The sequence below is a fragment of the Xenorhabdus sp. BG5 genome (assembly GCF_015163665.1).
Classification (GTDB): Bacteria; Pseudomonadota; Gammaproteobacteria; order Enterobacterales; family Enterobacteriaceae; genus Xenorhabdus.
This window is the reverse complement of the sequence record NZ_JADEUG010000019.1, coordinates 1-57,671: the sequence shown is the minus strand read 5'-3', so window position 1 is coordinate 57,671 and position 57,671 is coordinate 1. Positions and strand designations below refer to the sequence as shown.

General features: G+C 43.7%; 43 protein-coding genes, 1 tRNA gene and 7 pseudogenes. 15 read left to right on the top strand and 36 right to left on the bottom strand.

The genetic code is table 11. The annotated features are described in order from the left end of the window. Nucleotides 1-25: 25 nt before the first annotated feature. Nucleotides 26-1,231 carry an NAD(P)/FAD-dependent oxidoreductase gene (locus IQ209_RS11515; protein ID WP_193851435.1) on the bottom strand — a complete coding sequence of 402 codons (1,206 nt, stop codon included), beginning with the start codon at nt 1,229-1,231 and terminating at the stop codon, nt 26-28. 297 nt (nt 1,232-1,528) lie between these two features. On the opposite strand from IQ209_RS11515, the gene pitA reads away from it, so the two are divergent. Continuing rightward, nucleotides 1,529-3,019, top strand: a complete 1,491-nt coding sequence (gene pitA / locus IQ209_RS11510; protein WP_193851434.1) for an inorganic phosphate transporter PitA — start codon at nt 1,529-1,531, stop codon at nt 3,017-3,019. 60 nt (nt 3,020-3,079) lie between these two features. Here pitA and uspB read toward each other — a convergent pair whose 3' ends face one another. Next, a complete protein-coding gene (uspB, locus tag IQ209_RS11505) occupies nt 3,080-3,409 on the bottom strand; it encodes a universal stress protein UspB (RefSeq protein ID WP_193851433.1) in 330 nt (109 codons plus the stop codon). 287 nt (nt 3,410-3,696) lie between these two features. Here uspB and uspA point away from each other — a divergent pair, with 287 nt between their 5' ends. Continuing rightward, the gene (gene uspA / locus IQ209_RS11500) at nt 3,697-4,128 is read left to right on the top strand and encodes a universal stress protein UspA (RefSeq protein ID WP_193851432.1); all 432 of its coding nucleotides are present in this window, start codon (nt 3,697-3,699) and stop codon (nt 4,126-4,128) included. Between the two features lie 258 nt (nt 4,129-4,386). Then, nucleotides 4,387-5,730, top strand: a complete 1,344-nt coding sequence (gdhA, locus tag IQ209_RS11495) for an NADP-specific glutamate dehydrogenase (RefSeq protein WP_193851431.1) — start codon at nt 4,387-4,389, stop codon at nt 5,728-5,730. A 195-nt stretch (nt 5,731-5,925) separates the two neighbouring features. Here gdhA and IQ209_RS11490 read toward each other — a convergent pair. The 3 genes and pseudogenes from IQ209_RS11490 to prlC all read right to left on the bottom strand — a co-directional run. Next, a pseudogene (locus IQ209_RS11490) lies at nt 5,926-6,981 on the bottom strand (Fic family protein); the annotation flags it as partial. 54 nt (nt 6,982-7,035) lie between these two features. Then, nucleotides 7,036-7,779: a 16S rRNA (guanine(1516)-N(2))-methyltransferase RsmJ gene (rsmJ, locus tag IQ209_RS11485; protein ID WP_193851429.1), complete on the bottom strand. Its 744-nt coding sequence runs from the start codon at nt 7,777-7,779 to the stop codon at nt 7,036-7,038. Nucleotides 7,780-7,785: 6 nt separating this feature from the next. Beyond that, on the bottom strand, nt 7,786-9,828 hold the full coding sequence (prlC, locus tag IQ209_RS11480; protein WP_193851428.1) for an oligopeptidase A: 2,043 nt from the start codon (nt 9,826-9,828) through the stop codon (nt 7,786-7,788). Between the two features lie 224 nt (nt 9,829-10,052). Between prlC and IQ209_RS11475 the strand changes: the two genes are divergently transcribed. The 3 genes and pseudogenes from IQ209_RS11475 (at nt 10,053) to IQ209_RS11470 (ending at nt 11,242) form a co-directional block, all read left to right on the top strand. After that, a tRNA-Sec gene (locus IQ209_RS11475) sits at nt 10,053-10,147 on the top strand. Between the two features lie 45 nt (nt 10,148-10,192). After that, nucleotides 10,193-10,452, top strand: a pseudogene (locus tag IQ209_RS18335) (integrase arm-type DNA-binding domain-containing protein); the annotation flags it as partial. 310 nt (nt 10,453-10,762) lie between these two features. Beyond that, nucleotides 10,763-11,242, top strand: a complete 480-nt coding sequence (locus IQ209_RS11470) for an Hcp family type VI secretion system effector (protein ID WP_193851427.1) — start codon at nt 10,763-10,765, stop codon at nt 11,240-11,242. Here IQ209_RS11470 and IQ209_RS11465 read toward each other — a convergent pair. Together IQ209_RS11465 and IQ209_RS11460 are read right to left on the bottom strand one after the other, a co-directional pair. Next, a complete protein-coding gene (locus IQ209_RS11465; protein WP_228005843.1) occupies nt 11,239-11,655 on the bottom strand; it encodes a hypothetical protein in 417 nt (138 codons plus the stop codon). The two genes, IQ209_RS11470 and IQ209_RS11465, sit on opposite strands and share 4 nt — an antisense overlap. Further along, complete coding sequence (locus IQ209_RS11460) at nt 11,648-12,334, bottom strand: hypothetical protein (protein ID WP_193851425.1); 687 nt, start codon at nt 12,332-12,334, stop codon at nt 11,648-11,650. Before IQ209_RS11460 ends, IQ209_RS11465 begins: the two co-directional genes overlap by 8 nt. A 412-nt stretch (nt 12,335-12,746) precedes the next feature. Here IQ209_RS11460 and IQ209_RS11455 point away from each other — a divergent pair, with 412 nt between their 5' ends. Beyond that, complete coding sequence (locus tag IQ209_RS11455) at nt 12,747-13,196, top strand: GNAT family N-acetyltransferase (RefSeq protein ID WP_193851424.1); 450 nt, start codon at nt 12,747-12,749, stop codon at nt 13,194-13,196. Between the two features lie 62 nt (nt 13,197-13,258). On the opposite strand, the gene IQ209_RS11450 is transcribed toward IQ209_RS11455, so the two are convergent. The 13 genes from IQ209_RS11450 to IQ209_RS11390 all read right to left on the bottom strand — a co-directional run bounded on the left by IQ209_RS11450 (nt 13,259) and on the right by IQ209_RS11390 (nt 35,770). Beyond that, a complete protein-coding gene (locus tag IQ209_RS11450) occupies nt 13,259-13,585 on the bottom strand; it encodes a lysozyme inhibitor LprI family protein (protein WP_193851423.1) in 327 nt (108 codons plus the stop codon). A 277-nt stretch (nt 13,586-13,862) separates the two neighbouring features. Beyond that, nucleotides 13,863-15,212 (bottom strand): hypothetical protein, encoded by a 1,350-nt coding sequence (locus IQ209_RS11445; RefSeq protein ID WP_193851422.1) that lies wholly within the window; start codon nt 15,210-15,212, stop codon nt 13,863-13,865. Between the two features lie 255 nt (nt 15,213-15,467). Further along, the gene (gene treC, locus IQ209_RS11440) at nt 15,468-17,129 is read right to left on the bottom strand and encodes an alpha,alpha-phosphotrehalase (RefSeq protein ID WP_193851421.1); all 1,662 of its coding nucleotides are present in this window, start codon (nt 17,127-17,129) and stop codon (nt 15,468-15,470) included. Nucleotides 17,130-17,163: 34 nt separating this feature from the next. Next, on the bottom strand, nt 17,164-18,597 hold the full coding sequence (gene treB, locus IQ209_RS11435; protein WP_193851420.1) for a PTS trehalose transporter subunit IIBC: 1,434 nt from the start codon (nt 18,595-18,597) through the stop codon (nt 17,164-17,166). 431 nt (nt 18,598-19,028) lie between these two features. Then, nucleotides 19,029-20,567, bottom strand: coding sequence for a M28 family metallopeptidase (locus IQ209_RS18330; protein WP_228005842.1), 1,539 nt, complete (start codon nt 20,565-20,567; stop codon nt 19,029-19,031). An 81-nt stretch (nt 20,568-20,648) separates the two neighbouring features. Then, nucleotides 20,649-21,188, bottom strand: coding sequence for a dihydrofolate reductase family protein (locus tag IQ209_RS11425; RefSeq protein ID WP_193851419.1), 540 nt, complete (start codon nt 21,186-21,188; stop codon nt 20,649-20,651). 260 nt (nt 21,189-21,448) lie between these two features. After that, nucleotides 21,449-22,480, bottom strand: coding sequence for a methyltransferase (locus IQ209_RS11420; protein ID WP_193851418.1), 1,032 nt, complete (start codon nt 22,478-22,480; stop codon nt 21,449-21,451). 128 nt (nt 22,481-22,608) lie between these two features. Beyond that, nucleotides 22,609-23,676 carry a methyltransferase gene (locus tag IQ209_RS11415; protein WP_193851417.1) on the bottom strand — a complete coding sequence of 356 codons (1,068 nt, stop codon included), beginning with the start codon at nt 23,674-23,676 and terminating at the stop codon, nt 22,609-22,611. 79 nt (nt 23,677-23,755) lie between these two features. Beyond that, the gene (locus tag IQ209_RS11410; protein WP_193851416.1) at nt 23,756-23,956 is read right to left on the bottom strand and encodes an MbtH family NRPS accessory protein; all 201 of its coding nucleotides are present in this window, start codon (nt 23,954-23,956) and stop codon (nt 23,756-23,758) included. A gap of 31 nt (nt 23,957-23,987) precedes the next feature. Beyond that, on the bottom strand, nt 23,988-25,046 hold the full coding sequence (locus tag IQ209_RS11405; RefSeq protein ID WP_193851415.1) for a hypothetical protein: 1,059 nt from the start codon (nt 25,044-25,046) through the stop codon (nt 23,988-23,990). 1 nt (nt 25,047) lies between these two features. After that, nucleotides 25,048-29,370, bottom strand: a complete 4,323-nt coding sequence (locus IQ209_RS11400; protein ID WP_193851414.1) for an amino acid adenylation domain-containing protein — start codon at nt 29,368-29,370, stop codon at nt 25,048-25,050. A 3-nt stretch (nt 29,371-29,373) separates the two neighbouring features. Continuing rightward, complete coding sequence (locus IQ209_RS11395; RefSeq protein ID WP_193851413.1) at nt 29,374-32,589, bottom strand: non-ribosomal peptide synthetase; 3,216 nt, start codon at nt 32,587-32,589, stop codon at nt 29,374-29,376. A 13-nt stretch (nt 32,590-32,602) separates the two neighbouring features. Next, a complete protein-coding gene (locus IQ209_RS11390) occupies nt 32,603-35,770 on the bottom strand; it encodes a non-ribosomal peptide synthetase (protein ID WP_193851412.1) in 3,168 nt (1,055 codons plus the stop codon). A gap of 241 nt (nt 35,771-36,011) precedes the next feature. Here IQ209_RS11390 and IQ209_RS11385 point away from each other — a divergent pair, with 241 nt between their 5' ends. The 5 genes and pseudogenes from IQ209_RS11385 to IQ209_RS11365 form a co-directional block, all read left to right on the top strand. Continuing rightward, nucleotides 36,012-36,674, top strand: coding sequence for a class I SAM-dependent methyltransferase (locus IQ209_RS11385; RefSeq protein ID WP_193851411.1), 663 nt, complete (start codon nt 36,012-36,014; stop codon nt 36,672-36,674). Beyond that, entirely contained in the window at nt 36,664-38,169 is a 1,506-nt protein-coding gene (locus IQ209_RS11380) for an FAD-dependent monooxygenase (protein ID WP_193851410.1), read from the top strand. The genes IQ209_RS11385 and IQ209_RS11380 overlap by 11 nt, the downstream gene beginning before the upstream one ends. 176 nt (nt 38,170-38,345) lie before the next feature. After that, nucleotides 38,346-38,879, top strand: coding sequence for a type IV toxin-antitoxin system AbiEi family antitoxin (abiEi, locus tag IQ209_RS11375; RefSeq protein ID WP_193851409.1), 534 nt, complete (start codon nt 38,346-38,348; stop codon nt 38,877-38,879). Beyond that, nucleotides 38,872-39,318: pseudogene (locus tag IQ209_RS11370) on the top strand (nucleotidyl transferase AbiEii/AbiGii toxin family protein); the annotation flags it as partial. The gene abiEi and the pseudogene IQ209_RS11370, both read left to right, overlap by 8 nt. A gap of 32 nt (nt 39,319-39,350) precedes the next feature. Continuing rightward, nucleotides 39,351-39,713: pseudogene (locus IQ209_RS11365) on the top strand (IS982 family transposase); the annotation flags it as partial. A gap of 52 nt (nt 39,714-39,765) precedes the next feature. Here IQ209_RS11365 and IQ209_RS11360 read toward each other — a convergent pair. From IQ209_RS11360 to IQ209_RS11275, 16 genes and pseudogenes are all read right to left on the bottom strand, one after another. Continuing rightward, nucleotides 39,766-40,011, bottom strand: a pseudogene (locus IQ209_RS11360) (transposase); the annotation flags it as partial. 181 nt (nt 40,012-40,192) lie between these two features. Beyond that, nucleotides 40,193-41,068 (bottom strand): annotated as a pseudogene (locus tag IQ209_RS18325) (IS3 family transposase); the annotation flags it as partial. Between the two features lie 656 nt (nt 41,069-41,724). Beyond that, nucleotides 41,725-42,168 carry a GNAT family N-acetyltransferase gene (locus IQ209_RS11340; RefSeq protein WP_193851405.1) on the bottom strand — a complete coding sequence of 148 codons (444 nt, stop codon included), beginning with the start codon at nt 42,166-42,168 and terminating at the stop codon, nt 41,725-41,727. Nucleotides 42,169-42,250: 82 nt separating this feature from the next. Then, nucleotides 42,251-43,693: an aminotransferase class V-fold PLP-dependent enzyme gene (locus IQ209_RS11335; RefSeq protein ID WP_193851404.1), complete on the bottom strand. Its 1,443-nt coding sequence runs from the start codon at nt 43,691-43,693 to the stop codon at nt 42,251-42,253. Nucleotides 43,694-43,719: 26 nt separating this feature from the next. Further along, nucleotides 43,720-44,508, bottom strand: coding sequence for an ABC transporter substrate-binding protein (locus IQ209_RS11330; protein ID WP_193851403.1), 789 nt, complete (start codon nt 44,506-44,508; stop codon nt 43,720-43,722). 28 nt (nt 44,509-44,536) lie between these two features. Further along, a complete protein-coding gene (locus IQ209_RS11325) occupies nt 44,537-46,549 on the bottom strand; it encodes a class I tRNA ligase family protein (RefSeq protein WP_193851402.1) in 2,013 nt (670 codons plus the stop codon). Beyond that, a complete protein-coding gene (locus IQ209_RS11320) occupies nt 46,546-47,685 on the bottom strand; it encodes an FAD-binding oxidoreductase (RefSeq protein ID WP_193851401.1) in 1,140 nt (379 codons plus the stop codon). The genes IQ209_RS11325 and IQ209_RS11320 overlap by 4 nt, the downstream gene beginning before the upstream one ends. Further along, nucleotides 47,669-48,988 carry a lysine N(6)-hydroxylase/L-ornithine N(5)-oxygenase family protein gene (locus IQ209_RS11315; protein WP_193851400.1) on the bottom strand — a complete coding sequence of 440 codons (1,320 nt, stop codon included), beginning with the start codon at nt 48,986-48,988 and terminating at the stop codon, nt 47,669-47,671. Before IQ209_RS11315 ends, IQ209_RS11320 begins: the two co-directional genes overlap by 17 nt. Nucleotides 48,989-49,096: 108 nt before the next feature. Continuing rightward, a complete protein-coding gene (locus IQ209_RS11310; protein WP_193851399.1) occupies nt 49,097-50,116 on the bottom strand; it encodes a hypothetical protein in 1,020 nt (339 codons plus the stop codon). Next, nucleotides 50,116-50,868, bottom strand: coding sequence for an SDR family oxidoreductase (locus IQ209_RS11305; protein ID WP_193851398.1), 753 nt, complete (start codon nt 50,866-50,868; stop codon nt 50,116-50,118). The genes IQ209_RS11310 and IQ209_RS11305 overlap by 1 nt, the downstream gene beginning before the upstream one ends. A gap of 23 nt (nt 50,869-50,891) precedes the next feature. Then, entirely contained in the window at nt 50,892-51,650 is a 759-nt protein-coding gene (locus tag IQ209_RS11300; RefSeq protein WP_193851397.1) for an SDR family oxidoreductase, read from the bottom strand. Nucleotides 51,651-51,673: 23 nt separating this feature from the next. Next, the gene (locus IQ209_RS11295; RefSeq protein ID WP_193851396.1) at nt 51,674-52,414 is read right to left on the bottom strand and encodes an HAD family hydrolase; all 741 of its coding nucleotides are present in this window, start codon (nt 52,412-52,414) and stop codon (nt 51,674-51,676) included. 19 nt (nt 52,415-52,433) lie between these two features. Beyond that, nucleotides 52,434-53,465, bottom strand: coding sequence for a homocitrate synthase (locus IQ209_RS11290; RefSeq protein WP_193851395.1), 1,032 nt, complete (start codon nt 53,463-53,465; stop codon nt 52,434-52,436). Further along, nucleotides 53,455-53,835 carry an L-rhamnose mutarotase gene (locus IQ209_RS11285; protein WP_193851394.1) on the bottom strand — a complete coding sequence of 127 codons (381 nt, stop codon included), beginning with the start codon at nt 53,833-53,835 and terminating at the stop codon, nt 53,455-53,457. Before IQ209_RS11285 ends, IQ209_RS11290 begins: the two co-directional genes overlap by 11 nt. Before the next feature lie 32 nt (nt 53,836-53,867). After that, complete coding sequence (locus IQ209_RS11280) at nt 53,868-54,797, bottom strand: dihydrodipicolinate synthase family protein (RefSeq protein ID WP_193851393.1); 930 nt, start codon at nt 54,795-54,797, stop codon at nt 53,868-53,870. Between the two features lie 154 nt (nt 54,798-54,951). Next, complete coding sequence (locus IQ209_RS11275; protein WP_193851392.1) at nt 54,952-55,851, bottom strand: IS982 family transposase; 900 nt, start codon at nt 55,849-55,851, stop codon at nt 54,952-54,954. Between the two features lie 58 nt (nt 55,852-55,909). Here IQ209_RS11275 and IQ209_RS11270 point away from each other — a divergent pair, with 58 nt between their 5' ends. The 3 genes and pseudogenes from IQ209_RS11270 to IQ209_RS11265 form a co-directional block, all read left to right on the top strand. Then, nucleotides 55,910-56,047, top strand: coding sequence for a hypothetical protein (locus IQ209_RS11270; protein WP_193851391.1), 138 nt, complete (start codon nt 55,910-55,912; stop codon nt 56,045-56,047). Nucleotides 56,048-56,215: 168 nt separating this feature from the next. Further along, nucleotides 56,216-56,341, top strand: a complete 126-nt coding sequence (locus IQ209_RS18580) for a hypothetical protein (protein ID WP_255528772.1) — start codon at nt 56,216-56,218, stop codon at nt 56,339-56,341. Nucleotides 56,342-56,385: 44 nt separating this feature from the next. Further along, nucleotides 56,386-57,322, top strand: a pseudogene (locus tag IQ209_RS11265) (IS110 family transposase); the annotation flags it as partial. Between the last annotated feature and the right edge of the window lie 349 nt (nt 57,323-57,671).

Here is a 57,671-nt window from a genome sequence, read left to right as displayed (position 1 = left end):
GAATATCAAACTGCTGTATGAGTATTTAGGGTGTTGTTCTGTCCAACACCAAAGCCAGCGCACAAGCCCACGCCGAACTCCATGCCCACTGGAAGTTATACCCACCAAGCCAACCGGTTACATCGACCACTTCACCAATAAAGTACAGTCCCTTCACCTTATGAGCTTCCATCGTTTTTGATGACAACTCGTGAGTATCCACGCCGCCAAGAGTCACTTCCGCTGTACGATAACCTTCCGTACCATTGGGTTGCACCTGCCAGGATTGCAGGGTGGTGATTAGCGCTTTTTGCTGTGCTGAATTAAGTTGTTTCAGGGGCAGTTCCGGTAATTGCTCAAGAGACTGTAAACATTCCACCAGACGTTTGGGTAATAATTTAGCCAGTGCGTTTTTCAAACTCTGATTGGGATGAGATTCTCGTTCCTTATCCAGAAAACGCCCGAAATCTGTGTCAGGAAGTAAGTTAATACTCACATACTCACCAGGCTGCCAATAGCTGGAAATCTGCAAAATAGCCGGACCGGAAAGACCGCGATGGGTGAACAGAATATTTTCCCTGAATACAGTACCATCTTTTGCGGTCACAACAGAGGGAACCGAGACACCGGAAAGGGTTTGAAGTTGTTCCAGTAATGGCTTATGCAAAGTAAAGGGAACTAATGCTGCACGTGTAGGCAGGATGTTGAGTCCAAATTGTTCCGCGATACGGTAACCTAAAGGAGAAGCTCCCAGGCCCGGCATGGACAAACCACCGGATGCCACAACAAGTGAGTGTGCGCTTACCTTTCTTCCTGCCGCAGTAATGACAAAACCCTGCTCTTTCTTCTCGACATGAGTCACTTCACTGCGCAATTGGATCGTTACCTGTCCTATTTCGCACTCTTGCAAAAGCAGGTCTATGATTTGTTGGGCTGAGTTGTCGCAGAAAAGCTGTCCCAAGGTTTTTTCGTGGTAAGGGATACCGTAACGCTGTACAAGATCAATAAAATCCCATTGGGTATAGCGAGCAAGTGCTGACTTACAAAAATGGGGATTGACGGAAAGGTAGGCCGCCGGTTCGGTATACATGTTGGTAAAATTGCAGCGCCCTCCACCGGACATCAAAATCTTGCGACCAGCTTTTTTGCCATTATCCAGTACCAGAACGTTTAATCCAGCTTGCCCCGCTTGTGCAGCACAAAATAAGCCAGCAGCGCCAGCACCAATAATAACTACATCAAATTTTTCCATTCATTTGTCTCTTTTGGCCGAGTTAATTGTGGGAATTCACTGCATTGTGAGGACTCTGTTCACGAACTACGGAGAAAAATAGGCATTTGGTTTAACTTTCTACGGTAATAAATTATTTTTCATCAAAAAAATAGTAAAATATTAAAATTAAATAACTATTTGATATAATTAACAAATGCAAGAATTTTTATGCCATTTGACCATCATTAAATCAAAAAAAGGTCATATTTCTCTTTTCCCGCTACCATTTGTCACTGATAATGCGCGCGTCATGTCCTACTAACTGGCTTAACGTTTATGCTACATCTGTTTACTGGCCTGGAATTTTATACCGGCCTTATGTTAGTGCTTGCTCTGTTGTTTGTGCTTTTCTATGAAGCCATCAATGGGTTTCATGATACCGCAAACGCAGTAGCAACTGTTATTTATACCCGGGCAATGCGTTCACAGCTTGCTGTTGTGATGGCAGGGGTTTTTAACTTTTTGGGTGTTCTCCTTGGTGGGTTAAGTGTCGCTTATGCGATTGTGCATCTACTACCTACGGATCTTCTGCTAAATGTCAGTTCAGCTCACGGTTTGGCTATGGTTTTTTCCATGCTGCTGGCGGCGATCATCTGGAATTTAGGTACGTGGTATTTCGGTATTCCTGCATCCAGTTCCCATACGTTGATTGGTTCTATTATCGGCATCGGCCTGACTAATGCGATAGTAACCCGTTCTTCAGTGGTTGATGCGTTGAATATTCCGAAGATGATACAGATTTTCATGTCCTTGATCCTGTCTCCTCTTGTTGGCCTGATCATTGCCGGAGCGATGGTGTTTTTACTGCGTCGCTATTGGAGTGGTACAAAAAAACGTCGTCGTATCCATATGACGCCTGTTGAGCGTGAAAAACAGGATGGCAAACGTAAACCCCCATTCTGGACACGTACTGCCCTGATCCTCTCTGCTGTTGGTGTGAGTTTCTCCCACGGCGCGAATGATGGTCAGAAAGGTATCGGTTTGATTATGCTGGTTCTGATTGGCGTCGCACCTGCGGGATTTGTCGTCAATATGAATTCAACCAGTTATGATATTGCCCGCACTCGTGATGCCGTTGTCCACTTGCAGCAGTATTATGGGCAACATGCGCCAGCGTTAACTCATGCGATTGAACTGAATCCAGCCGTTTCTTCTGTTGAAGATCAGCTAGATATGACGTTCCATTGCGATAGTTCACGCGCATTGGCAGTGCTGAACAAGGCTGAAAGCATGTTGGCGAGTATCCAAAATTTCAACGAATTAACGCCGGATCAACGTAACAGTATGCGCCGCATGTTGATGTGCGCCGCTGATACGACCAACGTTGTGGCTAAACTGCCAGAAACCAGCCTTGAAGATGCACGTTTCCTGAATAAATTGCGTAAAGATCTGCTAAGTACGGTGGAATATGCGCCATTATGGATCATTGTTGCCGTGGCTCTTGCCCTGTCTTTAGGCACAATGGTTGGCTGGAAACGTGTTGCTGTGACTATCGGTGAGAAGATTGGCAAAAAAGGCATGACTTATGCCCAAGGTGTTTCTGCACAGGTGACTGCGGCGGTTTCTATTGGTGTTGCCAGCTATACGGGGATGCCAGTATCCACGACACAAGTGCTCTCTTCTGCGGTAGCAGGGACGATGCTGGTTGATGGTGGTGGTGTGCAGAGCAAGACCATCAAGAATATCATGTTAGCGTGGGTTTTGACGCTGCCGATTTCCATTGCATTGTCAGGTGTATTGTATTGGATCGCCCTGAAACTGATCTAATGATGTTTTAGAAAAAAGGTTGGCTTCTCGTTATTGCAAGCCAACCTTTTTTATTTTATCTCAGATCATCATCGCTACCAGACATAGCATAACAACGCCACAGAGTATTTCTGTCAATATAAATTGTTTCCTCATCCTTTCGCACAGCAAGACGACATCTGGGTCGTGATGGTTGATATAACTTTGTGAATTGATATAACGCACGAGCCGCATTTGCTTATTGAATTGACCATTAGCTTTAAAAAAACCATTCCCATCAACGGCTTGATACAGCATTGGATCTGTCTCACGTAAAATTGACAGAAGTACACGGAGCGAAGAAAAATAGCGCATTATGTTAATAATGCAGATAAGGCAAACTGCCCAAAATAGTGCAGTGGTATTGAACATACTTCCCCCTCCTGATCGTGGTAGCAATAGCTGCCAGCAAAAGAAGAAACCAACCGGAAACGTTTTTATTTGAATAATAACTATATTAAATATTAGTTAAAAATACAGTGTTCAGCGGGTATTATCGTAAGGGATATAATCCGCTATTGTGGCTGGTTTGAAAGTAAAACAATAAGTTGTGATCAAAACAACACTCAAAAGACACATTGAGCGGTTATAGTATAGACATCGAATCATGGCGTTTAATGTTGCCAATCCATTTAAATGACGTTATGGAAGGAGCTCTTATGGCTTACAAACATATTCTTGTTGCGGTTGATTTATCTCCAGAAAGTCAGATTTTGGTGGAAAAAGCTGTATCATTGGCGAAACCGTACAATGCCAAAGTTTCCCTGATCCATGTTGATGTTAACTACTCTGATCTTTATACCGGCCTGATTGACGTAAATCTTGGCGATATGCAGGAGCGTATCGCGGATGAGACGCGTAATTCCCTGAAAGAACTGTCTGCGGGTGCAGATTATCCTATTCAGGAAACGTTGAGTGGCAGTGGTGATTTAGGTCAAGTCCTTGTGGATGCGATTAAACAATACGATATGGATCTGGTTGTATGTGGTCACCATCAGGATTTTTGGAGTAAGTTGATGTCTTCAGCCCGCCAGCTTATTAACACCGTTCATATTGATATGTTGATTGTACCTTTACGTGACGAAGAATAATCTTCGGTTGATATTTTATTCCGTAAAATCGCCTGCTTATGCAGGCGATTTTTTTATCCTCAAAAAAGATAATGAAACTGGTTTAGAAATTGTCAAAGTTATTTTTGAGAAAATAGATAAAAAATAGTTGTTGAAATTTAAGCATAGAACAGTGCTATATTCAGAAAGCAAACCGTAATTACCTCACATTTTCGACAAAAAAATAATATGGAAAATGGCAGGGGGTCATCACATCTGAATGACAAAAAGGAAGCCCAAATGAATGTTTCATTATCTTTAGTTTCATTTCTCGATTCGGTTCAATCCCGTAATCAGCATCAAGTAGAATACCTACAAGCAGTACGAGAAGTGTTGACCTCTCTCTGGCCTTTTCTGCAACAAAACCCGCAATATTGTGAGCAAGGGTTATTGGAACGTCTGGTGGAGCCGGAAAGAGTTATCCAATTCCGCGTCTGCTGGGTAGATGATAAAGGGAAAGTACAGGTTAACCGCGCATGGCGGGTTCAGTTCAGTTCTGCTATTGGGCCATTTAAAGGTGGAATGCGTTTTCACCCCTCAGTGAATCTTTCTATCCTGAAATTTTTAGGTTTTGAGCAGACATTGAAGAATGCGTTGACAACGCTGCCGATGGGAGGCGGAAAAGGGGGTTCTGATTTCGATCCCAAAGGGAAAAGCCACGGTGAAATTATGCGATTTTGTCAGGCATTGATGACAGAACTTTACCGTCATCTGGGGTCAGATACCGATGTGCCTGCCGGAGATATTGGTGTAGGCAGCCGTGAAGTCGGTTTTATGGCAGGTATGATGAAAAAATTGTCGAACAATACGGCGTGTGTTTTCACGGGTAAGGTCCTGTCTTTTGGTGGCAGCTTGATCCGCCCTGAAGCGACCGGATATGGGCTGGTTTATTTCACCCATGAAATGCTTAAACGTCATGGCATGGAACTTGAGGGCATGCGAGTATCTGTATCCGGTGCGGGGAACGTTGCCCAGTATTCTATTGAAAAATGCATGGAGTTGGGGGCAAAAGTCGTCACTGTATCGGATTCAGGCGGCACGGTATTGGATGAAGAGGGTTTTACCGCGGAGAAACTGGCTCACCTTCAAGAAATCAAAAACCAGCGTTACGGTCGTGTGGAAGAGTATGCCAAAGAGCGTGGCCTGACTTTCCTCAAAGGCCAAGATCCGTGGTCTATTCCTGTGGATATTGCCCTGCCTTGTGCGACGCAGAACGAATTGGATTTGGAAGCGGCGAAGACATTGATTAAAAATGGGGTGAAAGTGGTTGCGGAAGGCGCCAATATGCCGGCGACGATTGAGGCTACTACGGCTTTCCTTGAAGCAGGTGTTTTGTTTGCTCCGGGCAAGGCAGCTAATGCGGGTGGAGTGGCAACTTCGGGTTTGGAAATGGCACAAAACGCAGCGCGTCTGAGTTGGAAAGCAGAAAAAGTGGATATTCGCTTACATCACATCATGCTCGATATCCATCAGGCTTGCGTAGAATATGGTGGAGAAGAAAAACAAACTAACTACGTACAAGGCGCGAATATCGCTGGCTTTGTCAAAGTGGCGGATGCGATGTTGTCACAAGGTGTTATTTAATATAACCAATTGCGTGGTCAATCTGAATTCTGGATAAGGAATTGACTCAGTGCCTGTTCCAAGAGCAAGGTTTTGGTGCACATCCAAAATTGCTTTGGGGAGGAACAGGCCATGAACAATGAGTGGAAATGTTCGGCGATATTGATGACTTTTGTCGTTTTTGCCAAGTTCAATATTGATGGAGGGTATTGATAGTTATAAGCCAGGAACGAACCCTTCATTTTTCAATGATTGAATGACTCCTCTTATCAGAGATGAATGAGATATATTAATCGCGTAGCTTCTGGCTTTATTTGATGTTGGTTTTAATAGTTTCTGTTCTACTAGTTTAGATATTTGATATGTTATTTGCGCTGACTTAAGCTCAGGTAAAACCTCTTTCAAGTCTCCTACCTTAATAATGCCCACTGTAACTGCTTTTCTCAGTATTTTTGCTTCAACATTGCTTAGCGCATTCTTTTCTAAAGCAAATGCTATTGCTGGAAATAAAATTTTCTGACTTAAGAAATGTAAATTGGTTAACTGGTCAACCTTTTTTAGTTCAGTAGAGATACCAGCTAATACATAAATACACCATTCTTCAAGCCCTTCACGAGTTCCAAGATCTGCTTTTGATAACATTTCATAATATTTATTTCTATCATTGCAAAACACTGCTGTAGGATTGAGAACTCTGCCGCCAGCTTGAACATTAAATCCATACTTGATAAGTAATGCATAAGTTAACAATCTTACTGTTCGACCGTTTCCGTTGCTGAAAGGATGAATCCAACCAAAGCGATGATGGGCAAGAGCTATTTTCATTAAATCGTATTTAGGGCTGTCCTCATGGTTAATGAAAGCGGTTAATTCATTCATATAGTCAGGGACTTTTATGCTATCAGGCGGAAGATGTTCTGATTGCCCTATGCTCACACCATAATGGCGATATTGACCGGATGTTTTATCTCCTTCGCGTTGTAAGTTATCTACCGCAAGGGTATGTAATTCTCTGATAAAACGCTCTGTTATCTCGTCACCACGTTTAAAATATTCATCTATAAAGCTCATTGCTTTTTCAATATTATCAATTTCTTTCAACTGATCATCTTGGCTCTGAGTTCCTTCAATTTTACTTTCAATATAGTCAGCAAGGGTTGTATGGTTGCCTTCGATTCTGGCTGAGCCAAGACTTTCAAGCATATGAAAGATTTCTTTTAATTGAATAAAAAGTGATGGATGCACATCAATTTCTAGGCGTAAATGTCTCAATTCGGATTAGTCAGATGATTTAAAAACCCCATATGTAACATGGGGTTTATTTTTCTAACAAGGATAAATATCGAATCGGTGATTTTTAGTGGTAATTGCAGCGGAAGCCTTAATACCCGCCAGTGGTTCTGCATAATCTGGCCGTTTTACCACAACCCGACGTTTTGCCAATGCACGGGCCGGTTCCAGTAAACTATCAGCATCCTCATCTGCCCCGACGAGTGATTGGAAAACCCGCATCTCTTTTTTGACGAGCGCGCTTTTTTGTTTGTGTGGATACATAGGATCAAGGTAAACCACATCTGGCGGCGGTGTAATATCTGTCAATGCTGTAATGCTTGAGGCGTGGATCAGCGTCATGCGTTCTTTCAGCCAACTTCCAATCTCTTCATCCTGATAGCCGCGCTGTAGTCCGTCATCCAACAATGCTGCTACCACAGGGTTGCGTTCTAACATTCTGACATGACAGCCGATAGAGGCCAGTACAAAAGCATCGCGTCCCAATCCAGCGGTGGCATCCACAACATTGGGTAAATAATCTTTCTTGATACCGACTGCTTTTGCAACGGCTTCGCCACGGCCGCCACCAAAGCGACGACGGTGCGCCATTGTTCCGCTGACAAAATCGACATAAATCCCGCCCAGCTTAGGTTCATCGCGCTTGCGCAATTCGAGTCGTTCGGGAGTTAATACCAGGGCCATGACTGAATCTTCATCGTGGATCAGATCCCAACGTTCAGCCAATAACGATAAGGCGCTGCGATCAGCGCCCTCTTCACAAATCAAACAAATCTTCACAGGTCATTATCCGCCGATGCCGTAGCTCTCGAGCATTGCATCCAGTTCTGGTTCACGGCCCCGGAAGCGGACAAACAGTGTCATTGGATCTTCTGAGCCGCCGCGGGTCAAGATATTGTCGAGGAATGACTGACCGGTTGTGCGATTGAAAATTCCCTCTTCTGAGAAGCGAGAATAGGCATCGGCTGCCAGCACATCCGCCCACAGATAGCTGTAATAACCCGCGGCATAGCCACCATTAAAGATATGGCTAAAGGAGTGCGGGAAGCGTCCCCAATCTGGCGATGGTACAACCGCAACTTGTTTTTTCACTGATTGCAGCGTTTCCAGAATTTGCGCTCCTTTGACTGGATCATATTCCACATGTAAGCGGAAATCGAACAGACCAAACTCAAGCTGGCGCAGAATTTTCATTGCAGCCTGATAGTTTTTGGCTGCCAACATATTATCCAGCATCTCTTGTGGCAGTGGCTCCTGAGTTTGATAGTGACCGGAGATAAATGCCAATGCTTCCGGCTCCCAGCACCAGTTTTCCATAAACTGGCTTGGGCACTCTACTGCATCCCACGGCACGCCACTGATGCCAGCAACATCCAGAGCTTCAATCTCGGTCAGCATATGGTGTAAGCCATGCCCAAACTCATGGAATAGTGTTGTCACTTCATCGTGTGTAAACAGGGCAGGTTGGTCACCGACTGGCTTGTTAAAATTACAAGTCAGATAAGCGACCGGGTTTTGCAACTCGCCAGATGCATGACGCATTCTGCCGACATAACTGTTCATCCATGCACCACCGCGTTTATGCTCACGGGCGTAAAGATCTAAGTAGAAACTGCCGCGCAATACTTGCTGCTCATCATACAGATCAAAGAAGCGCACATCAGGGTGCCATGTATCGACATCATGGCGCTCTTTGGCGGTGATGCCATAAATGCGGCGAATGACTTCAAACAGTCCTTCCAACGCTCGTTGTTCAGGGAAGTAAGGACGCAGTTGTTCATCATCAATGGAGAAATCATGCTGCTTTTGCTTCTCGCTGTAATATGTGAGATCCCACGCTTCCAGCTCATCAACATCGTAGTGAGATTTAGCGAAGTCAGTGAGTGCTTCCAACTCTTCTTGACCTTGTTGATGAGCGCGTTTGGCCAGATCGTTCAGGAAATCGAGTACTTGTTGAGGTGTTTTAGCCATTTTGGTCGCTAGGGAACTTTCAGCATAGTTTTTGAATCCCAGTAATTGGGCGAGTTCATGACGTAATGCGAGTAGTTCCGCCATCACTTCACTGTTATCCCATTTTCCGGCATCTGGCCCTTGATCGGAAGCACGGGTTGTATAGGCGTAATACATTTCTTTGCGCAGTTCACGATTATCGCCATAAGTCATGACTGGCAGATAACTTGGCATATTGAGTGTCAGCAACCACCCATCCAGTCCCTTGGCTTCGGCGGTGGCCTTGGCTGCGGCTTTGGCACTTTCAGGCAGACCGGCCAGATCGCCCTCGTCGGTAATCAGCTTGGTCCATCCCATAGTGGCATCCAGCAAATTATTGCCGAACTTTGCACCCAGCTCAGATAAACGAGCAGTAATTTCACCGTAACGTTTCTGTTTCTCTTCTGGTAAGCCAATGCCGGTCAATTCAAAATCACGCAACGTATCTTCAACAACCTTGCGCTGGGGCTGGGAAAGCGTTTCGAAGACTTGGCTCTCTTTTAGCGATTTATATGCCTGATATAACCCTTTGTGTTGCCCCAACCAGGTATCGAATTCAGAGAGCAGGGACAGGCTTTGCTCATAGGCTTCGCGAAGCTCTGGACTATTCTTGACCGCATTCAGGTGTTCGACTGGCGACCACATACGGGAAAGCCTGTCTTTCTCTTCTGAAATAGGTTGGCACAGGTTATCCCAGGTAAAAGTGGTGTTTTCGGATAAAATCTTCTCAATGACTTGGCGGTAATTGGCTAACGTCTCTTTCACAGCAGGCACGACATGTTTTGGTTCGATTGCAGAGAACTTAGGCAATGCAGAAGATATCAGTAGCGGATTAGTCATAATGAGCGCCTTATATGTGTATTTGGGTATAGGCTGAAACCAGTTCCGTATCCCATAGGTTGTTGACGATAGATGGGGATAAGATATCGTGAGTTCAATGCTAATGCCGCACTTTTGTGCGAACAATTAGGTTCTTTTTCTGTCAGGGATCTGTGAAGTTGCGGAGAAGTTTAGATATTCTTGGAGACGCGCTATAATCCCTGCTCTTCATCAATTTTATTAATGGAAGATCATCGTCCCCGGTGGGGCGGCTGGACTTCAAATCCAGATGGGGCCGCCAGCGGCCCTCGGCAGGTTCAACTCCTGTGATCTTCCGCCATCTTTTGTCTTCAATAAAATGTATTCCTTAAAGATATACCTCCAAATGAAATTAACAGCCCATCAAGTAGATACCTGGAAGCCAAAGGAAAAAGATTATAAGTTGTCTGATGGTGGCGGTTTATCCTGACATTTCCTTGGCTGAGGCAAGAAAAAAACGTGGAGGAATCCCAAAAACTCATTTCTGAGGGGCAAGATCCGAATATTGATAAAAAGCAAAAGAAATTAGCCAGCCAATACAAGCTAAGCAACACATTCGAAGCCATAATGAGGGAGTGGCATAAATCCAAAGCTGATAGATGGTCTTAGGGGGGTATCTCTGGCAGGTAAATAAAAACATCGTTATTTTTTTATACATATCAAGACATAATTAAAGTTAGCAGATTAAATATTCATTTTTAGAGGTTGTTTAAAAATTCATTCTTTCATATGATAATTATCAATATTGCTTAATGTAACGATACAGATATCATTGAGTGGTAATGTTTTAGAGTTTTATGTTATATTTTTTATTATTGCAATTTTGTTTTATGGGAAATTATGGGTGTGGCTATTGACAGGCAGATAAATAGCTATATATTTTTTGGCCATAAAATAGCAAGCAAAAGGAAATGAAATGGCTAACATTATTTACATGACTTTAAATGGTAAAAAGCAGGGGCTGATATCAGCAGGTTGTTCAACCTATGATTCAATAGGTAATAAATACCAAGAAGAAAATAGAGATAAGATATTGGTTTATTCTGTGGATCACGATATCAGCAGGGAACACAATGTAAATCATCAGCCTATGATAATAACAAAGCCTATAGATAAATCATCTCCATTATTAGGCGTTGCAATATCAAGTAATGAGCATTTAGATTGCCTGCTTGACATATATAGGAATAGCTCAGCAGGAGGATTAGAAAAGTTTTACTCTATCAAATTAACAAATGCAACTATAAAAAATATCTCAAGCCACTATCCCAACTCACTAAGCCATAATGATATGCAACCATATGAAAATATAACAATTTCATATGATAGCATAACATGGACACATCACATTGCTGGCACATCGGGTTACAGTATAAGAGAAGATAATGTATTTTAGTTCTTCTCAACTAAGAACAAAATGGTACGGTCAGTATCATTTTGTTTTATCTGTATAAACACATTTCCTTTATTCCAAGATTTACTTCCATCTGTATTCCAATATGCGTTTATATCTTTTATATAACCTAATTTTTCAATATAACTTATTAATTCTACTTTACGATTTAGATTTACCTTTGAAAATAGAATTGAATTGGCCATTGGTTTTACACCATCTGGTGAGTCATAAGATATAATATAATTATTTGAAATCATAGGAATGTTTTTAATTTCGTCAAAAGTAAATAAATTATATCTAATAAAGTCATTTTTTGTATATGAAAAATGATTATCTACAAATAAAATAGGAATAGTAAAAATCAGCCCTAAAAAAAACAGGGCGATAAATGTAATTTTGATAATCTTATTCAAGTTCAATCCCCACATCTCTTACTGCATGTATGTTATATCCTGTTCTATCTTCAATATGTATTAGCAAATGACTCCTATCTATATCAGTGATTGGTGATATATTATTAAGAAATGTAGGCAAAGAAGAATAATATGGTCTAGCATTATTAGGGTATTTTTGGGGGTCAGGAAACAATAAAGGCTTAAACATTTTATTTTTATATTTTCCTATGGAGCCATAATAATCCCATCTTTTTAGTGCATCTTCTTTACTTATAGGTTGAAGCTGAAATAAATAATCAACTCCATTTATAGCCTGATAAAAACCAAGTAGATTTGAAACCAAATCCTCACCACTGTACCCGCTATCTGTATACCAAGTAAAGGGAAATGAATCTTGATGCGCTTCAAATAGATGAGTGGTATACATCATAATAGTAAGTGCAACTCTTTTTTTATCGTTTAAAGATAATCCTCTTCTAACCCTCCACCTTGTTATTTTAGATGTGCCATATTTTAATCCAAGCCCCATGTATTGTGTGTATTTAATGGTAAAGTATGATTCTTTAGTATCATCACCTGAATTTATAGCAGCCATTAACATTCTGGCATCATTACCTTTTGAATGCCCAGTATCTACCCACCCTAATTTTTCAGTATAAACTAACCTTCCTTCTATTACATCACTTCTACTACTCATGAAAACCCCTATAATTTAGTTAAGTACGCCATAAAATTTTAGATATATGATAATACTGAAAATTATTAAGTTACTGTTTTATTACCTGACACCAAACCATAAGTTTCTATAGAGTATATACGCATTAAACTTCAAGTTGCAATTTACGACACGATATGAAACCCGATTTCTCCCCGCGAAGCGGGGAGAAATCACACGCATCTTGAAGTTAGATGGGTATAGATAATATAATTACATAGTAGATTAGTAAATCCCAACCTCACTTTTTAGTAAGTGACGTATTTTAAATATAAATTCATTCTAGGCAGTGACATGTATCAAAAATATCAAATGAGAATTATTTTAAATGGTGATTGTCATGCGAATCCAAGTAGCGTTTTAAAGAAAATAACTATTACTGTTGGATAAAAATATGGCACAACACTTTCATTGGCAGAAAGAAAACTACCAAATTTCAACAGACAAATCGCTTTTAGATATTGCCGCTATCCATCAATTTCTGACACGTTCCCGTTGGGCGGAAGGTATTGATCTCGAAACGGTACGGTCTGCTATTGAAAACAGCCTGACATTTGGGTTGTATAAAGATAAAACTCAAATAGGATTTGCCAGGCTTGTCACAGATTTTGCGACGTTCGGCTATCTATGTGATGTTTATGTCTTGGAAGAATATCAAAAACAACAATTAGGCCGCTGGTTGATAACGTGTTGTCAATCTCATCCTGTTATGCAACGGCTACGTAGAATTATGCTTGTGACGTCAACGGCACCCTGGTTATATGAAAAATTCGGCTACTCTCCCGTTAGTTGTGAAAACGGTGTTTGGCAGATAGTTCGCCCAAATATTTATAAGAAAAAGTAACATGATTTTTTACAAAAAACTCAAGGAAAGAAAATCCTTCCTTGAGTCCCAATGACTTATTATCAAATCGGTTTCTCTATTGAATTATACAGCGTATCAAGCTGATTAATGCGTTGGCGGTAACTTTGCAGCAAACAGGTTGTATCGCCCTTGCATTTGTGGCGCTGTTTCAGCCATGCAGTTTGGTTATCATACATTTCGCCAGATACGCCCATGGCAAACAATCCACGCAGAAAATGATATTTCACACTTAATTCCACATCCAGCTCATTTAGTTTTGGGTTTGAACAAATTGCTTTCTCATCCGGTGCCTTGGCTTTGGCACAGTCAAAACTGGCCGCAAAACTGAGTGGGGAGAAAATAAGTAACACAAACCAGAGATATTTCATTTATTTCTCCTTTATGGGAAAATTGGTAGTGTAGATTTATCTGTAACTTGTTCATTAATTTGCTGTTGTAGGTATTTTGTCTGGTCTGGCGATAATTGTTGAGATGGTACTTGTGCTTGTGCAAAGGCAGATAATAGTGGACTGATGACTCCCAAATAAGTTAAGTATCTTGAGTAAAACATAATGATATATTCCTTGTTTGAGATTCAAAAAGTATGGCGTATATTTTTTAGTCACGCCAATAATATACTGCTGTTGTTGAGTCTTGGTTTATTTATCAATAAGAGTAATAGATTAACCAATTGATAGCTAAGGCTAAAGTTGTCGCTGCTGTATCTTTCACATTATCGATAAGAATAATATTAGGATATTCTGTTTTTGTGGTACTAGGGTAAAGGTATTCGATTAACACTCTATTGGCTTTATCGGCTAATTCTTTAATACTGAAACTAAGTCCTGTGGCACATGTCGATGCTTCTAGAGCGGTTTGAGTCAGTGTCCACTCTAACTGGAAATATTGCTCTGAAGCATGATCATGCATTTTATTAAGTTGGTCACGAGCCATAACGACATATTCATCAGTATGAGAATACTGATGATACATATTTAATTGACTAAGATAAAAGAACCCTGCATCTTCATATTCACCTAAGTCAACATTAGGTTCTTTATCTTCTACAAAGAATAAAATGGCTGGGCGAGTTCCATTAGCGGTAAAGGTATTGAAGCTTACATCAGAAATATTCCCTGTAGATGCGCTATAGTATAAATGTTCAATGTGAGATAAGTTCTCAAATAAGTCAAACCACTGGTCGCGGTCAAAGGGACGATATGAAGCCAATAGCCCTACATCTAAATTCAGGGAGTGGGAAAGTTTTATGATAATTAATTCATTGTGAGATTCTATGAATTGATTAACTCCATTAATAATAGACTCAATTGATTCACCATTAGCACCTTCCCAAAAGAATCCTGCTTTGAAGTAGTGACCAGTATAAAATTGACCATCGCTAAGAACTGGCCTAATATCAAAATATCTTATACCTAATTTCAACTGCCCTAAAATATTATTTGATTGAGTCAAAGTGTTACATTCTGCGGATAATTTTGTACTCCATGTGATGGCACTCATTCCTGCGTCGTGAGAACCGGTGATACACATTTTTTTTAGTGGCTGGTTCCCCAAAATATCAATGTTTTCTTGCATCCAAGATTCAGGGTTTATATTAGGTCCTATATAACTACCAATATCACCAATAAAAAATAATTGAATTGATCCATCTTTTTCCCAGCCAAGGCTGACTATAGACCCTTTTTGATGGGTGCTGGTTTTTAAATTTTCCAGATAAACTTCTAAATCAAATCGTCCAAGCTCTTTTTTATACCTTCCACGTATTCTGAAAGTAGTATTTTCTGAATCCATTATTTGATATTTTATGTCAAAATTACAATTGGTTATATCATCATCGTAATAACATGAAATAAAAATATATCCAAATTCTTTAGGGGTAAGTGAGTCTGGTAAGTTTTCAAGAACCACATTTTGGGTAGTGTTGGATATCGCTTTCCAAGCGGAAGTTGTACTATTAACGAGTATGATTTTTGCATATTCTTTAGGTTTAGACATGATTATTTCCCCTTATTAAAAGTAACAAAACATTATTATTTTTATGTGTTACTTTTAATTATAGTCGGGATTGTAGAATGTCAAGCAGAATTTAAATAATGTTTTTGTATCGAATGAGTATGAAGTGAATTTATGTTTTTGAGCGTTTTTTTTGAAAGAGAAAAACATACCTCATTTTATTTTTAGTGAGGTATGTTTTTTTAAATGTTTTATAAACAATACATTATGTAAAATGACGATATATAAATAATATTATCATTTGGATATTAGATATATTGATTCATAAGGTTTAATTTTAATTTCATGATCTACTGTTGCCGGTGATGGGTAATTGCTCATCAATACCTGCCATTCTTTGTTTAAAAGTGCCGGTTCTGGAGACCAATGTTGGGTTTCAGCGCTTAGGTTTGCAATGACCAGCAAGGTTTGATCTTGCCAACGACGCAGATAACACCACAGCGAAGGATGCTCTGGCAGCAGATCCAGGTAATCACCGTATGTCAAAATGGGCTGTTGCTTTCTCAATTTAATCAAATTGTGGTAGCAATAGAAGACGGAATCTTCATCCTGTAATACGGTTTCGGCGTTGATCTCTGAGTAATTACTGCCGGGCGCAATCCATGGTGTTCCGGTGGTAAAACCCGCGTTTGCTGAATCATTCCATTGCATGGGGGTTCGGCTGTTATCACGGGATTTCTGCGCCAAAATTGCCAGTATATCCTCTGCTTGCATACCTTTCTCAATGCGCTCTTGATACATATTCAGGCTTTCGATATCCCGATAATCCTCAATACGCGTAAAGTGAGGGTTTGTCATGCCCAGCTCTTCGCCCTGATAAATATAAGGCGTACCCTGCATACCATGTAGCACCATCGCCAGCATTTTGGCAGAAGTTTTGTGGTGTTGGTGTTCATCCCCAAATCGAGAAACAATGCGCGGCTGATCATGATTGCACCAGAAAAGCGCATTCCAGGCTTTTTGGTGCATACCCTGCTGCCATGTTGAAAAAATCTTTTTCAGTTCAACGTAATCTGGTTTTGCCTGAGTCCATTTTTCTCCATTTGGGTAGTCAACTTTTAGATGGTGAAAATTAAACGTCATGGACAGCGTCGTTCCGTCCAGGGCCGCATAACGTTGGCAGTTCTCAAGGCGGGTGGATGACATTTCACCAACGGTCATTAATCCTTTCGGCTGGAAAACATCACGGCTCATTTCTTGTAGAAACTCGTGTATCCGTGGGCCATCGGTGTAGAATCGGCGGCCATCGCCGTGATCATCATTAGGATAATCTTGCTGTTTTGAGACAAGGTTAATGACATCCAAACGCAAGCCATCAACGCCACGATCAGCCCAGAATTCACAGATTTTCTTCAGTTCAGTGCGAACCGGTTCATGCTCCCAATTTAAATCGGCTTGTTCAACCGCAAACAGGTGGAGGTAATATTGTTGACTCTCTGCATGCCATTGCCACGCATTACCACCGAATTTGGATTTCCAGTTATTGGGCAGGGAACCTTCAGTACCCTCCCGCCAGATATAAAACTGGCGGTAGGGGCTATTCATGTCCTGTGCCGCCTGGAACCACGGGTGTTGGGTTGAGGTGTGATTGAAAACCATATCCAAAATAATGCGAATGCCACGGCGATGGGCATTTTGCACCAAATTATCAAAGTCTTCCATGCAGCCATAATCAGGATTGATGGCACAGTAATCAGCGACATCATAGCCATTATCAACCTGCGGGGAGGGATAAATCGGCGTGATCCAAATGGCCTCAACACCGAGACGCTGTAGATAATCCAGCCGTTGGGTGATCCCGTTGATATCTCCCGTACCGCTACCAGTACTATCCTGAAAGCTTTTTGGATAAATTTGGTAGATAACGCTATCCATCCACCATGGTTTTTGTTCCGTCATAAATAGATACCTACAAAATTAATTGGCCTGTTTATTAGGTAAGATCGGCTTTGGGTAAGAGCGCGTTGCGTTCATTTCTACGATAAGCCAGAACGGTCAGCAGGAATGGCACAGCAATCGCGATGAGCATGGCAATCAAATAAACCATCCAGAACTGCGGCTTGATAGAAAGAATTCCCGGTATTCCGCCAACGCCGATACCATTGGCGGTCACATGGTTGAACCCACAAACCAGTCCAGCCAGAGCTGCGCCAATCATTGCGCAGAACATGGGGTAACGGTATTTAAGGTTGATACCATACATGGCAGGTTCGGTGACCCCCAGATAGGCTGAAATGGCCGCGGGAACAGAAATTTCGCGTTCTTTTTGTTTCTTGCTTGCCCAGACAATGCCGACAACGGCAGAACCTTGAGCGATATTAGATAGCGCAATAATCGGCCAGATTGGGGTGCCTCCGGTGCTTTGGATCATTTGCAGGTCGATAGCCAGTGTAGTTTGGTGGACACCTGTAATCACTAACGGTGCGTAGAAGAAACCAAACAACGCGGCTCCGATAGGGGCAAAGCTACCCGTCATTAGACTTTTAACAACCCAGGCAACACCATCCCCGATAGCGCGTCCAGCAGGGCCTATCAAGGCATGGGCAAGGAGGACGGCCAGTATCAGAGAAGTGACAGGGACAATAACAAGATAGAGATAGTCTGGTACCCATTTTTTCAGCCGCGTTTCAATCCACCCTAACGTCAGGCCAGCTAATAGGGAAGGAATAACCTGTGCCTGATAACCGACTTTAGAAATGGTAAACCAGCCGAAATTCCAGACTTCTGGCGTTTGTTGCCCAAGCAGGTAAGCATTCATCAATTGCGGGGAAACCAGGGTAATGCCGAGAATAATCCCCAGAATAGGTGTTCCCCCCATCTTTCTGACAGCAGACCAACAGATCCCCACAGGGAGGTAGAAGAATACGGCTTCACCAATTAGCCAGAGAAAATCATAGATACTTTGCCAGACAGGATAGAGTTGCGCGAGCGATTTACCTTCACTAAACGGGATATCGCCGATCAGATTACGAAAACCGAGGATTAAACCGCCGCTGATCAGGGCTGGCAGTAATGGGAAGAAGATCTCAGCAAAATGTGAAATTGCATTTTCATACCATTTCATATTTTGGCGAGCAACTTGTTTAACTTCTTCTTTATTAACGGATTGTTTCCCTGTGGTTTCAAGCAGAGCTTTGTAATAGACATCCACATTCGTCCCAATTACGACCTGAAATTGTCCGGCATTAGTGAAGCATCCCTTGACCATTGGCAACTCTTCAATGGCTTTGGCATCGGCATTTTCTGGTGTATTGAGAACGAATCTGAGGCGGGTAATACAATGGCTGACGGAAGCGATATTTTCTTTACCACCAATCAAGGTAATAAGATTATCAATATCCTTTTGATTTATTTGTTTTTTCTTCATGCCTTTTCTCCTTTGTGTGGCAGGAGTGATCAATAATGGAATTTTGCGATTAACAGAATGATTTCTCTCATGATGAGATAATGAATAGACTGAAATAATAGCTGGTTAATCCTAGACAGATTTTCATATTTTGAATATGAAAAGTTGCTTTGTTTGAGTTTTAGATCACATTTTAGGCCATTGATTTGAAATTAAAGGATTTTTTATATTCATAGTCCTGATTGTTATCGGGTTTTTAGTTTTTTCGGTAATTAATAGATGTGACTTATAGATTTATGTTATCGGTTGGTAAAATAAAAAGAACTCTGTACCTTATCGAGTCAGAGCTTGGATCTGCGCCCCGTGACGGCGCAGAATGTTATTCAATTCGATGATATCCTTGTGAATGGTGTGGTTGGAAAAACAGGTTCACGGGAATTTTAACCGGTTATCTATCGGTTTTTCGTGAATGAATGAGGTATTGATCGCCATAAACACCAATAATTTATACTCCATATGATTGTCGGTATTAAGGCTATAATGAAAGCAAATAGTAAGCTTTGTAATCCGCTATTGATCAGGTAAACCACAGGCGTATATAAGAGGCTTGACAAGTATATTCCTAATGTTGTGATAATGAGCGCGAGATAAAATCGATTAAATTTAAATAGAATGATATGTGAAATTAATAAAAATAGGCACGGAATGGTAATTAAATAAGACAGAGCGGGTATTTTTATCGAAATTATTGCACAGAGTAACCCAATAAAAATAAAGGGGATCTGTCTGTAAGATTTTTTTACATTACGATTCATCTGATTGTGAAAAAGATGTTTCCCCCAGAATAAACAAAGAATTAAAGTACTGATGCCAAGGGCAGAGGTGACATTGGGGGGGATTATAACTAAACCGTATAAGGGTAATGGGAAGTAAACTGCATCTTTATTATGTTTCAGTCGTTCCATATCTTGCTGTACGACAAAATAATAACCCACTTTTCTCACGGTATTTTGGTATTGAAATAAGGTTTCAGGGGAAAGATTTTCTAGCGTATCGCTCATTCTGTGATAATGTTCGAAGCCTTGTACGACTGCAAAATTCAGCCCTGCTATCCCTTTTTCTTTAAATACCGTGTAATCAGTATCGTTCTGTAAAATATCATATATCAAAGGGGTAAATGAGAATGCAGTAACGTTGCTTAAATGCTTATTTAATGCCGTCATCAGCGCATAAGGTTGAGCCGAGGTTTCAAATAATACAGGAATACCATGATTTCCCCTTGCTTCAAAATTCAAAACAAGACTAATCGATTGTAACTCTTCATCGGTCAATTGGTTGGCAAAATAATTTGCGCCTAATAAACCTAACTCTTCACCATCGGTCAGTAAGAAGATAACATTATTTTTTATCGTCGTGACTTGAGTCAGATCCCGCATTAGCTGCAACATGGACGCAACAGCCATGCCATCATCACCTGCCCCAGGGGAAGTACCCACACTGTCATAATGCGCGACAATCAATATCGTGTTTTTAGCAGCAGGAGACGTTCGTTTGGCAATGATGTTGGTGCCGTAAGCAGAGTTTCCCTGTTTTAGCCCTGAGCGGATGCGTACTTCTTCTTCAAGGGTTTTAGCGCCGACTCGTGCTAATTCTGCATCGAATGCACGGCGTTGGTATTCATCAAGTTGTGAGTAGATTTTTTCCTGACGTGCAACAAGTTCATCAATAGTGAACAGGAACGGTTGCTTGACAACAGGGTATCCCATTGCCTGAATTTCGGTGAGTAAATAGCGGCGGATCTGTTCTTGCTGTGTGGATACGGTAGGATGTGGTTTAGCTGCAATGATGCTTAGCGCTTTTTGTACGTTTACATATCCTGTTTCTTGAGTGGGTAAGGTGGTCATCGTTGTCGGTTGTACCATGCTGACACCTTGATACACAGATAAACCAAGAACAACGACTAAAATCAGGCTCAAAATGATACGAGTCATGTTGTTTCCCCAGTGTTGTCAATAGGCTGCGTGAAACAGTTTCTTGGCAAGAACAAGTACTGTCACACGCAGTGCTAATACTTAGCTCATTTTTACGTCCATTAAGGTTTCGATAGCACCACTTTGTAATAATCGCTGCATTTTAGGAACCACTTTAATCTTTTGGTCAATTGGCAGAACATTAACGCCAGAACCCAGAAATAGGGGAATGGTTGTAATGAACAATTGTTCCAATTCACCTGCATTAGCAAAACATGCAGCTGTTTTTCCTCCTCCCACGACCCAGACATCTTTGTCTTTTGCTGCCAGTCTTGCCTTGGAAGCGATGGACTTAGGGGATTCTTGGGTGACTACCGCGTTGATCCCGACAGGAATGGATAGTTTTCTTGAAGAAAGAATAAATGACGGAATATCTTTATAGGGCCAGTCATCCGCTGAGTTTTTCATGATCCATTCATAAGTTTCAGCCCCCATAATGGCCGCGCCAATTCCTTGGTAAAAATCATCATACGGGGTGGCATCATCGCCAAGTGTGAATTCATAGAGCCAATCCAACTCGTGGTTTTCCGTTGCGATATAACCATCCATTGTTGCAGCGACATAATAAATGAGCTTTGACATCATTTTTCCTCATAGTTACACATTACAATTAAAACTTTGGCTAATTAACCCTGTTTGACAAGTAAAAAGATTCATTAATTAATACCAGCCAATTTAATAACACTGTTAAATTAATTTTATAAAGCCTATTCCTTTAGGCTCTAAATTATCAGGTCGATTAGGCCGTGTTCTTTATAATCTATAAAGTAATATATGTCATTGCATATTCGCATTAGGGTGTTACTGGTTTATTAGTGTTACGAGTTTATTGGCGCCATGTATCACTTTGGCGTGGCATATATAATGCCGTTGCCACTAGGTAATTGAGTGATCTCGTTAACGGTAAAATTAGCTTGTTCGAGTAATTCTCTAAATTCTTTTTCCGTGCGTTCCTTACCGCCAGAAATACCAAAAAGAGACAGCATATATAAGTCCATCATGGCGGCAGTTTTATTTGTACTTGTGTCTTCTCTGTCTGAGGCTAATAAATCGATAATAATGAGTATGGCATTTTTAGGCATACTTCGATGGCACGTTGATAATATTTTTTTGCAATTATCATCGCTCCAATCATGGAGTACATGTGACAGGAGGTAAATACTGGCATTTTCAGGTAATGCTTTGAAAAAATCACCCGCAATGATTTGGAATAGCCCCGTTTTTCTTTGTTCAGCCAGTTTCTTCCGGGCTATCTCTGTAGCGACAGGTAAATCAAGGAGAATACCCTGATTGTTCGGCCATTTTTCTAATATGCGCGTGAGTAGATAGCCTGAACCTCCCCCAATATCTAAAACGGTTTCTGATTCACCAATGACAAGATGATCTAATAATTCAGGGACTTCCAATTCTAATCCCATATCCTGTGAACGGTCAAAAATAGCTCTTTTTTCTGGATTGGCTTCAAGATATTTGAACAAGGTAGCGTGATAGAACGCTTCAAAGCTGGATTTTCCACTGCGGATAGTCTCTGTTATACCACGCCAGGCCTGCCCGATTTCTCCGTTGATCAGCAATGCTGTGGGTTGTGCAGAGGCGACGGCTTGCCTTGTTAGGCTCTTACCCAATAAGGTTAGAGCAAATTTTCCATCCGTGTTGGTGACGAGACCAAATTGGGTCAGTGCTCGAAGTAGTCTTGCCAGAGCAGCCGGATTGGTTTGAGTTTGGTTTGCTAATTGTTCAATTGAACTGTGAGAAGTATCAATTAAATCGGGCAAATTGAGGACACAGAAAGTCTGTATAGCTTGGGATATTAATTGACTGTATAAAATCTGTCTAATTTGTTGCGGTGTGTTGTTGTCACTTTGGGTGTCCATTGCTGTTTCCTTTCATTGAGCATGTTGTTAACTGAGTATCGTGTTGAATGTCTCGAAAAAAGTCATCCGGCATTAAGAGGCTGGATGACTTAATGTGATTTATACCCGCGATCTTTTATCGGTAATAATTATTTATGGGCAATGATGATGCCATGTGGCGTCCAGCCTGGAATGCGGATGCGTTGTGGATCTTTGAATCCGGCTTCATTCAGGCAGTGTTCATATTGTTCCCAGGAATAAATCATCCCTCCTTCAGCGGGCAGACAGGCGAAGTAAACGCTGTCTAGTGCAGCAACAACAGGACCATCTCCTTCATCATTTGACATTGAGTTGAAAATCACAACTCGTCCCCCTTTTGGCAGGGCATCATAGGCTTTGCGCAACATGCGTGTGTTTTCTTCCAGTGTCCAAATAACCAGTTGATGGGCGAAAAGAATGCAATCGTAGCCGGTTGGGAAAGGATCATGCAGGATATCCAAAGCCTTGGCTTCAACTCTGTCTCCAAGCCCCGCAGCCGCAATTTTGGATTTGGGAACTGCCAGTGCTGATTCTATATCGAGCAAGGTCACATGCAGGTGAGGATTGGCCTGTGCTAGTGCAAGAGCATTGACGGCATCACCACCGCCCGCGTCGAGCAGACGATGTGTGTTGGACAGGTCAAGGTGTTTAATCAAATCTTTGTTGGCAAGTTCAGACCAAGAACGCATATATTTATAGAAAACTTTTTCAAGTTCAGGATGTTGGTGCATACGGTGGTAAAGGTCACGACCTGTGCCCGGAAAACGCCGTAAACCGACATTGCTGTTTGCCCGCAGAGATTCGGTAAAGTCGAGCTGGCTCTCATAGACAATATACTGCTCAAATGCCACAGTATCTTTAAAGCGTTGCCAATCGTCCGTGCTCATAAGTTCTTCCAGAACCTCCGCATTTCTGTAAATTTCGTTGTCTTTTGTCAACATACCCAATGAGGTGACACCTAATAGCAAGATATCTGTTGCTCGCTCTTCCAAACCCAACGCTGTTCTGATTTTTTCCTTCGTAGGTTCATGAAGGTCTGTGATCGTTTCAAACAAATTAAGCTCACAAGCTGCTCTAAGATATTGGAATGCCGCATGACTAAATAGAAGATAACTGAGCCCGGCCATATCGAGTTGAGCAGGCTTTGTATAGTCATCTGAGCGATGGGTAGATGTCATATCTTAATTCCTTAATAATAATATTGTTATAGGTTAATGGTTGGGTCGGTATATAACGTTTTTACGACTGTTTTTACTATTATTGTGTCGTGCTATAAGCTGTAGGCTCTGTCCATACGAGGTCAATGTATTTCAGACAGTCACTACGTGATCCTTCAAACCCTTCTTTAGACCATCCAGACGGGAGTTCCCGCCCACTTGGCCAGATTGAATATTGTTTGTTGGCGTTAGTAACGACAAGGCATAACACAGAGTCATTTTCACCAAGAAAAGTTGCCATATTGGTCTCCTTAATAAAGGGCATTCTGGGATTATTTTTTGGGTTCATCTGGGGTCAGGGAGCTTGTATCCAGGGATCTCATCCGCGTTTTTTTAAGCCCTTCCAGAATTTGGCCAGCAGGGGTAGCCGCTTTTTTTCTGGCGAGTAAGCTACTGCTGCTTTCCCCCACAAATTTTTCGCAAACGTTGCGATGAGCGGTGTAAACTTCAGTCAGCACCGAACGCATACGCTCAACAGTTTTGGGATGTGTTTGTTCAATAAAACTCCAGACTGGTGTCGACTGGCGCATCAGGCGAACCAATACTTCGTGATCACGCCAATTAATGCCGCTCATTTTGGGAGGCGCTATGGGCGGCATTAATGTCGGCCGGATTTCGCTTATATATTGTTCTTGATTGAGATCGGTAGCGAACTCAAGCGTGATCCGAGAGATATCCATCAATTGAATAATTCGGTTGGCTTGTGCATGCGCAAGTTCTATATCGTTATTCTGGGCGGCCTTCGTCATCAGGTTGAGGGACAGGCTCATCCCCTGGCAAAGCACCATAAACAGCAGGTGTCCTCTTACCCAGCGTCTAAAGGGCATGTTTGGATCTTCTTGCCGAGCAGGGAGGGCCAATGAATAGTCCCGGACTTGCGGCATACCGCGTGGCTCGATAATCGTATGCAAAATGGCATCGACGGTAGAGATGACCTGATTCCACTCGCCTTGGCTCAAATTGGTGCCCCAACGTTCGACTAATTCACAGACCTGCACGGTGGCTTCCAGTGTGGCTTTGATTAATAGAGCGGTGCTTTCTCCCCGATGCCTCTCAATCCAGAACGCTTTGTCATTGTCTCTGTTTTCCTGACTTTCTCTGGGATCATCCACTGCGACGCCATCAGAAACCTGAGGGAGTTGTTGGTGAATGTTGTTTAATGTGCTTATGAACGTCGTCAAGCTCCGATAAGCCTGTGCTGCTTCAATTTGTGTTATCACTTGACTTGCCAGCATTTTTGCTGACTGCAAACCTTGTTCATCCACGGGTAAGTCTTCAGGTATGCCCAGAATGAAAGGGTTGCTTGATATCGGGAAAGATGACTGATTCATGTTATTTCTGTTCCTGTGTCTGGTGTTGTAAAGTTTCTGGTGCTATCAGGAAATCGGTCTCAATCAGATAATTCAGGATCTTGTGGGCATATCCTTTCATGGTCATTGGACGGGGGATGTCTGAGGAGGCCAGTAACTCAAACGTCTGCTGTCCTTCTAATTCTGGGTTCACTTCATGCCTATAGGCCGGATCAAGTGCCCGATGTGGTTTTGGATCGGCATCTTTGATCAGGGGGATCAATGGGTATAGGTGATGACCGGGTGGAACGGCTAAAGCACGTTTTCTACCTTCCTCAAAAGGCACTATCTTGAATTTATAGCCGAAGTCCTGGATCCAATCGCAGAATTGGCGAATGGAGACGGGATCTGGGTTAAAGAGATGGAAGAATTTACCCCGACTTTGTGGTTGCTGTGAAATATGCACAATGGCGGCAGCAACATAATCTACCGGTACGATATCAAAAATACGTGGATAATCCGGCACAATACCCATTGGCAAAAAGCCGCGCAGGGCAACCAATAAATAGTCGATGCTCTGCGATGCACCTGTTTCTGTATGTCCCAGAATCAATCCAGGGCGGAAAATACTTACGGGGATACCCCGCTGGCGAGCGAGATTGGCAACCCCTTCGGCGACCCACTTACTGCCCGTATAGCCAGCCGGAACGCCAACAGCGGACTTCAATGGGTTGTCATTTTCCAGGAACGGTCGTGGCATGTGTGTCGCCAGCAGAGTATCCACGGTAGAAACATAGTGGACGTTTTTTAACTTGGTTGTACAGGCGAGTTCGAAGACTGTCTGAGTACCACCTACGTTGGTGGCTTTTAGTGCACTGTAGGGATAAACAAAGTTGACTAAAGCGCCATTGTGGTAGATCACGTCTACATGGTTGGCTAGTGATTGCCATTGATTATCGGATAGGCCGAAATGGGGGAGCGCCAGATCACCCACCCAAAAATCGACCCGATGCAGTTCGGTTTCAATTTCAATGCGATATTTTTCCAGGCCTTCAATAACCCGTTCTTTGGCATGTTCGTTGTCTTTGGCACGACACAGGCAGATTATTTTGCTGGATGTTCGTTTCAGGAGTTGTTCTATCAGATATAACCCCAAATAACCGGTTGCTCCGGTAAGGAAAACGCATTCGGGCTGATACCAATTGGCATGTGGCAGCCCCAGCGGTTGTATGTTGTCATCCAGCCAGATATCGCCTTCCAGGGTTTGTGCATGCTGACGCGCAAGGAGGGAAGACAAACCTTCGCGCCGATAAATTTCTATGGCTTCTGCCACCGCAGCGGGCGTAGGAACGCGGAAAAATTCATGTAATGGGATCTGAACTTGGTGCTGTGTGGCCAGTTTACCCGCCAATCGGGTTAAGAGAATGGATGTACCACCTTGCTCAAAGAAATCGGTATCAGGTGTGACTTCTGACAAGCCTAGTACCTGAGCAAAATCTTGCATGACGGATTCTTCCAGTTTTGACAGGGGAGCACGTCCCTTGAGTGTGGTCGTTTCCGTTTTAGTGGGTGTTGCCAATTCAGCCAGTTTTAACAGATCCACTTTTCCGGTGGGGGTTTTGGGTAACTTATCCATCAGCAGGCATTGTGCGGGTACTAAATAAGTCGGTAAATGTTGGGATAATTGCGGGAGGATCTTGTTAGCGTCCCATTTTGTTTTTTGATCTGTTGCTGCAATCAGCCTTGCTTGTTCTGTTCCTGCATCAATCGCAAAAACAATCACTTCACTGATATCCAAAACCTGACGTATTACATGGGCAACTTCGTTAAGTTCAATGCGATGCCCGCGGATTTTTACTTGATGATCACGCCGTCCCAGATAACTGATCGCGCCATTAGACAGACGACGCCCTATATCGCCAGTGGCATATAGACGCCCCGTACCGAAAGGATTGGGCAGGAAACGCAGGGCGGTTTCCTGCGGTTTACTCCGATAACCGCGAGCCAGACTTTTGCCGGCAATCATGATCTCGCCAGGAACGCCACAGGGGACGAGATTAAGATCAGGATCAACGACAAAAGCATCAACATTGTTCAGGGGATAACCGATGGGAATAGGATCGTAAATATCATTCGGAACAGCATAAGCCAGAGCATCAATCGTTGTTTCTGTTGGCCCATACAGGTTGATGACCTTGGCCTGCCAAACGGTGTGGAGCCTCTGGACCAAATCTGAATTCAGTGCTTCACCGCCGCTGAGTACCCGCCGGATGGAGTGACAACTTTCTGCCTGGGGATGATCGACTAAGGCTCCCAGCAAGCTGGGTACACCTCCCAATATACTGACTTGGTGTTGTTTAATCAGATTGATCAGGATGTTTGAATCTTCCATTGCTGCCGTATCGGCCAGCACAATAGTGGCGCTGCTGGTGAGAGGCCAGAATAGTGCCCAGATGCTGGGATCAAAACTGAATGAATGATTATGTAGGACATTATCTTGCGGATGCAGAGGCCAAGTCTGTTGACGCCATATTAAGTTATTGACCACTTGCTGGTGTTCAACGAGTACCCCTTTGGGTTGTCCGGTGCTGCCAGAGGTGTAAATAATGTAAGCGGCGTCTTTGTCTGATAAGTTTTCAGGGGCTTGCCAGTTAATTGAAATATCAAGGTCTTCGATGCAGAGTACAGGCACTTTTGGCCAATCACGGGTGATCTGCCCTTGTGACGTGACGACCAATGAGCTACCGCTGTTTTCCAATAAAAAGCGGATTCGGTCACTGGGCAGGCGTGGATCAAGGGGCAGGAATGCGTGACCTGAACGTAATATACCTAATACTGTAGCAACGAAATCAACCGTTCTGGGCAGGCATACGGCAATAATTTGTTTTGATTGTGTAACGTGTGATTGAATATTTGCAGCCACAGATTCAGAGCGATTCCATAATTCTGCATAACTCAACTGTTGAGTATCATCCATGATGGCGATATTGTTCGGCGCTGATTTTACCGTCTCCGCAACCAAATCAGAGAGTGTCGCATTCAGGGGGGATGTTCTGCGTCCCCGTGAAACGGCCAAGATCTTTTCCCGCGTTTTGTCTGATATTAGCAATGCAGTTTCAATACACTGCTCAGAGGGGGTAAATAGCAGTGTTGTTAACGCTTCTTCCAGTGTATCGACCCATTTCTTGGTCAAAACGTTGCAGTCATAGTCCATCACCAGCGTTATCTCTTGTTCTCTTTCATAGCAAGTGATGTAGAGATCAAGGTCATTGGATGAGAACAGTGGCGGGCATTCCACCAGTTCGATCTCACGGTTTAAATCGGAATAGTGCCTGGCTTCAACATAGCTCAAGCCCGTTTGGAAGTAAGGTGTTCGGCTTAGATCCCGTTTAGGGGGGCAGATTTCCAACAAACTGGAAAATGACACTTTGTTTTCCGCTGCTAACTGTTCAGCGACTTGTTGGCTGATATCCCCCAGTGTACCGTTTTCGGTCAAATCAACCCGAATGGGCAGGAATGTTTGCAATGGCCCGATAACAGCAGAAAGAGAAGGATCGCGAACCTTAACGCCACAAACGGCAGCATGGGAACCTTGCCAGCGCATTAATACTGCGAGCCAGCAAGAGATAAAATGTTCTGGGCTTTTTGTCTGCCATGCTTTGCTGAGTTGTATTTTATGGATTTTACGTTGTGTCAGTTTGATCTCTGGTCGAGGAAATTCAATCGGGATTTCGGTTGCGGCTGGCGCTTGCAGTTTTTGTCCCCATTGATAAATTGCGCTTCTGACGGCTTCATTGTCTAAGCGAACTTGTTCTGCCTGCAATGCAGCCGTCAAATCACCAGCCGATAACGAAGGCAAATCACTTGCTGGTAAAAATAGCGACTCTGCAATAAGTCTTAGTGAAACTTCATCCAGTGAGATAGGGTGACCAGCCAAAAAAACATCATATTTTTCTTCCGAGAGTTTGTTAATGAAAATGCGCAGTAATGGGCCTTCACTGACATCAATAGGTTTGATGATAAGTTCAGATTCAAACTCAGAGGGCGTTACATTGGAAAATTCAAATTGTACCTGTCCTGTCGGCATTAATAGCCTGACGGGTTGACCTGCCACTTCAATGAACAGGCTGCGCAGGGTTTCAGCCTTGGTCACTAACTGACTGAGATTAATTTGCACCGTTGCAATATCTAACTGCCCGTTTACCTGAATGTGAGCAGTAATGGGCATCATATTGGCATCAGATAATTGAGTCAGTAACCAGATCCTTTTTTGTTCTGTAGAAAGTGGATGTGCACTGAGTGCTCTCTGAGCCAGTGGGTGTGAGCGCAGTTGATCTTCGAAAGCGACCATATGATTAGTTTGCACGATTTATTTCTCCTGAACCTGAGAAGAGGATGGGGCATGGGAGTTGAACGAATCGCTGAGGGAATTGAGGGTTATCGTGTTAAATTCCCAGTTCCCCTGAACTCCTTCGGTTTTTATTCCCGTATCGAATTGCATGGATTCCAGTGTTGCTGCGATACGGGCGATTGTTGGGGAAATATAAATATCTGCGATAGGTATGCGTTCCCCGAACGCCATTTCAATACGTTCCACCATCTGGGCGACCAAAATGGAATGACCGCCAAGTTGGAAAAAATCATCTGTGACACCAAAGCGGTTTGTGCCAAGTAATTGGCTCCAAACAGCATGGATCTTAGCTTCCGCTTCATTTCTTGGGGCTATGCTTTCAACGGTAGTACTCATGCGAACAGCATGGGTTTGCAGGCGTTTTTTATCCCGCTTGCCATTGTGTGTCAGGGGAATGTCTGAAATGCGGAAATATTCTGTGGGTATCCATGCTTTTGGTAGATCTTGTTTCAGGGTATTAAGGGCGTGGCTCATCCACTCTTGTTCATCTTCAACAGGCGTTGAAAAAATAATGAATGCCTGAAGTCGTGCAGCACTTTCGTTTCCCTGAGCAGAGAGAGATACGGCAGCCTCTTTAACGTTAGGGAGTTTCCTGAGTGTGACTTCGATTTCTCCCAGCTCAATGCGATGTCCGCGTAGCTTGATTTGATCGTCACGCCGACCTGCGTAGAGCAGGGAATTGTCCGGTAACATGCGTACCATGTCACCCGTCAAATAGGCTCTTGCTCCTGTGGTATAGGGATCAGGTAAGAATTTTTGGGCGGTTTCACGCGCATTACCGTAATACCCGGCACTGACTCCCAACCCTGAAATCATCAGTTCACCTAAAAATCCTTTCGGAACAGGCTGGAGATGTTTATCCACGACCGCCACTTGCGTACCCGCGATCGGTGCCCCCAAGCGAATGACACAACGTTGATGCATTCGGGGTTGTATTTGGTATGCCGTTGACCAGATTGTTGTTTCTGTTGGTCCGTACAGATTCCACAATGTCATGCCGGGCTGACACAAGCGATCTGCTAAGTCTTGGGGCAACTGCTCTCCGCCGCACAGCATAGTTAAATTTTCCCGTGGCGACCAACCCGTCATTAAGGCGAGCGACCATGTGATAGGTGTCGCTTGAGCCAGGGTGATTTCATGGTTATTCAGACATTCAATTAACTTGCTGCCATCCCGTTGTGCTGCGGTAGGCGCAATATAGACACTTCCACCGTGTACCAGCGTTAACAGGAGTTCCAACAGAGAGATATCGAAAGAGAACGTGGTCAGAGCCAACATCCGATCGTCAGGACGGATATTCAGCAGATGACCAAATGCATTTAATGTGGAGACAAGATTATTCTGACGAACCAGGACGGCTTTGGGTTGTCCGGTCGAACCAGAGGTAAACATAATATAGCCAGCGGCTGTGCCGACATGGGGTTCAGGATTTTCGATATGTTGCGGAGAAAGACACCACAGTGATGCCATCTGGATAGGCTGCCATTGCCTGAAAGAATCAGGCACTGTTTCATCTGCTATCAGGGTCACGTTGGTTAATCTTGATAGCATGTCTTGCAACCGGGGCTCCGGCATAGTCACATCAAGGGGAATATAGATCGCATCCAGTTGCCAGATAGCTAACATGGTGACGACCCACGCGACTCCGCGTTTACCCATAATGGCGACATGAGAGCCAGCAACGATGCCGTGTGTGTTCAATATGCCCGCTGCATACATAATCTGCTGATTGAGTTCATGGAACGTTAGCTGGATATGCTCGTCACACAGAGCAAGCGCATCAGGCTGTTTTTTTGCTAAGGTTGATAATCGAGTAGGAATGCTTTGGAATTCAGGCTCAATAGGGTTAGATACAGCACGGGAATCCCCATGCCCCATGTTTAATTCATTAAGCAGCATTGGGGTTGAGTGAGCAAACTGCTTTAGGACATGTTCCAACATACTTGAAATCTTAATCGCGGTTGAGGCATCAAGGATGTCGGTGGCATATTCCAGAAAACCTGTTGTATTGCGATCTGGATCTTCAAACAGGAAAAGGGAAAGATCCAAACGAGAAGCACCGGTATCTACATCGGAAAACGTCAAATGCAGCGAGCCAGCATCAAAAGAACGAGGCGTATCCTGTTCATAGCCAAACAAGACCTGGAAGAGAGGAGGAAAACCAGGAGACCGAACATGCTCGATGGTACGCAATATTTCAGGTAGTGGCGTTTCACTATGATCAATCAGGTCAGAAAGTGTCTTTTGCACAGATTTTAGATAGTCTGTGACACTTTGCTCTTCATCATATTGGCTGCGAAAAACACAAATATTGGAGAGATAACCAATAACATTACGTAACTCTGGTCTGATTCTGTTTGATGTTGGGATGCCGACCAAAATATCGTCCTGATCTGTCATGCGATGCAGGACAATACAGTATGCAGCCAAGAATATTGCTGCTGCTGATACCCCGATTTGGGTTGCTCCCTGTCGCATGGATTGCCATTCACTGTAGGTAAAATTCAGCGGGATACGGGCGCCGGTGAAAGACTGTTTATCATTGCGCTGTGTCATGGGTGCGACTTCTAACATAGTCGAAGCCCCTGCTAGCTGTGATCGCCAGTAATCAAGCCCCTGATGGGTCGTTTGTTTATTCCAGGCGGCATAATCGGCAAATTGCAGGGCATCCGCTGCCATAAAATCGTGTCCGGTTTCATAGGCAGTGAAAATTCTTTTCAGTAGCAATTGCAGCGATATTCCGTCACAAACAATGTGATGGGTGCTGAGGAGTAATTCATAGTGACTTTGCTCTGTCCTTATCAGTAGTAACCGATAAAGCGGTGCCTGCTCCAGAGACCATTTCCGTTTGATTTCCATATTGATTAATCGCAATGCGCCTGCCATATCATTGAGATAATCCATTGTATGAATGGGCAGTGTGGCGGATGGTGAGACGACTTGGCTCAGTTTTCCATTGGCATAGGAAAAAGAGGTTCTCAATATTTCTTGTGATGACACGACCTGATTTACGGCACGTTGTAGTTTAAGCACATCAAGCTCACCATCAATGGAAACCCGAACGGCCATGGTATAAGCCAGTTGTGAATCTGGCGCCAGCTCATTAAGGAACCAAAGTTGTTCCTGGCTATGGGAGGCAGGAAAAATCATCGTTTGGTGTGCATTATTGTTCATCCAACACTCCTGATTAATGGTGTGAATTGTTTCGGTTAAGCCGTGGAATCGGAATCGGCGCAGATTTGGTATTAACCGCGTTCTGTAGGCTGCTAATGAATTCGGCTTGTTGTCTTATGGTTGGCCTGATCCAGAGGTCATGCAGTAGGATGTGAATATTGAATTCATTCCTTAATAATCCGGTTAGTTCAGTTAACACAAGTGAGTGTCCACCGATTTCAAGGAAGTTATCATTTGGGGCAGCGTCTATGCCGATCACGTGTTTCCAGCAGGCAGCCACACGTTGCTCAATAGGGGACATCTCATTGGGAGGGAAATGTTGTTGTTTGGCCTCTTGTAATAATTGAGTCCTGTCAATTTTCCCATGTTTATTTCTGGGTAGTTCAGGAAGCAGGTAGAATTGTGAAGGAATGGCGTAAGCAGGTAATGAGCGCAGTAATTGCTGTTTTATCTGGTTAATGTGGCTATATTCCTCTTGGATGGGTTCAGTGAGGACAATAAATGCCACGATATGCCGTTTTTGCCCTGCTCCGGCAATGAATACGGCGGATTCCTTAACATGATCAAAATGTTGTAAAAATTCCTGAATAGCCCCCAGTTCTATGCGAAAACCGCGTACTTTGACCTGATCATCCCGACGACCAATAAAATCAAGATTGCCATTTGGTAACCATCTGACAAGATCACCGGTGCGATAACAGCGTTCCCCATTGGGCGCAGGTAGAAAGGCTGCTGCGGAACGAGCAGCTTCATTGAGATAGCCTTGTGCAACACCATGCCCATAAATAAACAGCTCACCGATCACGCCAATGCTAACAGGTGCCAGATCTTCATTCAGAACCTGAACGTAAGTTCCAGATAAGGGAGTACCAATGGTGATATCGTCGTCTTGGGTCAGTTCCAATCCTGTGGAATAGGTTGTGGTTTCGGTTGGGCCGTAGAGGTTGATAATTCGCACATTAGGCAGAATCTGACGCAAACGGAGATAGAGATCGCGCGTTAACGGCTCACCGGCAAGATTGATGACTTTTAAGCCGTTTTTCTGAGTATTGCCCTGTAATCCACTCTGTTGCAATGAATTGTGCTGTATTAGCGCTTCAGCGGCGGAAGGTACGGTATTTAGCAACGTGACATCTTCCATGATTGAAGGTTGATCGATGATATCGATGACGGAATGAATCATCTTGACGCTGGCGCCAGCGACCAAAGGTGCAAACATTTCAAAGACGGAAAGATCGAAAGTGATGGGGGTGACTGCCAGAGTGACAGCCAGTTGCTCATAACGATATTCCAGATTGGCCCAACGCATTAAATGAGCGGCGTTGGCATGACTAATGGCAACACCTTTTGGTTGTCCTGTTGAACCACTCGTAAATAATATATAGGCAGTGGCGTGTAACTTGGACAGATCTACCAGTGCTTCATTCTGTTCCTGCATGAGATCGTCAAGGCACCAGTGTTCCACTCGGTCAGATAGAATTGGCGTTGTGTTGTTGTGTGTAATGATCGCTTGGCATTTGGCTTTTTCTACAATGGAGCCATTCAGCTCAATTGAATTGTCTGGACTGAGGGGAACATAATTTCCGCCGCATACCATGACAGCCAATAAAACAGGAATTAGGTTGATATCGCGTGGCAGTAAAATACCGACAGAGCGGCCAGATTCCAGGCCGAATGTGCGTAATGAACGGCTTATATTTGCGATACGTTTGCCTAACTCACCATAATTAATCGATTCTGATTTGCTGAATATGGCGGGTCTATCTGGGTGTAACTGTATTTGCCGGATAACAGAAGTGATCAGCGTTTCTTCAATTTCAGACAAATGTTCACGAGGCAATTGTTCCCGTGTCGCCAGATACACAGCTTGGTGTATTGGGCGTTGTGGCAAGGTTGACAGATTTTCTTGCGGATAGCGCACCATAGATTCAAGGGTGTGTTGAAAAAGCTCTGCCATAGCTTGTGCCAGCCACGCGGGATGTTGGGCGGGATCGATTTCGATCCGGCCGAATAACTGGTCGTCATATTGGGTCATTAATACCGTATTACTGAAAGGGCCGATACTGGTTGGTGCGATGACCGTGGACAGTGTCAGATCTTTCAAGTGTACCTTACCATAGCCCAGTAAAGCGGCAGCGACGCCTCTGGCCATGCCAGGCACATCTTGCTGAAAGATCACCGCTGAATTGGGCAGTGGCGGTTGTAATCCTTCTTGTGCCATGAGTTCAACGAGTTCGGGATAACCTCCTCCGCTGGTGGCATGGATGGCATTACGCAATAGGTCGCCATTATTCTTGATGTAATTATGGACACTTATATCTTCAATGCCGACAGGGATGGCAACGGTATTAGCCAGATAACCCACTTCTTGATGGTTATATTTATTCCTGCCATGCATGGTCACTGCAATAGGGACTCTTTGACTCATCCCCAGCTTCGAAAGTGTGAGTGCTTGTGCTGCCAACAAAATTGAATAGGGAGTCACGGAACACGTTTTGGCTAACTCATATAGGTTGGCGGTATCTTCCGTGCTGAGGTTAAAATGGTGTGTCACCATTTTTCGAAAACCAGCGCTACCTTGGGCTTGCTGTGGCTGAGGTTTCGGCGGTAACGTTTTCAGAGGTAGCGAGAGAGAAGCTTCGTGTGAAAGTAGGGTGCGCCAAAAATCGCGATCAATGTTTGGGGGCAGAGAATCACTTTTTTTCTGGGGAAGTGCAGGATCTGCATCATTCAAGTTTTCTATCAACAAGCCAACAGACCAGAGATCCGCGATGGCGTGATGCACCCTGACCACTAAATATAAATCATGATTTCCTGTTTCAATGATTTCTGCCTTAAATAATCGCTCTGATTCGATCCCCATAAATTCGCGGCTATCGGGGAGCAAAATTTCAGATAATGATGAATCAGGAATTTCATCCAGGAAACGAATATGGCAGTACCCTGATGCTTCCGGTGGTGCTTCCACAACCCAATATTTCCCATCCTGAAATTCAAAACGCTGTCTGAGCGAGGAATGCCGCCTGACTATAGCGTCAATGCGCGATTTCAATTGTTGCCCGGAAAGGGAACCATCAATGCGAAAAACGATTTCAAGAATTAAGCCTGGTAAATGGGGATCAATGGCTTGTTGTAGACATAACACTTCTTGTCGTGGAGTAGCTCGTTTTTTACTTATCATAATTAATTATATTTTCTTATGTTATTTTAAAGTTAAAAAACATTATTTATTTGGTTATGTTTTCCTCTGAAAAAATAACCAGGATAAATTTACATTAATTTCATTAAGTTATTTATTTTTGTTGGCTAGATTCACAATAATTGTGATCGTTTTGTGATCGATAGAATTTGACATTAGGCAAGAAAAGTCAACACAATTGATTACGTTTGCTTTACTTAAAAGTGTTGGAGGTTTTCAGAAAATGTTAAATTCTGAGAAAACAAAGAAGATAAAAAAAGGACCTGGTTTTATTGAAACTTTCGATCGAATAGCGCCTACCTATGAAGAAAAATATGGCGATAAATTGAACCTGGCACATGAAGAATGTTTGAGCATCTTGAAGAAGGTGGATTGGACATCCAAGCCCCGTAGCATATTGGATATTGGTTGTGGAACAGGCGCATTGTTGGAGCACTTACACATACGATGGCCTCAGGCCAACTGCATTGGCATCGATCCAGCCCAAGGTATGGTAGATGAAGCGCTCACGCGTAGGCCATTCGCCAGATTCCTCGTGGGAATGGCAGAGGAACTGGCCCTTCCATCAGGCAGTATTGATTTGATCGTTTGTTCGATGTCGTTTGGGCATTGGTATGATAAATCTGCCGGATTACAGGAAATACGACGGATTCTTCACGCTAATGGCCTGTTTTGTCTTATCGAAAATGCACCACCAGGGTGGGGAATTAAGTCTTTGATTAACTGGATTATGGGGAGTCTGGGGAGTTACATCCCCGAAGCAGAAATCGTTCGCATGGCAGAGTCGGCGGGGTTACAGCGGATTTATTCTACGACGACGGCCAGAAATATTATTGTTTCCGTTTTTCAACTTCCCAATGGAGGGCACAGCTATCATGACGAGTAATATCCCTATCACCCAACGTGTATTGGTTGTAGGAGCCGGGCCAGTTGGACTGGCGGTTGCTGCCTCGCTCTCTGTGCAGGGAATTTCGGTTGATCTCATTGATAAACGACCCGCAGCTTCCCTGCATTCGCGTGCCTTTGGGTTGGAACCGATCACGCTTGAACTGTTGAGCGCCTGGAATATTGCGGATGAAATGATACGTCGAGGTATCGTGTGGGCGGAGGCGCCTGTTGGGGATAAAAAAGGGAGAACACTTTCATTTTCAACACTGGCACTCGAATTTCCCTACATGGTAATCATTCCACAATCGTATACCGAAAGTGTGTTGACAGAATGGGCAAATAAGTCTGGCGTCAACCTCAAAAGAGGAATGGAACTTAAGACGTTAACACCTATGGGGGAAAAGGTTGTTGTGAAGATTGAAGAAACCCAGTCACGTTCGGTAACCAAGATAGAATACGATTGGGTTCTCGGTGCTGATGGTGTCAACAGTATTGTACGTCAATTGTTGGATATTCCTTTCGTTGGGCAGGATTATCAACACTCGTTGGTTGTGGCAGATGTGACCTTGAATACCCCTCCATCTCCAGCGGTATATGCGCGTTCTGTTTCGAGAGGATTGGTTGCACTATTTCCATTACCAGAGGGTACTTATCGCATCAGCATTGAAGATAATCAAAGAATGGATCTGCCTGTCAAGCAACCCGTTACCAGAGAAGAGATTGCGAATAGTATGTCTGCCATTTTGGGGCAGGATTTTGGTTTAGGTGATATTTTATGGAGTGCACGTTACAGAAGTAAACAGCGGTTGGCGGAACGGTATCGAGAGGGAAAGATCTTCCTGCTTGGTGATGCGGCTCATACCCATGTTCCTGCGGGTGGTCAAGGGCTTCAAATGGGGATCGGCGATGCAGCCAATTTAGGTTGGAAATTGGCCGGCGTTATTCAGGGAACCTTATTGCCAGATATTCTGGATTCCTATGAAAACGAGCGCAGGCCGATAGCAAAAGCGGCATTAAAAAATACAGATTTACTGTTTAAATTCAATACAGCGACGGGTGTTTTGGGGCGAATGGTGCATTGGATTGGTGTGCAGGCAACCAAAATTCCCTATATCGAGAAAAAAGTTGTCAGGATGTTGGCTGGTGAAGATGCGCAATATCACTGTCTGCGTCAGAAAGGTGATCATAAGCGAGTTGGTCAGCGTTTACCGTATTTAGTGCTGCGTCACGCGGGACAGGAACGTAGGCTGACAGAAGTATTGCGGGAAAAACAGTTTGTCTTAATACATAATCACGCACCGAAACTGGTATCTGCACTGCAATCATATTTTCAAACCGTAGCTCAACAATTGACGGTGGTTGAGATGATTTCCCCTAAAAAACTACTTCGAGATGGACAGGCGACTATCGTTAGACCTGATGGCATTGTTTTGTGGTTGGGTAGTGATATTGCACAGGCAAAAACACGTTTAGAGAGTTGGATAAATCGTTAGCGTAATCGAATATCCTCACAATATTTTTTAGTTTTGGCGAGATAAGCGCGATCGGGGCAGATTGTTGTTTACACAAATCTCCTTAAAATGGGGTTTTTGTGTATAAAAATAATTGCTATGATCAATATCTATACACATAACACCCTTTAAGGGGGTGTCAGAGTGGAGATAATGAAATGGATAGGATCACAGCAATTAACAAGTTAGATGAGTTCAGCAAAATGGGAAGAGCTATTTTCCTTTTACAAGATTTGGAAGTCATCTTTGCTGACGAACCTTCCCGGACATTGCAAAAATCTATTGATCGCCTCGTCAAAGCTGGGTTGTTACTTCGCATTACCAAAGGCGTTTATGCCTATACGCGGGCCAGTATGGGAAGCTATCCTCTGGAAACTATCGCCAAAAATATCCGACGAGGTGAATATAATTACATCAGTCTGGAGTCAGCTTTATCGCAATATGGGCTCATCTCACAAATTCCCATTGACCGCCTGACCATTATGTCTACTGGCAGAACAGGAGAGTTTAAAACACCGTGGGGAGTTATTGAAATCACCCACACTAGCAGAAAGCCTAACGAAATTCTGAAAGCAACATTAGAAAGCCGTGGGCCCCTGCGTATCGCAAAAAAAGAGACGGCTTTGCGTGACCAAAAAAGAGTAGGTAGGAATGTACATTTAGTGCAGCTGGAGGAACTCGACTATGTCTAGCCAAGTTAATTTTAACGCCATTGTCGATGAAGCCATTGAACAGGACGGACTGGTAAGCCTAAGGCCGGTTGTAGAAAAAGAACTGTTGCATTATGACATCCTGTTTTGCCTTTCTAAAGGCGGTTTACTCAAGGAGATTACCTTTCAGGGGGGAACATCGCTAAGGCTCTGCTACGGCTCTAACCGATTCAGCGAAGATCTGGATTTTGCTGGTGGGCGTGATTTTTGTTCGGCTGATTTGGGTAGAATCAAAGAGTGTATCGAGAAATATCTGGGGGGACGATATGGGTTTGAGGTCACGGTAAAAGAACCGAAAGCACTACGAAACAAGCCGGAATATGCAGAAGTAAAAGTGGATAAATGGCAAATATCCGTCACTACTGCGCCTGAACGTAAGGACTTGCCAAAACAACGTATAAAAATAGAAATCGCCAATATCCGCCTAAACTGAGCGATGCAGAAGCTATCACGATGGAAGTTGTCGGTGAATTCTTAGGTTTTTCAACGGATAAGGGGATTTGGGCTTACTTTCGTGACCATTGGAGCGAGTGGTTTCCGGGGCTGGGTTCACGCGCTAATTTTGCCAAACAAATTTCGAATCTTTGGGCGGTTAAACAACAACTGCAAGAAAAGCTGGCGAGATTATTGGGCGCGTTCGACAGGCCGGTACATATTATCGACGGGTTTCCGCTACCCATCTGTGGGTTTAAAAGAGCAAAAGGCAGTGCCAATTTCAAAGGGCAAGCCGATTATGGATACTGCGCCGCCAAAAATGAAACTGACTACGGCTTCAAAGGACATCTCATGATAGACGAAATTGGCGTGGTAACCGGGTTTACACTGACGCCCGCCAATGTCAGTGAGCGTGAAGCAACTTCGGATATGATAACCCCGCATTCTGAAAATAGCGAAGCAACCCTGAACCGTAGGTACCTGTACACTCAACGCCAATTCGCTTTAATGCCCCAAATGAGGCCGTCCATGCCAGCATTTGCCGATAACCTTGTCGTGTTGTTGAAAAAGACTGAGTGCCCAAAACTTTATTGTTCTGATCTACGACAGCGGCAACGTGCAGATCTTTATGTGTATCCACGCCACCCACAACGGCGGTTTCGGTAACTTTAACAGTCATAACAGAGCTCCGGTGAGGAGATGCCTCGCATGAAGGCGCTTCCGGCAACCGACGGATCCAAGGCTGAACACAAAAGGTTGATCGCTGTGTGAGTCAGGATGCGGGAAGGTCTTCACTGCATCAGTATTCACACCAATCCGGTTAAACGGCAAACTCAATGATAATGAAAACTGACACCAGCATTATTACTGTCACTGTGGAACATCACTCCCTGTGGTCGACCTCTTGATTCAAAAGCCATTGTTAACGCCTTCTTGGTTAATTCAGAATCTGGCGAATGAGACATCGCCCAGCCCACCGGTTTGCGAGCAAATAAATCGAGAACCACCGCTAAATACGCCCAGTTTTTGCCTGTGTCTAGTCCAGATATAAGTCACATCGCCACACCACACCTGATTGGGTTCAGTGACAGTAAACTAACGGTTCAGATGGTTTGGAATATCAACATGTTCCTGCTCCTGTCGTGAATAACGGTGTGTCGGCGGCTGGCGACTGACCAGTCCGAGTTCAGCCATCAGCTTTCCCGCCCGCCATCGACCCAATGGTATTCCCTCACGGGTCACCATGTTGGCAATCGAGCGGGCACCAGCCGAGCCTTGACTCTGAGTAAAGGCTGCCCGGACTAAACTTTTTAGCTTAACGCGCTCAGCATCAGACTTTCCTTGCCGTTGATACCAGGCCTGATAAGTATTGCGATGAACCCCGAACAGTTGGCAAAGCGAAACCCCAGGATAAAGCACTCTGAATCGCTCAATTAACGAGCACTTTTCAGGTAATCCGATATCAAGAGTGCTGAGGCTTTTTTTAATACATCGTTTTCCATTTCAAGGCGTTGCAGTTTCTTTTTCAGTTCGCGTATTTCAATTTGCTCCGGTGTGATGGGAGAGGCTTTAGGGGATTGGCCTTGCCGCTCTTGTTTGAGCTGGCGAACCCACGATTCCATGGCGGATTTACTCACCCCCATGACCTTTGCTGCCTCTCTGACGCTGTAATGCTGCTCAAGGACGAGCTGAGCAGATTCTAATTTAAATTCGGGGCTAAACCGTCTTTTCATCATGTCACCTATTTATGTGTTGAGGTGAGAATATCACCTCTATAACGGTGACCAAAATCATTGAACCACTTCAGTTTATCGTGCGTAAATCAAAACGTGAGTAAAAGTAGTGCAAGGTAACATGGTTAAGGTGAACGTGGCAGAGTTACTGCTCTGCATATGTGATAGTCGGTGCATAAAGAAACCGGGAAACTTTCATCATCGATACATGGGTTATTTATCCGACGATATCTACTTCCAAAAGTGCGCAGATGTACCGCAATACTTGCACTCCCTCTCAGGCTACAGGAGTTTTTTCGCCACCCATTGGGTGATCCTTGCAGGCGATAGGATCGTTTATAGTTACAGGTCATACTGTATCGTTCGGTTCAAATCGGGTCAAATTTTTGTTTGATGATGACAATAGTTTTATAACGATTTACAGGCTATTTTGGCGTAGAAAAAACACATCAGTGTTAGGTGGTGCGTACGATTGCTTACAATTTTAAATTGAAAAAACCACCACTGAAAGTTTTCTACTCAAAAGACGATTTTCCAGTGATGGCTTAAGCAGAATTCAGACTAAAATAAACGGTTATTGCTTAACGTCCTGTATATAATGGAAAAGTAAATATTCACTCTTTTACTCCAATATGAAGGTTGATTAAAATCGAATTTATTTATTGATAAATATTAGGGTTTACGATCTCCCAAACAAAATTTTCTCTATTAATAGGTACATACCCTACTTTCTCATACAACCACGGAGCATAAGTTGTCACCAGCATAATACGGCGTAATTGGGTCATCAGAGGGTGCTGCATACAACATGTCATTAACCAGCCTCCAAGTCCCAACCCCTGATAGCTATCAAGAATAAAAACATCACAAAAATAGCCAAACGTCGTGAAATCAGTAATAAAACGGGCAAAACCTACTTGGCGAGTATGATGAAATAAACCAAATGTCAGACTGTGTTCAATGGAACGACAAATGACTTCTTGATTGATACCCTTAGCCCAATGAGATTGAGTCAAAAACTGATGAATAGTGGAAATATCCAGCATGTTTTTGTCTGTCGTAATGACAAATTCTTCTTTTTCCCAGCGGTACACTTTTTCCATTCCATCAAACCTCAAGATTACAAATGTCATACCCTGAATTTAACAAACTTTATTTTAGTGACGGATTGAGTTAGAAGAATCTTCAACCCGGATAAGTCGCCAAACTTTCCAATAAGATATCTATCTGGGCGTTTTCCAACCGAGTACTCATGATACATATTCGAATAACGGATTCCCCTTGCCATTGGGAAGGCACAATAAACGCGATACCTTTTTCCAGACAATATTCTGACCATGAAGAATAGTGTTGCGGCTGCCAACCACGTCGTTTAAATAAAATCATGCTCAGAGATGAAGCGTCTATTAAGAGCAATTCAGGATGTTGGGCAATGCGTTGCCGTAACGTGTCCGTTATTTCAAGGATACGAGCCAGACTGCGGGTATAGGCATCACGACCATGTATCGCCAATGAAAACCACAGAGGCACACCTCTGGCGCGTCTGGTCAGATGAAAAGCGTAATGCATCGGATTCCATTCATGGGATGTATTAACCTGATCCAGATAGCTGGCGTTTTGCACAAAAGCGGGCATGACACCAACCGGATGTGCGTACAACAAAGCGCAACAATCATAAGGGGCAAACAAGCCTTTATGGGGATCAATAATCACTGAATCAGCCAGCGCAATACCGTTGAAACGATGTCGCATCTCCGGCACGCAAAGGAACGCGCCTCCATAGGCTGCATCCACATGGAACCAAATACCCCGCTGTCGGGCAATGGCACCAATGCCTTCCAGATCATCGATCTGACCACTATTGGTCGCCCCGGCAGTCGCCACAATGGCAACAATATTGTCTAACTGCCCTTCCGCTGCTAATAACGCCAATTGTGCACTCAACGCTGCTGCGGTCACACGCCCTTCATCGTTACAGGCAACATTAATCATCGTCAGATCTAACAAAGCAGCGCAGTTGGCAATTGACGCATGAGCTGATTCGGCAACTAAGATAAGACTCTGTTTATATTGCGGGAAACGTTGCCGGAATCTGTGACGAGCCGCCACCAAAGCAGACAGGTTTCCTGCCGTTCCACCTGCGACGAAACACCCTCCTGCCTGCTCAGACAACCCAACCAAATCAGCCAGCCATCTTAGTACCTGATTTTCTGCCCAGATTAAACCTGCACCGGCTATCCACCCCGAGCCAACCATTCCCGTGGCGGATAGCAGACTATCCATCAGAACTGCGCTGGGTGTGGGAGATGCTCCAATGTAAGCAAGATAGTTCGCGTGATCCGAAGGTATGCCTTGTCTGGCCAACAAAGAGACAAAAACCTTTAAAGCCGAATCGATACCGATGCCGTCAGCCGTAATCGTTTCACCAACCATGTGTTCTATTTGCTGCGTTAATGTCTGTATATTGTCTGGTGCTGCCACTGCGGGACGCTCAGTCGTCAACATCTGACGCAATACGCCCAGCATAGTATCAATGTCGGCATGCACGATATTGTCCCCACCAATATTGGGTAAATAATTCAGTGAATAGGGGTGAGTTGAAATAAGATGATTTAAAGGTTGTGACATAATGTTTTCCCAAATATGTTACTGCCTTAGCCATAATGGCGGGAGATCAAGCTAAACCCCGCGTGTCGGTACTGCCTTTGTTCGAAATCGTGGTGTTGGTGCAGAAATTCGCCGATGTTTTTCCCTTTATCTATCGCTTCACTGATTAATTGCAGTGCCAAACAGACACAAGAGCCAAAATCCGGGGTGGCATGCGGGCACAGTGTTGTTACGCCACTTCCTTGCAGCAACTGGTCAAATTCCTCAATGACGCAATCATCAGGCACTAAATAGCACGAACCTGATTGGTTACGACGTTGAATTTCTTTTGCTATCGCGTGATGGGCTCCCATCAGGCCCACTGCGGATGCCTTGTTTGGTGAGTGTCGGGAAACGCTCGTAGCCAACGCGGCTACCAACCTGTTACCGTAGACCGTGCCATCAGACCACAATTCATTCAATACCCATTGATGCTGTTGCAAGTATTTCACTATGGCCGTAACTTGTTGTCGTTCTGAAGCACATAACCGATAGGCACCGATTGTTGAACAGAGATCGGGCGCAGTGGCGGCAGGCAATAGCAAAGGAATACCGGCAGCCTGATAAAGCCTGCCCGCAACTCGGGCACATTCGCTGTTGAAGTGACCGATGACTGCCTGTACCCCGCGATCAATGAACTCCTGCGCAACAATGCAGGCTTGTTCAGGGTTTGCAGCATCATCCCGCCAGAGCATGGGTAATGATGACTCCCCGGCACTTTGCCGTAACAATTCACCGTATGCTGAACGAGGTCCACTCAATGGGCCAACCATGCCAATCAAACCTGCTGTATTCATGATGTTGTTCCTGTCTTACTGACATAATTTACTGTGGCATAAGTTGCACCAAGCCCGTTGCAGACAACTCGGGTAACATAATCTTACGTGGCTGGATCATGTGTTGTGACGCCAAAAATGTCGTTGCCTGTTGCCACGTTTCTTCTGTTGCATTGATTCTCAATAAGGCTGCAATGTCAGCACTCATAGCTGGCATCAACGGTTTTAATGCGTACACCAGCATACGCGCCGCTAAAGCATCCAGAGCCAGCGCTGTGCGGGCATAATTGGATAAGGCATTAGAATTTCGGGGGAATAAATGGCGCTGGGAAGCATTGAAGCGGTAGGCCATATCAATCAATTTGGTAACGTGTTCTGCCATTCGGCGCGGTGAAAAGTTTTCTGTTTGGCTGAAATGTTGATAGCCCGTCATGACGTGTAATAACTCATGGTAGTGGTTCTTTTGATCCGCCAGCCAAGCACCTGATTCCGAGATCTTGCCGCCATATCGCATCACACACTCTTGCAACGAGGATAACCAGTGAGATAAACGTTGCGGAAACAAGGCATTCATGGTTGCAGCGACCTTTTCAACAGAAAAGTTTTCCCGTACCCCTTCAGGCCGCATCAACATCAACGCCATTCTTGCATAATCTGCACCGGCCAATTTCAGGAAATCTTTCCCCCAAATCAGATGGCGCCGGCTGGTAGAAAATTTACTTCCTTCCAGATCGAGCAATTCATTGACGATATGTGTTTGTGGCGGCGTTAATCCCAATGCGAAATAGACGGCAGGAAACAGCAAGGTGTGATAAAAAGCATTATCAAACCCGTAGCAATGCACAATATTGGTATCGCCTGAATACACATCAGCGGCTTTTTCCATTCGATTATTTCCCCTTGATGCCGGGTGCTCGCTGGCCGCCCACAGATACCCCATTGCCATTTCAAACCATACATACACAACTTGCTGCTCATAATTAGGCAGACGATGTTTAATTCCCCAATGGCTGGCGTGGCTGATGCAAATATCCGGTAGCGGCTGCGATAACATGTCATGACACAATTGATGGACATGCGCGGGCATATTTGCGATCTGGACATATTGTGCCAATTGATGAGCAAAGGCAGATAAACGGAAATAGAGGCGAGATTCTTTTCTGGGTAGCGGTTGGCTGCCATCGGCTTTTGCTTGAGGTTGTTTCAGATCCGTACACTCATTCGGTCTGCCGCATGCTTCACAGGCATTGCCATCACTGCTTTCCTCACAATATGGACATAATCCATGAATATAGGCTTCATGCAGGGTATTGCCATGGTGATCCACATAACCTGTTGTTTCTTTTGTGTAAATAAGATCATTCTTATAAAGCAGCTCAATATAGTGATGGACAAAATCAGCATATTCACCCTGATTATCTGGCGTAATAAACAGATCGAAATCGATTCCGAATCCCTGCCAGGTTTCATTAATGGCCGAAGCGTAGAAATCTGCGCTTTCCGTCGGCTGGCGCTGCTCCTTGGCTGCACTGGTGACGACATAAGTTTGATTATCGTCACGACCCGTGCCGTGATGCACAGATGCGCCGGACTGCAATAGCACACGTTTCAACACATCTCCGGCCAGATAAGGCCCTGAGAGATGACCCAAGTGCAAATCGCCATTTGGAGTCGGCGGTGTAGAAAAAATCAGCGTATTTCTTTGCCCGGAGGGTGCAGGCGTGTCAGTGACAGATGTATTGATGTCACCGGCATCCCAATAAATAGAATGGAACTGCAAACTGTCTTCTTCACTGGTGTTAACGATGGTGTGATTTTCAAACCGCTGACACAATACTGCATCACCTGCCTGCACATTTACCGACTCATGGCCTGTCTTCACCACACCTTTACCTGCGGTAAAAATAAATATTTCATTTTCGAAATGGTTATGTGCCGAACTTTCCTGCCCCGGTGCCAATGAACACCCCATTAGGCTGGCATTTGTCCCCACCAGCTCAACGGGGCGGCTGGCAACGTTGTAAGATAAGACAGACGGAGAAAAGATATTTATTTTTTTCATGAAGATAATTCCTGTGTGATAACCGCCCTTGCAGAAGAAGATGGTTGAGTGGTGCTTTCCTGTAAGCCCGTGATTGACGGTAAAAGCGTGGCCGCTACATATGGCGCCATCTTAAAGCCGCCGCCACTGAATCCAGAGGCAACAAATATGCCTTTGGGTAACGAGGCTTGTTCACCTATAACGCCAATTGACTGTTGACTATAACAATCACTGTGACATAGTGCGCCGTTAGTGGAGGCTCCCTTGAGCCAGGGAAAACGCTGTTGTGCCCGTTGTTGAGTAAACAAAGCATGGGACTTATCGACGGATCGATAGGAATCGTTTGAAGGCACACGCAAGCCTGTTGGATAACCAGCAAAAAATCCGCTAGTCACAGGGCACCAACGACCATTTAACTCGTTCAAATCATCAATAAAACAGGGGGCCCCGGACAAAGGAACATCGTGCGTGAAACGGGTTACCTGAATTAATTGGTTCCACATTCCACAGTCATCACTGAAATGCTGCTGCAAAAATGCAGTCGTCGCATTTCCCATTGCCAACACGATATTTGGCGCATAAAACTCACCCATTGATGTCATCACACCATTAACGTGATGAGTTTCCTGATCCCATAATAATTGTTGTAATTCAACGGCATCAAGATATTTACCTCCCAGGACTACTGCCGATTGCACCAAAAATTCCAATGTGGGTTTGGCATCCATATAACCAGAATCCGGTTCATAGATTGCAGATGTCGCGATGACCGGAAAATCGGGATATTGATGACGTAATGATGCCTGAGTCAGTATTTCCGCCCGAATACCGTTATGCAGCAGCCGCTCATGTATTCGCAGTAATGTTTCTTCATCGGCAAAATGCAAATAGCCCTTACGGGTAAAAGGAACATACCCCGCAGAGTCATGCGATAATTTCTGATAGAAGTGGAAACCCAGTGCAGCAGCGTCAATAGCTTCATTCGTGCGGTGCGATACGCGTACAATACAACCCGATGCGCCAGTAATACCCGCACTTAATTGCCTTTGTTCCAAAAGAAGGCAACGTTTGCCGGCTGCGGTAAATTGATGGAAACACGTTGCGCCAATAATACCTGCACCAACAATAATGCAATCAAATTCAAACTGCCTGGTCATAGTGCCTCCCGCTGAGTTCCTCTAATAAATCTTCTACAATTTCACCGGCGCGAATCGCCATATTGGAGATTAAGGTCGCGGTCAAACCATGTGTGTTTTCGGATATCCCAACGGAATACAGCAATGGTGCCACCCCTTCATGACACAAAAGTTGGTAATGACGGGAAAGCATAGGTAAACCCTCTTCATAACGCAGGCAAGATTTCAGGTTTTCATCCAACAAATGGTCGATATTGCGGGGCGTAAAACCGGTGGCAAAAACTAAATGATCACACTGGAAATGATGAAGCCCACCGTTGAGCTGATGGGAAAAAGTCACCTGTAAACGTTCACCCTGTTTTTGTACCGATTGAAAACGGCTCAGGCGTTCAATGCTCAAACGATGATTACCTGTCACCTGCTCTTCGTACCAGCCGCGATAAAGGCTCTCAACAAGATCAAGATCGACGGCAGCATAGTTTGTCGAAGCGTGTAAATTCAGAATGTTTTGGCGTACCTGATAGGGTGCTGAATAGAAATCATCAACCACATTTGGGTCAAAGATTTCATTCACAAACGGGCTGTCATCGGCGGGGGTATAACCAAAGCGGGAAACAATCGCCGTGACTTTAATTGACGGATGTTGATCTAACAGAAATTCCACCGCTTCCGCAGCGCTTTGACCACCCCCTACAACGACATAATGTGAATTTTCCGTTGGGGGTGATTTTTTGATTTGTTCGATCAATTGATGCACATGCGTCACTTGTTCTGATGGGATAACCCCTTCCGGCATAACCGGCTGTAATCCGGCAGAATGAATAAGCGCTTTGGTCAAAATCGTTTTTTTCTCTGTACCCACCTGTAACTGGACTTCAAGTAATGGGTGCCCTTCTTCAATATAGTTTCTCCGTGTAATACGAATAACCTTATTGTCGTAATAAACCTGCTCTGAAAACTTTTCTGCACACCATTTAAAATAATCATTAAACTCGATTCGACTGGGGAAAAAATCCTTTTTATTAGAAAATGCTGCCAATCGTTTTTTCTCATATAGATAATTGATAAATGTAAAATGACTGCGTGGATTTCTAAAACTCACTAAATCCTTTAAAAAAGAAACCTGCATAGTGGCGTTCTCAAATAACATACCTGAATGCCAACTAAAGTGATTTTTACTTTCAATAAAAGCGACATTCATATGAGGGGCTATTTCACGTAATGCAATGGCAAGCGCAATATTAGACGGGCCAAATCCGATCCCGATAACATCATAAACTTTATTTTCGTCGGGGCTGTCTATAAGATTATTATTAAAATTCATTGTCAACCTTCAAAATTTTATTTTGAGCATAAGTGACCGTAAGGCAAACCATAAATATTTATGGTCTCCTTAAAAGGAAATTAAATTTTTATTTCGTTGAATTACTGATTATTTAATTGACTCAATATGGAAAGCACCCTTAAGATTTAATGTTGTTAAATAAGAAATTTCGCTTTCTAATATTTCCAATGAATTGTTACGTAAAAACAATGTGCACCCATAAGTATCACCATCAATCGTCGTTTGCACATCCTGCCCTATTTTCGGTGACATAAAATAATAACTAAAACTACTCAATGCTTTGACTTCCTTTTCAAAGAAGAATTGTTTCACACACCCAGCCTGTAAAAAGATAAACGAATAATCAGCGACGTAACCTATCAGCGGTTTATGTTGTATGTTGCAAGATTTCGTTTGCCAAAGCTGCTGTTGACTTTGCCAACCACCAAATTGGCAAAGTTCAGGCAAGGGGGAACTGGCCAATCTTGGCGTCAATTTAACAATTTTTGGCCCGTCTGCGGTTAACACTAATTCTATATGCAATGGGCCAGCCAGCATTCCCATCCCAATTGCCAATTCGGCCAATTGTTGAGGTAATCTCTCCGGCAGCGCTTTTTCCGATAGATTAATAACGGCTGTCAGAATATCTCGATATCCGATAGGCAACGTAATGCAGCGCCACATATCACTGATGATCAGCGTGCCCGTTGATAATATGCCGTTAATAAAGATGGGTTGCCCTTTTTCATAATCATGCAGTTGGAACGGCCCTGAATAATGACGCAATTGTTGGATAACGTCGTCCATACTGGGTCTATCATTTCCTCCGACAATCAAAGCAGAACCTTTTGATTGAGGTGAAAATGCAGGCCGAATCACCATTGGCTTAACAACATCTCGGGGTAATTCAGTCAACGTGTTGACACACCGGCCATTAAAGACCAGCTCAGGCGCCAGCGTTTTGATAGCCGTATATTGAGCGCATTTGTGATAAAAGACTTCTGGCATGCAGTCAGTACGAAAATACCCTGCCGCCATATTTTGCGGCATGGCTGACACTAACTCACTGTCATTCCGTGTCAGGATGAAATCGGGCGCAGAGCACCCGCCGGCAAAATTGCCATTCATTATTCTAGGTCCTCACGAGTTGGACCCTGGAAGTAAATTTCGCTGATATGGCTACTACGGGGTTGAGAAAGCACAAACCGGATGGTTTCCCAGATTGAGCGACCATTCAGCAATTGCTGACCTATTGTTTTATGATCATCCAGCACTTCATCAAAGCCATTAACTTCAAAATCTGGCGGATAAATGCCGGTTACCCGAATATTGTCTTTACTTAATTGGTGGGAAATCGTTTGGCAAAAACCACTCATGGCATGTTTGGCAGCAAAAAATGCGGGATGAGCGACAGATTGCGTAAAGTGAGAAATGCCGCAGACTGATACCATGGCAATAATATCAGCACCTTGTGATTCACGCAGGCTCGGTAATAACGCTTTAGTCAATAACATAGAACCCGTCGCCCCCGAGTTCATGGTGCTGATAATATCAGCGTCGCTGTCTTCATCGCTCAGATCACCTTCCAGCCATTGAGCTGCACTCAGGATCAGGATATCGACAGGCTGGTTATCTTGCTGCAACTGCTCAGCAAAAACCTTCACCGATTGCGCATCACTGATATCACATTGATAACTTCTTGCTATCCCCCCTTCACTACGAATGATGTCACAAGTGTCTTCGGCACTGGATAACTGACGGGCACAGAGATCAACATGAGCACCTTCACGCGCCAGCCAGACAGAAATGGCTTGCCCAAAATCACGGCCACCTCCTGTCACGACAACCCGCTTACCTTTCAAGTCGTTGAATATTGACATAGTGTTAACTTTCCTTATATCAGTTATAAACCTGGATGAGGAACCGTTGCACTACCGGCTACATCTCCTTGATAAATTTCGTTGATGATGTAATCCGAGGCATATTCCGCCCATTCTTTGGGAGAAATATAGTTTTGATGCTCATCGGGTAAACACACTGAAAGCATCTGAGTGTTAATACCATTGCCAGGATCAAGTGCGACTGCGCGTACACCCACAGGTAAATCATCATTCAGGGAACCCACCATGCCTTCTACCGCAAATTTGCTGGCACAATACGGCCCCAATCCCCAAGAAGGTGAACGTCCCCAGCCAGAGCTAATCGCAATAAACACTCCCTCGTTGCGCTCAAGCATAGCAGGTAAGAATGCCTGGGCTGTATTGACAACTCCCAATAGATTGACATCCATCACTCGCGCCCATTCTTTTATGGGGATTTCCCAAGCGGGTAAGCGTTCATGAATAACACCGGCATTTGCGATAACAATATCGACGGCTTGACCTGCATTCGCTCGGGCGGCAAATTTTTTCATTTCATCGGGTTCAGTGACCGATGCCTCGATCAGTACAAAACCATCGGGTGTTTCTGACGCCATATCGGCTGAGGGAGTACAGCCAAATACCTGATACCCCTTTGCCACTAAGGCGTAGCTCAGCATTTTCCCCAAACCGCGTGATACTCCCGTAATAGCGATTTTCAATGGTTTTTTAATGCCGTTTATTTCAGTGCTATTCGTTTCAGTACAATTCGTCTCTACACAATTTGTTTCATTACTACTCATGTACTTCACCTTTTTATTCGAATCTAATCGAAATTTGAGTGGATACCGGGAAAGAGCCTCACCGTTTGTTCTGGTGTTAAATCGGTTATTTCTCCGCCCCAAAGATAGGTCGGCCAATGAGCATGAATAACCGAGCTTTCAACTAAAGCATGCTGGCGAACAAAGAGGAACGGCACTTGGCCAGTCATCGCCGCTTGAGCATCCGCCTGAGCATCACCAAAAAATACCGTTTGTTCTGGTGTGCACTGGTATTGTGTCAAAAATGTGCTGATAGCCTGCTCTTTTACCACTGGCGAGCCCACAATCTGCTTAAAATAATGACTCAGCCCGACCTGATTCAGAATAGTTTTAATCTCTGTTTCCTTACCTCCACTGATAACCAAACAGGTTATTCCGGCAGAAGTCAGTTTTTCCAATAATGGCTTTGCTCCGTTAACGGCTAAAGACAAAATATAATGTTCTTTGAGATATTTTTCATATCGCTGGATACGATCATGAATAAAATGGTGTTCTGTTACGCCACTGGGATTAGCAATTCTATAAAATGCCTCGAAATGCCAAATTCGCGAGCGACCGAAATTCATTTTAAAATTTTGTAAACAGCACATTAATACAGACTGAGGTAAATCATATAAGGCATCAGATACCGCAGCGAGTTTAATGTTATTTGAATCAATTAATACGCCATCACAATCAAAAAACACCAATTTCTTACCCATGACTAAATTTATTAGCAACGGTTCTGTTAAGGGTAATTTTTCCATTTCATCTCATTACATTAAATTACATATAGAGATTGAGAATATTGATATCAAATTTCTTCGGATTATCATGTAAAGCAATTTTACGAAGAATTTCAATCCGATCGGCACCCGTTAATTTTTCTGTCTCAAATAATTTCTGGGCATAAGTCGGATGTATATTATATTTTGCCTGACAACGATAAGTCGATGAATAACCCCATTGGAGTTCAGATTTCAACTGTTCAATGTGTTTAGATAAAAAATCTTCACACTGTGCTATTTCTCCATTCATTGACCGCAGTAAACATAGCGTTTCTGTCGGTGCATTACCTGCGCCACGACCAATACCGCCAAAAGTACCATCAATGAACGTTGCACCACCCCGTATCGCAGCATCCGCATTAGCGATAGCCAGACCAAAATTATCATGAGCATGAAAGCCGAGTGGTATGTTAATCGACTCGCTGATTTGGTGATAAAGTTGGAAAACCTGTTCTGGTTTCATCCGGCCAAAACTGTCTGCAAAATACAGCGCAGCAATTGACACATTATTAAATAATTGTAGATTAGAGCGCAATTCTGCCACCGTAAATTCTGCTGCCTGCATAACATTCAGCATCACTGAAATACCATGCTGGTGGAGTTTCTTTGCTAGCGTTATACACGCTGGCAATTGATTTAACAGAGCGGCGATACGCAATATATTGATATTAAATGGTGCTCGATGAATGGCTGCCAAAATGATATCGCAAGCGGCTTGTGCATCAAGTTCAGTAATACGCCAAGCATCAATCATTACGGCTATTTTTATATCTCCGGCCTTTTCAGTCAGTTTTTGTTGTTGAGGATTGAGAGACTCTGGCAGCGCTTTATAATGCCCCGTATCTGTTGTGTTCCAATGAGGTTCCAGATTCAGATAACCTAATTCTACAATATCGACTTGCGTAATATGGCAAATGTCAAAATAATCCCGCACCATTTCATCTGAAAAACACCACTGTGTCTGGAAGCCTCCATCACGCAGCGTACAATCCAGAAGCGTGACTACATGCCCTTTAGTATCAGCTATCATTAGCCATCTCCGTGATACTCCAATCGTAAACCTGCTCCAATCGAAGCCAATTTAATTCTGTATTATTATTGGTTGAGCGGCGTAATAATGGATTATCTTTACCGTGCATTTTATCATCCCATTCTTTCACAATCGGATGAAGTGATAACGCATAAGTAAAATCACGTAATGGATCAAAATCATCATTCGCTTCTACTTGCATAAATAACGTATTGTTTGGCAATAAATAAATTGACATACGTTGCAAACCTATTTTCTTTAATGCACCTTCATCACCCGAAATTTCTTGCGGAACCTGCTTGTGCATTTCTTTATACATTTCTAATGCAGCGTCATTTACAACTTCAATTGAAAAGCCAAAACGTTTCATAATATAAACCTTATTATTTTGTTTGTTAATTATTAAGTATTAATTAATGGTTTCTCAGAAATAATTTCAAATAGATTGTCATAAACAAATTCAACTTCACGTAATGTTTCTGCATCTAATTTAAAATCGACAGGAGAGCGAATTAATGTATTACTCATTAATCCTCGGCGTTTTAAGAAATATTTTGAAATTTGCAGATAACAATCAATACTTGTCATCATATGACACATCAAATATGACAGTGGATACCCAATGGTTCTGGCTGTTTTATCATCGCCAGCTTGCAATGCACGCCATAACGCAACAGTAATCTCTGCAATTTCTGTTGCCGGTATGACCCCCGCCAAACCACGATGATAGGTATCTACCAGCATCATACCGCCATCACCTTCAAAAATTCTTGCCTGCCCTTGGGTAGCATCGCGCAGTAACGATACTTTTGGCGCAGTTGGGGCTGATTCTGGTTTAAATTGCACTTTTTCAGCGCCATAGGTATGCAATAATTTTGCCTGAACATCAATGGACAGCGGGCGTTTCGCCAGAGATTTTGCGTGGTGGACGAGAACAGGGATGTTAACGCTTTCAATAACACTGGCAAAATAAGCAAACATTTGTTCATCATCAAGTACAAACATGGAAGGGTGCATAACTAACAGAGCATCACACCCAACGTGTTCTGCCTGACGTGAGAACTCAATGGCTTGGGCGGTACTTTCTCCTCCGGTACTCATGACTGATATGCCTTTATCACCGATTTGATCGGCCATGATTTCTGCCAACCTGAACCGTTCTTTTGCCGTGAGACGTGATACTTCTGAAATTTGCCCAATGACAAATCCGTCGCAACCTGTAGCAAGTACATGGTCTATTTGCTGTCTAAAACCGATTTCATCCAATGAAAAGTCACTATTGTAGGGAAGTATGGCAACAGGCAGAACACCTTGAATAATCTTATTGGTCACTTGTTATATCCTTTTATTATTAAACATTAATGGAATTTAAAAATACAACGAATTAACAAAAATGAGAATTAATATTATTCATATATTCATTAATAGTTCAAGCCAGTTAATGAGATGTAAGTCAGATTTATTTAAAATTACGCGATGCTCGACTTTAACATCCTATAACGTTGGCTTGTTGAAGCCAGTCGCGTTGATTTTTACCTTGTTTAAAATTGGCAAAAATGCCTAACGTATGAGAAAGCAATTTTCTGACGATTCGATTACTTAAGTGCCATAAATCCCGCGCCCAGCACTTTTCGATACTAAATTGCCCGGCGAGTTGACCAATCACGGTTTCAATTAAACGCCGTTTGGCATTTATCCGCTTTCTCGTTTCTCTAGGAACAGGATCATCCATATTGGCACGCATCGGCGTTATCATTTCAATGCCTGATTTCTCCATTTCCTGTTGAAATTCAGTACCTAAATACCCTTTATCACCCAGTAGATAGCCTTTTATTGCGCGGCTCACATCCCATGTTGCTTCACGCTCACTCACGTTGGCAGGCGTCAATGTAAATCCCGTCACTACGCCAATTTCATCTATCATCAGATGCCCCTTAAAGCCATAGTAGGTTTCATTTTTAGCCGCACAGTAACCATAATCGGCCTGTCCCTTAAAATTGGTACTGCCTTTTGCTCGTTTGAATCCACAAACCGGCAACGGAAATCCGTCGATAATATGAACGGGCCTGTCGAACGCACCCAATAATCTCGCCAGTCTTTCTTGCCATTTTTGTTTCACCGCCCAAAGATTCGAAATTTGTTTCGCGAAATTGGCGCGTGAGCCCAACTCCGGAAACCACTCAAGCCAGTGGTCACGAAAGTACGTCCAAATGCCTTTATCCGTTGAAAAACCTAAAAACTCTCCCACAACTTCCATCGTAATCGCTTCGGCATCGCTCAGCTTAGGTGAGAACCCCCGGCGTCTGAACCGTGTACCTTGTTGTAATTCTGCTAAATTTTCATCTACCCAACAAAACACCCAAATGATAAAATCTTGCTGTGACATAGCCTTCTGTTCCTTTATTTCTCTTAGTTTGGTCACTTAAAGTGATAAAGGACGGGCTATGTCATTTCAACTCACCACGAAAGTCGAGCATCGCGTTATTTTTACTAATCATATTTTTCGTGCTTTTGTTTTTGAGGCAGATAAAATGCAGACGAATATGCTTAATGCTATCCCTGATATGTTTAATGAATGTTAATTAAGTGCCGTTTTGTTGCCTGATTACAGTTTATTAGTCTAAATATCCGTCCTTCTGGTTATATGTCGATCAGATCGATTGAAAATAAAACAATTTCGACCATAATACCCTGTCTCATATTTATTCCAAAATCATTCAATAATAATTAAGTATTCGACTGGTTCAATTATGGCAACGGTAACGCGCAGCAACCTGTTCGCAGGGTTGGCCGGATGGGCGGTATTGGCTTCTCAGCCTGTGCAGGCAGATGACTGTAGTGATGTGATGGACGTCCCCTTTTTCAGCAGCAAATAGTGCCATCTTTTTTTCCGATGCACTGAATTTCGGGAGAACATCTCATGAATACGATTAATGGCATTGACCTCGCCAAAAACGTTTTTCAAGTCTGTGTCTGGATGGAGGACGGTTCTGTCGCCTCGAACCGAAAAATTTCACGGCAAAAATTGCTTGATACTGTGCGCACTTTTTCGCCAGGAACCCTCATTGCTATGGAGGCCTGTGCAACTTCTCACTATTGGGGCAGAACCCTTCAGGCGATGGGATTTATCATCAGGCTTGTGCCGACCCGGTATCCATTTTGTTCCGGTCAAGACGGTGGAACAGCAAGATATCAAGGCACTGCGCAGTGCCCGACAACTCATGGTGGAACAACGTACCGCACTCGCCAACCCGATTCGGGCTTTCCTCGCTGAGGAGGGGGTGATCGTTCCTGCTGGTATTCAGAAACTGCAACAGTACCTGCCTGAGATTCTAGAAGAGGAGAGCCATGAGCTGTCCTCTGTACTACGACGTTTGCTTCATACTTTGGGGGAAGACCTACGGAATCTGAACATTCGCATTCATGAAATGGATAATGAAATAGCGGCACTTTCTCGTCAGCAAAGTGGTTATCACCCTCTGCTCACGATCCCCGGCGTCGGTCCTCTTATTGCAGCCGCCTTCGTGAGTGAAGTCAGTGCGCCCCAATTTGCTAATGGCCGGCAACTTTCTGCCTGGTGTGGCCTGGTTCCCCGACAACACAGTTCAGGTGGAAAAAACCGGCTGTCTTCCCTGAGCAAAAATGGAAACCGTCATCTCCGAACGTTAATTATCCACGGTGCTCGTGCCGTGATGCGCTGTGTCCAAAATCGTGATGATTGTCTGGGAGAATGGTTGAGAAAACTGATTGCCCGATGCGGGTTTATGAAAGCCACGATCGCTTTAGCCAACAAACTGACCCGGATTATCTGGCGTGTTCTGCGGGATGAAGTGGATTTTAATATGCAAAAAGCTTTTACTATTAATTCATTGAGCAACAAAAATAGACGCATTATCGAGTTTGCAAACACGGATGAGAAAACGGCTACCGTCCCTGTAATAGCCTGTTCTTATACAAGGTAGTGATATACCGATGTAGTGAGAAGGAAGCAGGGTGCGGATGACATCATGGCGCGGATAATTTTTCCATTATGACGCCGGATATAGGGTCGCAAACCGTATAACTGAGTGCTTGCACAACTGGGGCGTCCATATATGGTATAAGGCTCTCGGACACGTCAAAAGCCTGCTCATGTTATTAACATGACAATGAGGTGTAGCGATGAAATTGAAACCCAACAAACGCCACTATTCTACTGAATTTAAG

Coding starts and splice junctions, on each gene's coding strand:
- IQ209_RS11515 (WP_193851435.1), bottom strand. CDS start 1,231: ATGGAAAAATTTGATGTAGTTATTATTGGTGCTGGCGCTGCTGGCTTA.
- pitA (WP_193851434.1), top strand. CDS start 1,529: ATGCTACATCTGTTTACTGGCCTGGAATTTTATACCGGCCTTATGTTA.
- uspB (WP_193851433.1), bottom strand. CDS start 3,409: ATGTTCAATACCACTGCACTATTTTGGGCAGTTTGCCTTATCTGCATT.
- uspA (WP_193851432.1), top strand. CDS start 3,697: ATGGCTTACAAACATATTCTTGTTGCGGTTGATTTATCTCCAGAAAGT.
- gdhA (WP_193851431.1), top strand. CDS start 4,387: ATGAATGTTTCATTATCTTTAGTTTCATTTCTCGATTCGGTTCAATCC.
- prlC (WP_193851428.1), bottom strand. CDS start 9,828: ATGACTAATCCGCTACTGATATCTTCTGCATTGCCTAAGTTCTCTGCA.
- IQ209_RS11470 (WP_193851427.1), top strand. CDS start 10,763: ATGGCTAACATTATTTACATGACTTTAAATGGTAAAAAGCAGGGGCTG.
- IQ209_RS11460 (WP_193851425.1), bottom strand. CDS start 12,334: ATGAGTAGTAGAAGTGATGTAATAGAAGGAAGGTTAGTTTATACTGAA.
- IQ209_RS11455 (WP_193851424.1), top strand. CDS start 12,747: ATGGCACAACACTTTCATTGGCAGAAAGAAAACTACCAAATTTCAACA.
- IQ209_RS11450 (WP_193851423.1), bottom strand. CDS start 13,585: ATGAAATATCTCTGGTTTGTGTTACTTATTTTCTCCCCACTCAGTTTT.
- IQ209_RS11445 (WP_193851422.1), bottom strand. CDS start 15,212: ATGTCTAAACCTAAAGAATATGCAAAAATCATACTCGTTAATAGTACA.
- treC (WP_193851421.1), bottom strand. CDS start 17,129: ATGACGGAACAAAAACCATGGTGGATGGATAGCGTTATCTACCAAATT.
- treB (WP_193851420.1), bottom strand. CDS start 18,597: ATGAAGAAAAAACAAATAAATCAAAAGGATATTGATAATCTTATTACC.
- IQ209_RS18330 (WP_228005842.1), bottom strand. CDS start 20,567: ATGACTCGTATCATTTTGAGCCTGATTTTAGTCGTTGTTCTTGGTTTA.
- IQ209_RS11425 (WP_193851419.1), bottom strand. CDS start 21,188: ATGTCAAAGCTCATTTATTATGTCGCTGCAACAATGGATGGTTATATC.
- IQ209_RS11420 (WP_193851418.1), bottom strand. CDS start 22,480: ATGGACACCCAAAGTGACAACAACACACCGCAACAAATTAGACAGATT.
- IQ209_RS11415 (WP_193851417.1), bottom strand. CDS start 23,676: ATGACATCTACCCATCGCTCAGATGACTATACAAAGCCTGCTCAACTC.
- IQ209_RS11410 (WP_193851416.1), bottom strand. CDS start 23,956: ATGGCAACTTTTCTTGGTGAAAATGACTCTGTGTTATGCCTTGTCGTT.
- IQ209_RS11405 (WP_193851415.1), bottom strand. CDS start 25,046: ATGAATCAGTCATCTTTCCCGATATCAAGCAACCCTTTCATTCTGGGC.
- IQ209_RS11395 (WP_193851413.1), bottom strand. CDS start 32,589: ATGAACAATAATGCACACCAAACGATGATTTTTCCTGCCTCCCATAGC.
- IQ209_RS11390 (WP_193851412.1), bottom strand. CDS start 35,770: ATGATAAGTAAAAAACGAGCTACTCCACGACAAGAAGTGTTATGTCTA.
- IQ209_RS11385 (WP_193851411.1), top strand. CDS start 36,012: ATGTTAAATTCTGAGAAAACAAAGAAGATAAAAAAAGGACCTGGTTTT.
- IQ209_RS11380 (WP_193851410.1), top strand. CDS start 36,664: ATGACGAGTAATATCCCTATCACCCAACGTGTATTGGTTGTAGGAGCC.
- abiEi (WP_193851409.1), top strand. CDS start 38,346: ATGGATAGGATCACAGCAATTAACAAGTTAGATGAGTTCAGCAAAATG.
- IQ209_RS11340 (WP_193851405.1), bottom strand. CDS start 42,168: ATGGAAAAAGTGTACCGCTGGGAAAAAGAAGAATTTGTCATTACGACA.
- IQ209_RS11335 (WP_193851404.1), bottom strand. CDS start 43,693: ATGTCACAACCTTTAAATCATCTTATTTCAACTCACCCCTATTCACTG.
- IQ209_RS11330 (WP_193851403.1), bottom strand. CDS start 44,508: ATGAATACAGCAGGTTTGATTGGCATGGTTGGCCCATTGAGTGGACCT.
- IQ209_RS11325 (WP_193851402.1), bottom strand. CDS start 46,549: ATGAAAAAAATAAATATCTTTTCTCCGTCTGTCTTATCTTACAACGTT.
- IQ209_RS11320 (WP_193851401.1), bottom strand. CDS start 47,685: ATGACCAGGCAGTTTGAATTTGATTGCATTATTGTTGGTGCAGGTATT.
- IQ209_RS11315 (WP_193851400.1), bottom strand. CDS start 48,988: ATGAATTTTAATAATAATCTTATAGACAGCCCCGACGAAAATAAAGTT.
- IQ209_RS11310 (WP_193851399.1), bottom strand. CDS start 50,116: ATGAATGGCAATTTTGCCGGCGGGTGCTCTGCGCCCGATTTCATCCTG.
- IQ209_RS11305 (WP_193851398.1), bottom strand. CDS start 50,868: ATGTCAATATTCAACGACTTGAAAGGTAAGCGGGTTGTCGTGACAGGA.
- IQ209_RS11300 (WP_193851397.1), bottom strand. CDS start 51,650: ATGAGTAGTAATGAAACAAATTGTGTAGAGACGAATTGTACTGAAACG.
- IQ209_RS11295 (WP_193851396.1), bottom strand. CDS start 52,414: ATGGAAAAATTACCCTTAACAGAACCGTTGCTAATAAATTTAGTCATG.
- IQ209_RS11290 (WP_193851395.1), bottom strand. CDS start 53,465: ATGATAGCTGATACTAAAGGGCATGTAGTCACGCTTCTGGATTGTACG.
- IQ209_RS11285 (WP_193851394.1), bottom strand. CDS start 53,835: ATGAAACGTTTTGGCTTTTCAATTGAAGTTGTAAATGACGCTGCATTA.
- IQ209_RS11275 (WP_193851392.1), bottom strand. CDS start 55,851: ATGTCACAGCAAGATTTTATCATTTGGGTGTTTTGTTGGGTAGATGAA.
- IQ209_RS11270 (WP_193851391.1), top strand. CDS start 55,910: ATGTCATTTCAACTCACCACGAAAGTCGAGCATCGCGTTATTTTTACT.
- IQ209_RS18580 (WP_255528772.1), top strand. CDS start 56,216: ATGGCAACGGTAACGCGCAGCAACCTGTTCGCAGGGTTGGCCGGATGG.